This window comes from Cernens ardua, from assembly GCF_051251085.1.
In the GTDB taxonomy this organism is placed as follows: Bacteria; Pseudomonadota; Gammaproteobacteria; order Pseudomonadales; family Halomonadaceae; genus Cernens; species Cernens ardua.
Genome location: NZ_JBPCZH010000003.1, coordinates 230,687 through 288,357, shown reverse-complemented (window position 1 = coordinate 288,357; position 57,671 = coordinate 230,687). Strand labels below are relative to the sequence as shown.

Annotated in this window: 47 protein-coding genes, 1 other RNA gene and 1 pseudogene (2 of these 49 running past the window's edge); 29 read left to right on the top strand and 20 right to left on the bottom strand. The window is 47.6% G+C overall.

What is annotated here, in order from left to right; genetic code table 11:
• Window positions 1–1,435, bottom strand: partial view of a capsule polysaccharide biogenesis protein gene (locus LMG33818_RS07950; protein WP_442322826.1) — the 5' portion only. 647 nt of this gene lie to the left of the window's left edge; only the first 1,435 of its 2,082 coding nucleotides appear in the window; it begins with the start codon at window positions 1,433–1,435; the stop codon falls past the left edge of the window.
• Window positions 1,436–2,072: 637 nt separating this feature from the next.
• On the opposite strand from LMG33818_RS07950, the gene LMG33818_RS07945 reads away from it, so the two are divergent.
• Window positions 2,073–3,620 (top strand): mannitol dehydrogenase family protein, encoded by a 1,548-nt coding sequence (locus LMG33818_RS07945; protein ID WP_442322825.1) that lies wholly within the window; start codon window positions 2,073–2,075, stop codon window positions 3,618–3,620.
• Window positions 3,621–3,686: 66 nt separating this feature from the next.
• On the opposite strand, the gene LMG33818_RS07940 is transcribed toward LMG33818_RS07945, so the two are convergent.
• The 3 genes from LMG33818_RS07940 to LMG33818_RS07930 all read right to left on the bottom strand — a co-directional run bounded on the left by LMG33818_RS07940 (window position 3,687) and on the right by LMG33818_RS07930 (window position 6,104).
• On the bottom strand, window positions 3,687–4,379 hold the full coding sequence (locus tag LMG33818_RS07940; protein WP_442322824.1) for an HAD family hydrolase: 693 nt from the start codon (window positions 4,377–4,379) through the stop codon (window positions 3,687–3,689).
• 281 nt (window positions 4,380–4,660) lie between these two features.
• Window positions 4,661–5,491 (bottom strand): TrmH family RNA methyltransferase, encoded by an 831-nt coding sequence (locus tag LMG33818_RS07935; protein ID WP_442322823.1) that lies wholly within the window; start codon window positions 5,489–5,491, stop codon window positions 4,661–4,663.
• Window positions 5,492–5,630: 139 nt separating this feature from the next.
• The gene (locus tag LMG33818_RS07930; RefSeq protein ID WP_442322822.1) at window positions 5,631–6,104 is read right to left on the bottom strand and encodes a MerR family transcriptional regulator; all 474 of its coding nucleotides are present in this window, start codon (window positions 6,102–6,104) and stop codon (window positions 5,631–5,633) included.
• Between the two features lie 354 nt (window positions 6,105–6,458).
• On the opposite strand from LMG33818_RS07930, the gene LMG33818_RS07925 reads away from it, so the two are divergent.
• Together LMG33818_RS07925 and LMG33818_RS07920 are read left to right on the top strand one after the other, a co-directional pair.
• The gene (locus LMG33818_RS07925; protein ID WP_442322821.1) at window positions 6,459–8,501 is read left to right on the top strand and encodes a VRR-NUC domain-containing protein; all 2,043 of its coding nucleotides are present in this window, start codon (window positions 6,459–6,461) and stop codon (window positions 8,499–8,501) included.
• Complete coding sequence (locus LMG33818_RS07920) at window positions 8,501–10,876, top strand: ATP-dependent DNA helicase (RefSeq protein ID WP_442322820.1); 2,376 nt, start codon at window positions 8,501–8,503, stop codon at window positions 10,874–10,876. Before LMG33818_RS07925 ends, LMG33818_RS07920 begins: the two co-directional genes overlap by 1 nt.
• A 183-nt stretch (window positions 10,877–11,059) precedes the next feature.
• Here LMG33818_RS07920 and LMG33818_RS07915 read toward each other — a convergent pair whose 3' ends face one another.
• Window positions 11,060–11,263 carry a cold-shock protein gene (locus LMG33818_RS07915; RefSeq protein ID WP_442322819.1) on the bottom strand — a complete coding sequence of 68 codons (204 nt, stop codon included), beginning with the start codon at window positions 11,261–11,263 and terminating at the stop codon, window positions 11,060–11,062.
• 403 nt (window positions 11,264–11,666) lie between these two features.
• On the opposite strand from LMG33818_RS07915, the gene LMG33818_RS07910 reads away from it, so the two are divergent.
• The 3 genes from LMG33818_RS07910 (at window position 11,667) to LMG33818_RS07900 (ending at window position 14,145) form a co-directional block, all read left to right on the top strand.
• Window positions 11,667–12,308, top strand: coding sequence for a YbhB/YbcL family Raf kinase inhibitor-like protein (locus LMG33818_RS07910; RefSeq protein ID WP_442322818.1), 642 nt, complete (start codon window positions 11,667–11,669; stop codon window positions 12,306–12,308).
• A 140-nt stretch (window positions 12,309–12,448) separates the two neighbouring features.
• Window positions 12,449–13,207, top strand: coding sequence for an electron transfer flavoprotein subunit beta/FixA family protein (locus tag LMG33818_RS07905; RefSeq protein WP_442322817.1), 759 nt, complete (start codon window positions 12,449–12,451; stop codon window positions 13,205–13,207).
• Window positions 13,204–14,145, top strand: coding sequence for an electron transfer flavoprotein subunit alpha/FixB family protein (locus LMG33818_RS07900; protein ID WP_442322816.1), 942 nt, complete (start codon window positions 13,204–13,206; stop codon window positions 14,143–14,145). The genes LMG33818_RS07905 and LMG33818_RS07900 overlap by 4 nt, the downstream gene beginning before the upstream one ends.
• A gap of 16 nt (window positions 14,146–14,161) precedes the next feature.
• Here the strand turns inward: LMG33818_RS07900 and LMG33818_RS07895 are convergent, their stop codons facing one another.
• A complete protein-coding gene (locus tag LMG33818_RS07895; protein ID WP_442322815.1) occupies window positions 14,162–14,494 on the bottom strand; it encodes a hypothetical protein in 333 nt (110 codons plus the stop codon).
• 345 nt (window positions 14,495–14,839) lie between these two features.
• On the opposite strand from LMG33818_RS07895, the gene LMG33818_RS07890 reads away from it, so the two are divergent.
• Window positions 14,840–15,097 carry a hypothetical protein gene (locus LMG33818_RS07890; RefSeq protein ID WP_442322814.1) on the top strand — a complete coding sequence of 86 codons (258 nt, stop codon included), beginning with the start codon at window positions 14,840–14,842 and terminating at the stop codon, window positions 15,095–15,097.
• Window positions 15,098–15,152: 55 nt separating this feature from the next.
• Here LMG33818_RS07890 and LMG33818_RS07885 read toward each other — a convergent pair whose 3' ends face one another.
• The gene (locus LMG33818_RS07885) at window positions 15,153–16,895 is read right to left on the bottom strand and encodes an electron transfer flavoprotein-ubiquinone oxidoreductase (protein WP_442322813.1); all 1,743 of its coding nucleotides are present in this window, start codon (window positions 16,893–16,895) and stop codon (window positions 15,153–15,155) included.
• A gap of 392 nt (window positions 16,896–17,287) precedes the next feature.
• Between LMG33818_RS07885 and LMG33818_RS07880 the strand changes: the two genes are divergently transcribed.
• Complete coding sequence (locus tag LMG33818_RS07880; RefSeq protein WP_442322812.1) at window positions 17,288–17,680, top strand: hypothetical protein; 393 nt, start codon at window positions 17,288–17,290, stop codon at window positions 17,678–17,680.
• A 192-nt stretch (window positions 17,681–17,872) separates the two neighbouring features.
• On the opposite strand, the gene gmhB is transcribed toward LMG33818_RS07880, so the two are convergent.
• From gmhB to glyQ, 4 genes are all read right to left on the bottom strand, one after another.
• Window positions 17,873–18,427, bottom strand: coding sequence for a D-glycero-beta-D-manno-heptose 1,7-bisphosphate 7-phosphatase (gmhB, locus tag LMG33818_RS07875; RefSeq protein ID WP_442322811.1), 555 nt, complete (start codon window positions 18,425–18,427; stop codon window positions 17,873–17,875).
• 34 nt (window positions 18,428–18,461) lie between these two features.
• Window positions 18,462–18,845, bottom strand: coding sequence for a fluoride efflux transporter CrcB (gene crcB / locus LMG33818_RS07870; RefSeq protein WP_442322810.1), 384 nt, complete (start codon window positions 18,843–18,845; stop codon window positions 18,462–18,464).
• Window positions 18,846–19,405: 560 nt separating this feature from the next.
• Window positions 19,406–21,487 carry a glycine--tRNA ligase subunit beta gene (glyS, locus tag LMG33818_RS07865; protein ID WP_442322809.1) on the bottom strand — a complete coding sequence of 694 codons (2,082 nt, stop codon included), beginning with the start codon at window positions 21,485–21,487 and terminating at the stop codon, window positions 19,406–19,408.
• A complete protein-coding gene (gene glyQ / locus LMG33818_RS07860; RefSeq protein WP_442322808.1) occupies window positions 21,484–22,476 on the bottom strand; it encodes a glycine--tRNA ligase subunit alpha in 993 nt (330 codons plus the stop codon). The genes glyS and glyQ overlap by 4 nt, the downstream gene beginning before the upstream one ends.
• Before the next feature lie 145 nt (window positions 22,477–22,621).
• Here glyQ and rfaD point away from each other — a divergent pair, with 145 nt between their 5' ends.
• The 4 genes from rfaD to LMG33818_RS07840 all read left to right on the top strand — a co-directional run bounded on the left by rfaD (window position 22,622) and on the right by LMG33818_RS07840 (window position 26,407).
• Window positions 22,622–23,581, top strand: coding sequence for an ADP-glyceromanno-heptose 6-epimerase (rfaD, locus tag LMG33818_RS07855; protein WP_442322807.1), 960 nt, complete (start codon window positions 22,622–22,624; stop codon window positions 23,579–23,581).
• A gap of 22 nt (window positions 23,582–23,603) precedes the next feature.
• Window positions 23,604–24,695, top strand: coding sequence for a lipopolysaccharide heptosyltransferase II (gene waaF, locus LMG33818_RS07850; RefSeq protein ID WP_442322864.1), 1,092 nt, complete (start codon window positions 23,604–23,606; stop codon window positions 24,693–24,695).
• A gap of 80 nt (window positions 24,696–24,775) precedes the next feature.
• Window positions 24,776–25,576, top strand: a complete 801-nt coding sequence (locus LMG33818_RS07845; protein ID WP_442322806.1) for a glycosyltransferase family 2 protein — start codon at window positions 24,776–24,778, stop codon at window positions 25,574–25,576.
• A 339-nt stretch (window positions 25,577–25,915) separates the two neighbouring features.
• On the top strand, window positions 25,916–26,407 hold the full coding sequence (locus tag LMG33818_RS07840) for a hypothetical protein (protein WP_442322805.1): 492 nt from the start codon (window positions 25,916–25,918) through the stop codon (window positions 26,405–26,407).
• A gap of 24 nt (window positions 26,408–26,431) precedes the next feature.
• Here LMG33818_RS07840 and nagB read toward each other — a convergent pair whose 3' ends face one another.
• Window positions 26,432–27,202 carry a glucosamine-6-phosphate deaminase gene (gene nagB, locus LMG33818_RS07835; protein ID WP_442322804.1) on the bottom strand — a complete coding sequence of 257 codons (771 nt, stop codon included), beginning with the start codon at window positions 27,200–27,202 and terminating at the stop codon, window positions 26,432–26,434.
• 378 nt (window positions 27,203–27,580) lie between these two features.
• Here nagB and LMG33818_RS07830 point away from each other — a divergent pair, with 378 nt between their 5' ends.
• Window positions 27,581–28,612 carry an NAD(P)H-dependent flavin oxidoreductase gene (locus LMG33818_RS07830; protein ID WP_442322803.1) on the top strand — a complete coding sequence of 344 codons (1,032 nt, stop codon included), beginning with the start codon at window positions 27,581–27,583 and terminating at the stop codon, window positions 28,610–28,612.
• An 88-nt stretch (window positions 28,613–28,700) separates the two neighbouring features.
• Here LMG33818_RS07830 and LMG33818_RS07825 read toward each other — a convergent pair whose 3' ends face one another.
• Window positions 28,701–29,762 (bottom strand): glycosyltransferase family 9 protein, encoded by a 1,062-nt coding sequence (locus LMG33818_RS07825; RefSeq protein ID WP_442322802.1) that lies wholly within the window; start codon window positions 29,760–29,762, stop codon window positions 28,701–28,703.
• A gap of 284 nt (window positions 29,763–30,046) precedes the next feature.
• Between LMG33818_RS07825 and LMG33818_RS07820 the strand changes: the two genes are divergently transcribed.
• Entirely contained in the window at window positions 30,047–31,165 is a 1,119-nt protein-coding gene (locus tag LMG33818_RS07820) for a glycosyltransferase family 4 protein (protein WP_442322801.1), read from the top strand.
• 77 nt (window positions 31,166–31,242) lie between these two features.
• On the opposite strand, the gene LMG33818_RS07815 is transcribed toward LMG33818_RS07820, so the two are convergent.
• Window positions 31,243–32,154 (bottom strand): 3-deoxy-D-manno-octulosonic acid kinase, encoded by a 912-nt coding sequence (locus LMG33818_RS07815; RefSeq protein ID WP_442322800.1) that lies wholly within the window; start codon window positions 32,152–32,154, stop codon window positions 31,243–31,245.
• Window positions 32,155–32,265: 111 nt separating this feature from the next.
• On the opposite strand from LMG33818_RS07815, the gene LMG33818_RS07810 reads away from it, so the two are divergent.
• From LMG33818_RS07810 to LMG33818_RS07765, 10 genes and pseudogenes are all read left to right on the top strand, one after another.
• Entirely contained in the window at window positions 32,266–33,408 is a 1,143-nt protein-coding gene (locus LMG33818_RS07810) for a glycosyltransferase family 9 protein (RefSeq protein WP_442322799.1), read from the top strand.
• Complete coding sequence (gene hldE, locus LMG33818_RS07805; RefSeq protein WP_442322798.1) at window positions 33,398–34,837, top strand: bifunctional D-glycero-beta-D-manno-heptose-7-phosphate kinase/D-glycero-beta-D-manno-heptose 1-phosphate adenylyltransferase HldE; 1,440 nt, start codon at window positions 33,398–33,400, stop codon at window positions 34,835–34,837. Before LMG33818_RS07810 ends, hldE begins: the two co-directional genes overlap by 11 nt.
• On the top strand, window positions 34,830–36,125 hold the full coding sequence (gene waaA, locus LMG33818_RS07800) for a lipid IV(A) 3-deoxy-D-manno-octulosonic acid transferase (RefSeq protein WP_442322797.1): 1,296 nt from the start codon (window positions 34,830–34,832) through the stop codon (window positions 36,123–36,125). The genes hldE and waaA overlap by 8 nt, the downstream gene beginning before the upstream one ends.
• Window positions 36,126–36,477: 352 nt before the next feature.
• Window positions 36,478–39,465, top strand: a complete 2,988-nt coding sequence (locus LMG33818_RS07795) for a DEAD/DEAH box helicase (protein WP_442322796.1) — start codon at window positions 36,478–36,480, stop codon at window positions 39,463–39,465.
• A 1,414-nt stretch (window positions 39,466–40,879) separates the two neighbouring features.
• Window positions 40,880–42,328 (top strand): L-tyrosine/L-tryptophan isonitrile synthase family protein, encoded by a 1,449-nt coding sequence (locus tag LMG33818_RS07790; protein WP_442322795.1) that lies wholly within the window; start codon window positions 40,880–40,882, stop codon window positions 42,326–42,328.
• Window positions 42,321–43,652, top strand: a complete 1,332-nt coding sequence (locus LMG33818_RS07785; protein ID WP_442322794.1) for a hypothetical protein — start codon at window positions 42,321–42,323, stop codon at window positions 43,650–43,652. The genes LMG33818_RS07790 and LMG33818_RS07785 overlap by 8 nt, the downstream gene beginning before the upstream one ends.
• Before the next feature lie 14 nt (window positions 43,653–43,666).
• On the top strand, window positions 43,667–44,416 hold the full coding sequence (locus LMG33818_RS07780; protein WP_442322793.1) for a class I SAM-dependent methyltransferase: 750 nt from the start codon (window positions 43,667–43,669) through the stop codon (window positions 44,414–44,416).
• Between the two features lie 14 nt (window positions 44,417–44,430).
• Window positions 44,431–45,120 carry a DJ-1/PfpI family protein gene (locus LMG33818_RS07775; protein ID WP_442322792.1) on the top strand — a complete coding sequence of 230 codons (690 nt, stop codon included), beginning with the start codon at window positions 44,431–44,433 and terminating at the stop codon, window positions 45,118–45,120.
• On the top strand, window positions 45,117–46,304 hold the full coding sequence (locus tag LMG33818_RS07770) for an MFS transporter (protein WP_442322791.1): 1,188 nt from the start codon (window positions 45,117–45,119) through the stop codon (window positions 46,302–46,304). The genes LMG33818_RS07775 and LMG33818_RS07770 overlap by 4 nt, the downstream gene beginning before the upstream one ends.
• Before the next feature lie 146 nt (window positions 46,305–46,450).
• Window positions 46,451–46,581, top strand: a pseudogene (locus LMG33818_RS07765) (transposase); the annotation flags it as partial.
• A 596-nt stretch (window positions 46,582–47,177) separates the two neighbouring features.
• On the opposite strand, the gene LMG33818_RS07760 reads toward LMG33818_RS07765, so the two are convergent.
• Complete coding sequence (locus LMG33818_RS07760; RefSeq protein WP_442322790.1) at window positions 47,178–47,402, bottom strand: hypothetical protein; 225 nt, start codon at window positions 47,400–47,402, stop codon at window positions 47,178–47,180.
• A 193-nt stretch (window positions 47,403–47,595) separates the two neighbouring features.
• Entirely contained in the window at window positions 47,596–48,279 is a 684-nt protein-coding gene (gene rpiA / locus LMG33818_RS07755) for a ribose-5-phosphate isomerase RpiA (protein ID WP_442322863.1), read from the bottom strand.
• 377 nt (window positions 48,280–48,656) lie between these two features.
• Between rpiA and ilvA the strand changes: the two genes are divergently transcribed.
• Window positions 48,657–50,183, top strand: a complete 1,527-nt coding sequence (gene ilvA, locus LMG33818_RS07750) for a threonine ammonia-lyase, biosynthetic (RefSeq protein ID WP_442322862.1) — start codon at window positions 48,657–48,659, stop codon at window positions 50,181–50,183.
• Window positions 50,184–50,387: 204 nt separating this feature from the next.
• On the top strand, window positions 50,388–50,906 hold the full coding sequence (locus tag LMG33818_RS07745; RefSeq protein ID WP_442322789.1) for a universal stress protein: 519 nt from the start codon (window positions 50,388–50,390) through the stop codon (window positions 50,904–50,906).
• A gap of 104 nt (window positions 50,907–51,010) precedes the next feature.
• Here LMG33818_RS07745 and pyrC read toward each other — a convergent pair whose 3' ends face one another.
• The 4 genes from pyrC to LMG33818_RS07725 all read right to left on the bottom strand — a co-directional run bounded on the left by pyrC (window position 51,011) and on the right by LMG33818_RS07725 (window position 53,864).
• Window positions 51,011–52,060, bottom strand: a complete 1,050-nt coding sequence (pyrC, locus tag LMG33818_RS07740) for a dihydroorotase (protein WP_442322788.1) — start codon at window positions 52,058–52,060, stop codon at window positions 51,011–51,013.
• A 415-nt stretch (window positions 52,061–52,475) separates the two neighbouring features.
• Window positions 52,476–53,273, bottom strand: coding sequence for a 5-formyltetrahydrofolate cyclo-ligase (locus LMG33818_RS07735; protein WP_442322787.1), 798 nt, complete (start codon window positions 53,271–53,273; stop codon window positions 52,476–52,478).
• Between the two features lies 1 nt (window position 53,274).
• Window positions 53,275–53,454, bottom strand: a non-coding RNA gene (gene ssrS / locus LMG33818_RS07730) — 6S RNA.
• A gap of 101 nt (window positions 53,455–53,555) precedes the next feature.
• Complete coding sequence (locus tag LMG33818_RS07725; RefSeq protein WP_442322786.1) at window positions 53,556–53,864, bottom strand: cell division protein ZapA; 309 nt, start codon at window positions 53,862–53,864, stop codon at window positions 53,556–53,558.
• 328 nt (window positions 53,865–54,192) lie between these two features.
• On the opposite strand from LMG33818_RS07725, the gene LMG33818_RS07720 reads away from it, so the two are divergent.
• The 3 genes from LMG33818_RS07720 to LMG33818_RS07710 form a co-directional block, all read left to right on the top strand.
• Window positions 54,193–54,825, top strand: a complete 633-nt coding sequence (locus LMG33818_RS07720; protein ID WP_442322785.1) for a UPF0149 family protein — start codon at window positions 54,193–54,195, stop codon at window positions 54,823–54,825.
• 189 nt (window positions 54,826–55,014) lie between these two features.
• Window positions 55,015–56,244 (top strand): 2-octaprenyl-6-methoxyphenyl hydroxylase, encoded by a 1,230-nt coding sequence (ubiH, locus tag LMG33818_RS07715; RefSeq protein WP_442322784.1) that lies wholly within the window; start codon window positions 55,015–55,017, stop codon window positions 56,242–56,244.
• Window positions 56,245–56,432: 188 nt separating this feature from the next.
• On the top strand, window positions 56,433–57,671 hold the 5' portion of the coding sequence (locus LMG33818_RS07710; RefSeq protein ID WP_442322783.1) for a UbiH/UbiF/VisC/COQ6 family ubiquinone biosynthesis hydroxylase. 12 nt of this gene lie beyond the right edge of the window; the window shows 1,239 of its 1,251 coding nt (coding positions 1–1,239); its start codon is at window positions 56,433–56,435; its stop codon lies beyond the right edge, outside the window.

The window sequence follows — 57,671 nt, the reverse complement described above, 5'->3', positions numbered from 1 at the left end:
TTGACAGCTTGAGCTTTATCAGTAGATGGCGTAGCCGATCTGCACGCGCAAGCATATCGTCGGAAAAATGGGTGTTCTGCAGCAAGTATTCAAGATCACTTGGCGCAGAGGCATCATAATAGATCCCTTTGGAATCCAACACGAGAGAGCATGGACGTATCAGATCCGCGCCCAACCCAACGGAGCGAATGAATCCATCTTCCATCCGAGTAATTTTATGATGTTGCAAAAGCCTCGGATTTTGCTCGAGTAAGGATGAATAATCCTTGTGTCCCCACACAAGCAGGTTCTCATCTGGTATCAGCGTTTGCTGATCAGATGCTTTATGCCAACGAGAAGGTGCATTGATATAACGAACGCGCGCTTTGGGGCCAAGAAAATGATGAATGAAGCCTCGCTTCCAGCCTGACATGCCATATATAGCCCATGCGCCTGTTGTACGCTCACTTTGTCTCTTTTGATCTGCCAATAGATCGATGGTTTGCTCAAGCTCACATTGTTTACGGGTATAAGGATTATAGTAACGGCTATAACGTAAATAGGCAGCAGCAAATACCTCTTCCAGGGTCCTCTTGCGGTTTCGGCGATCACAAGACAACTGATCCTCTGTTAATCCCCACCCTGCATAAAAAGGCATGCCATGGCATATCACATGGCATCCTGCCATCAAGGCTTCAAAGCCTGTCTGGCTGGTCATTACGTGTACAGCTTCTACCTGCTCCAATAGTGGCCATGGATTCAAAGCCTCATCGAGACGTGTGCAACGCGAGGGCAGTGATATCTCCGATAAATAACCGCGGCGATGTCCCTTGGCAACATCCGGATGCACCTTGATCAGGATCTGGGACTTCGGGTGCCGTTCGAGGGCATAATTCAGCATGGCTTCAAAACGTGAAGGGCTACCCATGCCTAATGTTACTGACGCATCGTCTCGCGTTTGATCAACAACCAGAACGCATGAAGAATACGACTTTACTTCATCAGGAAGGTGATCGGGCGCACTGTTATATTTGCTGAGGTGGTTATGTCTTATACGAGTGATGGCATTCTTGGCTCGATTAAGATCTTCAGTTGAAAAATCCACATCGCGTAACATGTTTTCAAGATCAGAGGGGCGATAGGCATCGTAATAGATACCGGTATGATCAATGACCAGGCTTTGGGGTTGGTTCTTTTCAACACCCAATCCGTACGAGCGCAAAAAGCCGTCTTCGATGGCAATGTAAGGTAGTTGGTGATGATTTGCATAGGCACGCGCGATCTCACTGGTGGGCTTGGCCCCCCAGCCTATAATCGCATCCACTTTGGGTGCTGATTTTGTACGCATATGTCTGAATTGGGTAAATTCAGACAAAAGTACGGGCACAGCATCCCAGCGCAGGATACCTCTGGAAAAAAAACCGGCAGCGTTCATCGCCAAAGTCGAAGCGTACACAAGTCCCCAACAGTGTGTGGATAGAAAGGTCTTTATCGTATAGACCAAAAAAGATGTAAAAGATATTTAAACAACACGGATGAGTGTCCCCGTCCCATAACATCCTCAATTTCAAGATAAATTATCACACATCCATGTTCTGAGGGTTATAAATTCGTATCTAAATGTACGTGAATATACTTTTCACAAGAAGCAATGTAATTATATTTGGCAACACTGTTCGAATTATAGTTCCTAAACGAGTGGAAATAAGCACAAAGCGCTCTTGAAGTGCTTTTTGCAGAGAGGTTTGTTGCGATAAATGGATGGAGTCTGAGAGCCCTGTGACGATTACAAAACCTGACGAGACGTGAGATGTAGCCATTTATCGTAGGTGATCGTTTGTTATTTTTTGTACTTTTCAGCACTCTATTGACGGTTATATAACGGCCCATTATATATGTAGTCTTTTTGAAGGAGGCGGCCATGTTTAGATGGCACATAAGGTCTACATCTAAAGTCTTCTACTGTTTCGCAACCAAGCATGTTTTGAATAGTCTAGACTAAGATTAATTGTAAAACAGTATTTTACATTTTCGCTATATCATCGAAACGCAAAAATTCTACTGTTATAAAAAGTGGGGCGCGGAGGTCCTTTATGAACCAGAAAAGCACCACGTCAACGCCATTGGCTCGCCTGCAACGATCAACGCTGAACCGGTTGCCTGATAATTTACGTTTGCCTCGGTATGACATAGATGAGTTGGGTAAAGGTATCCTGCACTTTGGATGTGGTGCCTTTCATCGCGCTCACCAGGCGATGGCGACCCAACGTGCCATTGAGGCTGAAGGGCGAGAAGGTTTACGTTGGGGAATTGCTTCAGCCAGTATGGTTCGGCCTAATACACCTGAGGCCTTGCGCCCTCAACAAGGGCTTTATTCATTGGTGGAGCGTTCAGCAGAGCGTGATCACATTGAGATTATTGGAGCATTGTCCGAAGTCATCCATGCCCCCTCCGACGAACAGGGTATGGCTGCTAGGCTGGCAGAACCAGAAACACGTATTGCAACGTTAACCATCACGGACCGTGGATATTTTCTTGACCCTTCCACGCATCGTCTGGATAGTCAGAATGAACAGATTCAGGCTGATGTGGGGGCAGAGCGGCCTGCCACGGCGATCGGATCGATAGTGAGAGGTCTTCAATTAACACGCGATGCCGGACATACTCCCCCTGTCATTATATGCTGCGATAACCTGACATCCAATGGGCGTACCCTGAGACAAGCTGTCTTGGATTTTGCCGGGCTTGAAGACGACTCCCTTGTCGATTGGATTGAGCGTAATGTCCAGTTTCCCAATACCATGGTTGATCGTATTGCGCCCTCTATAACCGATAAGGATATAGAAGCCATTGATTCGCTTTTAGGTGTTCATGATGCGGCACCCGTAGTTTCCGAACCTTTTTTTGATTGGGTAATAGAGGATTTCGATGGGCCACGTCCTAAATGGGAAGAGGCCGGTGCCCGTTTTGTCTCGGATGTTGAGCCTTTTGAAATTGCCAAATTACGGTTGCTTAATGGCACGCACATGCTACTCGCCTACATTGGGGCACTTGCAGGCTATAACACGATTGCTGAATCGATAGGGGACCCTTTGATCAAGCGGCTGACAGAACGTTTTATGCGGTCAGAACAGGGGCCCACGGTTCCGATGTCGCGTCTTCATCGGGATCAATATATTGGCAACCTACTTGAGCGCTTTGAAAATCCGGCCATTCATCATGAAGTAGGACGGGTTGGGCGCAATGGTTCCCTAAAGCTAGCGACTCGTTTGTTGGAGCCCATGCGTTATAATTTGGCAGAACGACGGGATACACCATGCACGATTCTTGCAATTGCTGCATGGATTCGCTGGTTTGCTCTTCTGGATAAATCGGGGACAGCAGTGCGCATTGATGATCCTAACAAGGAAACGATATATAACCTGTGTCGGGTAACGCGAGAAAATCCCTTGCTTCGAGCCGAAGTGTTTCTCGAATATGACGAGGTCTTTGGTGAGGAGCTTCCGCGGCAGGATAAAGTCTTGAATGAGCTGGCAAGGGCAATAAACAATCTGCATCGCTATGATTTGAATGAAGTGATGGCAGCTACGCTTGATGAGACTATTCTGGGTAAGCATTATCCTGATTTACTGGACTCGTGATTGTAATCATGAGGTTTAGTAAAAATCGTGAGACATGTTTGCCCAGAAAGTCCACATAGCTTCATTTTACTGCTGGGATTTCAGTATGGGGGCGAGATACTCGGCGACATCTTCCAGACTGTTTTCGATGCGGAAAGCAGTATTTTTCATCTCTTCTGTAGGCGGAAGCATGTCGGGTACCATGATGACTCGAATATGAGCTGCGTGTGCCGCCCGTATACCATTATAGGAATCTTCCAGAGCCAAACAATTTGCGGGGGAAACGCCCAAGGCACTGGCAGCTGCAAGATAAGGTTCAGCATTGGGCTTACCCTGGCTAACATCATCGCGTGTAATAATTGATTGAAAGCGCTCAAATATACCCGCAAGTTTCAAGTGGTGGTCTGTTCTGTAGCGGCTGGAAGAGGTCGCTATAGCACGAGGAATCTTATATTCATCCAAAAGATCAAGTAACGTGTTTACACCCTTTTTGGTCACTAGCCGCCCATTATCGACCATCCGGCGCAATACGATTTCCTGCGTTTCGAAGAATTTATGAAGAGGGAAATCTTCCCCATAGGATTTCGTCACCATTTTTCTACATTGGTCAGCTGGTGCTCCGATCATGCCGCGACAAAAATCATCAGGCATATCATAGCCGAGCTCTCTTCCTGCCTCGACCAGGGCTTCCATTGCCAGTGTCTCAGAATCTAATAAAAGACCATCCATATCGAAAATAAAGGCATTGATAGACGAGTTGCTATGGTTGCTGTGGGGCATTCCGGATCTCCTGCTGATTGCCCTGGGGGCGTTTAACTAATGAGGGCTTCCCGTGTGAGGCAAATGGCTTTTCGTCGTGCGTCCGCGCTAATTACGCTCTAGCTAGCATAGCAAAGATTACTGATTTTCTCTTTTAACAAGTCATTGTTGTGGAAAGTGTATCTGTTTTGGCTTCGGATGGCTCAATGTTTCACGTGAAACATGTCTTATACATGTGTGTCGATTACGTTGAAATAAGCGACTTCGCAAAATGTTGAGGTGGAGCTATGGAAGAGAGCCCTTCAAATATTATGGGTGGAGAGGTTTTGATGTGCCGTTTTTCTATTCATGACTTCAAATAGCATCAGGCCACTGGCTATTGAAAGATTCAGCGAGTCGGTCCTTCCACGCATGGGGATTTTTGCCATAAAATCACAAGCATTTTCGAGCGTAGAGGTAATGCCGTCCTTTTCCGTGCCCATAACGATAATAGTGGGGGCAGAGTAGGAAAGGTCACGATAATCCTGACTGCGTGTCAGCCCTGTCCCTACCAGTTCAAATGCGCTTTGTTTGGCCCATTCTATAAAAGTATCTCGTGTGGATTTGACCAATGATATTCCGAAGAGGGCACCCGTGCTCGCGCGCATGGCCTCTGGCGAATAGGGGTCACAGGATTTATCCAGTAGGATAACGCCGCGGGCACCAGCAGCCTCAGCCGTACGAATGATGGTACCCACATTGCCAGGATCACGTGGAGCTTCCAGCGCGATCCATGCGTGGTTGGGCTCGCTCTTTATCTCTTCTAGCGCCAACCAGCGTTGATCACAGACGGCGATGGCCAAATGTGGGTTGCTACGGGACGAAAAACTGCTGAGTACCTCTGTTGTAGTGGGTAAAAGCTCTGGCGAGGCTGTTATCGTTTGGATGCGGTGTAACAGGTGTTGCAATTCCTTCGACTGTGGCAGTGCTGATTCATCGAAAATCAGGGTAGTTATGGGAGCTGCATTGTCGAGGCCTTCTTCTATGGCACGTATCCCTTCAACCAAATGCGAGGCCGTTTGCTCCCGATATTTTCGATCCTTGAGCTTTCGAATTGTTTTGATACGAGGATTCGATGCACTGGTAATCAACATGAAAATTCCGCAGAGGCTTAATGGCAGTAATTTGTACAAGTATTCGTTGTACAGAAGAAGACTTGCTAATCAGTCGAGCGAATGAAAACCATCCATTTGGCGATAATCAACCGCAGGCACCTTGCTGATGGTGTTGCTATCAGGTACTGGAATCATCCTCTTCGGGAAGGTGGTCATCCAAAAAGCCCAGATCCAATTGCTGATCGCTAGAGGAAATAAAGGCTTTTGGTCGTTGAAGGCGACTCAAACGCATCGTCAGTTGTTCACTGGCTTCATCTACAGCATTTGTTAGAAGATCGATGGCCTCACGTTGTTCATCCAGCCGTTGCTTCAAGGATGCAATTTCATCCTGATATTTAAGGATATCCTGCTGTTCCAGATGCCGCTCACTATGTGACACCAACGCAAGTAATGTATGGCAGTCGCCTAATGTAAATCCAAGACTTTTGGCACGAAGGATCATTTCCAACGTGGCACGATCCTCTGGTCCATAGACACGTTCCTGCCCCCGGCGCTCCGGATCTATCAATCCTTGTTCTTCATAAAAACGGATTGTGCGGGTGGTGACACCCAATTCACGAGCAAGAGCAGAGATCGACAGGCTGTCAGTCATGGCAGCAAACCCAAGAGTTAATGAAAACGCATTGCATCATTATGGCAGATTACAATCGACTTTTTCTCACGATCGAATATACGCATATACGGGGATACAATCTGAATAGCGTTGCTATTGTATGCGCTTGCTGCCAACGAAAAAAGCGACAGTTTGCTTTGGCCCGTATTTCTTGTTGAAAAAGGTGCCTGTTTCCCTGCCTGATGGATATGACAACGCTGTATGTGTCTATCGTAGCTTGGGCTTGAAACAACGTATCAATGTTCTGGAGAAACAGGTTATTGCAGTAGAAGACATCCTTGTAATGCGTTAGTCTGTTTTTATATACAGTGCACTTAAGAGCTTAAGGTTTCCATGAGTCATCCGGATATTGACCCTCTCTATTATCTGGATAATTTCCAGTACCTGATTGATTGGATATCAACGCGTTACGATGATCTCCTGAATATCCCCGAACGTGTATTTATCAGTCAGTTTCGCCAGTTGTCCGGGCCCGCACAGGCACTGCTGGTTCGCCTCATTATGCGTAAAGGCAAGTTTTTTCGACTGGGGAAACTTTCATATCCTGAAATAGCCAATGACAAACCCCTTGCAGAAACAGTTCGTGAACTTGTATCTGCGGGATTAGTGAGCTGTACTCCCGATCTTTCACTCGCTGAACTTTTTGTGCTGTTTCGGCGCGATGAATTGGAAAAATTTCTACCTGTGGAAAAAGGTGTTACGAAAGCCCAATGGATGGCCTCTCTGGAAGGTATGTACTCGAAGAGTCAACCATTTGAGGAATGGGCTCCGGATTTCGATGAACATGTGATCAAGCTGCTTGATTCATCCCTGTATGAATATCTCAGGCTGATTTTTTTCGGCAATATGCGCCAGGATTTTTCCGAATTTGTGCTGGCTGACTTGGGCCTTAGCACTTATGAATCAGTCGACTTTGACCAGCACTCCCGCGGTTTTCATGAACGTGAAGATATTGAAGCCTACATGCGTGTGTATGCGGTACGTCTGTATCTGAATGAGATTCTGGAAGAAAGTAAACGCTCACTGTTGGATAGATGGCCGGTGGAGGAGGAGGGGGCTTCATCGGCACGTTACTCATACGATGGTCACAGTGTCGATCGAAAAGTTGAGATGGGTAGCGTCGCATTGGATTCGGATGAAGTAATCTCCATGCCCGGTCTGGATGTGCTGGATTATTTGAGGGCAACTCACGCTTCTGTGGACCATTGGGTTATCCAGAGGGTATTACTGACACCAATTACAGTGGAATGGATTGACCAGCGACGCCAGCGAGTCCTTTTCAAATATGCGGAAGCCGCTGCCAAGTATAATGCATGTGAGTATTCACTATTTCTGTATGCGCAATGTGACGCACCGGGTGCGAAAGTGAAATGGTTACGTTTATTGGAACGTCTTCACCGTAAGGAAGAAGCTTACGAGCGCGTGTGTGTTGCCATGAAATTGCCTTTGAATCAGATAGAAGAGCAACAGTTGGGGCGTATTTATACACGCCTGGTCAAGCGCTTTGGAGAACCCACGCGGGAGGTTAAGGAGCCCATGAATAATAGTCATGATGTCAGTAGGCGCTCACTTCTCGTCGATGCTAAAAGAAAAACACGTTCCTCGGAGATTGATGACATCTCCTTCAAGCTGCAATCAAGACAGCACTCCTCTGTCGAACAGGCCGTTGCTACCGCATTGAGTGAGCCAAAAGGGCCAGTTTTTTACGTTGAAAATCTTTTGATGAATGCACTCTTTGGACTGCTTTTTTGGAAGGCTATTTATGCGCCTATACAAGGCGCCTTTTTTCATCCTTTTCATAATGGACCTGTTGACCTCTTTCGCCCTGATTTTATCGAGAAGCGTAAGCCTCTTTTTGATGAAGGGTTTGCGTCCCTGCGGGATGGGCGTTACACGGCGATCATCCTGGATTGTTTCCATCAAAAGCAGGGCGTTCTTTCCCCTTTCGTCTTCTGGGCTGCATTGAGTGAATCGCTTATCACAGAGGCATTGACCTGTATCCCTGCCGAGCATCTTTTCGTCTGGTTTCAATGGATGATTCAGGATCTGAAACATAACCGTACCGGTTTCCCGGATCTTATCCAGTTCTGGCCGGATGAACAGAGATACCGAATGATTGAGGTGAAAGGACCGGGTGACCGCTTGCAGGACAACCAACGGCGGCTGATTGCCTATGGACGGGAACATGACTTTCCTATAGAGGTCTGCTGGGTAAGTTGGATTGAAGACGAGGAATGTACGCCACCCACACTAACTGCTGAATTGACCGATTGCGCAGAGAATATTGCCCCTGCCTCAGAGGAATTTGGGCATCATGCTTCAACTGCCACTATAGGTGCAATGGAGAAGGGCTTACCACAGAAGGATAAAACCTAGTGGGCTTTCGTATCGCCGTCAGAGCGCTTTGCGAGTTTGTCGCCAAGGAGGGGGACCTCGACCTGCGCTTTACGCCGTCCCCTACTGCGCTCGAAGGGATCGAAGGTCATGCCCTGGTAGCGTCTCGTCGAGATGACGAATACATGAGTGAGCTTCCTCTAAAAGGAGAGTTCGACGATTTACAAATAAGTGGTCGGGCAGACGGCTATGATCCTCGCAAAAAACGCCTCGAAGAAGTAAAGACACATCGTGGATTGCTGGAGCGCCAACCTGCAAACCATCGTGTTTTACACTGGGCGCAGCTTAAAGTGTATGGCTTTCTGGCTTGTGAGCATTTTGGCCTTGAAAACATAGAACTGGCACTCATTTATTTCGATGTCGATCGGGAACGTGAAACCCCGTTGGTTGAAAAATACTCACGCCAGTCTTTGGAAATTTTTTTCAATTCACTGTGCAAGAAATTTCTGATGTGGGCTCGGCAGGAAGCGGCGCATGTTTCGAAACGTACAGAAGCATTGAACATACTTGCTTTCCCAAAACCGGCCTTCAGGCAGGGGCAGAGGGATCTGGCTGAATCGGTATACAAGGCAGCCAGACTTCAACGTACCTTGATGTTGCAGGCGCCTACGGGCCTGGGTAAAACGCTCGGAACACTTTTTCCCTTACTCAAGGCGATGCCTGACAGCCGTCTTGATCGTATTTTTTTTCTTACTGCAAAAACAACGGGTCGACAGTTGGCGATTGATGCTCTTGATATGATCAATCAAGGGTTGTTCGCTCAGGAAAAGATTCGTGGTGTCGAGTTGATTGCGCGTGAGCGGAGTTGTGAACATCCCGACCTGGCCTGTCATGGGGAGAGTTGCCCGCTCGCCAGGGGTTTTTACGATCGCGTGCCTCAGGCAAGGAAAGTGGCTGTCAGATACGTTCAGTTGAAAGGCGCTGTGCTGGATGCGGCAACCCTGCGTGCCATTGCGCTCAAGTCAGATATTTGCCCTTATTATTTCGGTCAGGAGATGGCTCGTTGGGCCGATGTTTCAGTTGGCGACTATAACCACTACTTTGGGCTTGGCGGTATGCTCTTTGCGCTGTCCCGGCAACTGAACTGGCGCGTTGCAACGCTATTGGACGAAGCGCATAACATGGTGGAACGTGGTCGGCTCATGTTCTCGGCGGAACTCAGTGGATATGCCATCAAACAAGTGGCACGGGAGGCTCCCAAGGGGTTTGCACGTAGCTTTCAACGGTTACTGAAAATATTACGTGAGTCTGTACAGGTAGAGCTCGGCAATGGAACACCCAACAGCACATCTCAACACGGGAAACCTGAAAAGGCCGGGTTACTACCTCAAATGCCATCGGCGCTTATTTCAGAGATGCTTTCTCTTACGGCGCGTATAGGCGAGCGACTGGCTGACCAACCTGATCAGCCTCTGGATTCGGGGTTGATGTCCCTTTATCTGGAAATGCTGCATTTCCTGCGCGTTCATGAAATACATGACCCGCGCTTCTTCCAGTATGAAGTTGAATATTCACGCAGGGATGAGCGTTATCCGGTCTTGAGGCTCAAAAACAATGTGCCCGCGCCTTATCTTGCACCCCGTTTTGAGGCAACACATACCTCGGTACTGTTTTCCGCCACGCTGATAACAGGCGAATATTATCGGCTGTTACTTGGATTGCCGACTGATACGGTTTGGAAAGAGATTGATTCACCCTTCAAATCGAGCCAGTTAAAGGTACACCTTGTTCGAAATATCTCGACACGTTATCGGGATCGTCACTCTTCCATTCAGCCGATAGCGACGTTGATTCAGTATGCTTTCGAACAGCAACAGGGTAATTATCTAGCTTTCTTCAGCAGTTTTGATTATCTCCAGCAAGTAGCTGAGTATTTGGAAACTGCCGCGCCGACGATTCCTGTATGGAAACAGCATCGTTATATGGATGAAACAGCCCGACGTGATTTCATTAATCGTTTCGAGCAAGACGGTGTGGGTATTGGATTCGCGGTACTGGGGGGAGTATTCGGAGAGGGAATAGATTTACCCGGTAATCGATTGGTGGGCGCTTTTGTTGCGACATTGGGACTTCCCCAATTTAATCCTTTCAATCAGGCGTTGAAGGAACAGCTAACCTCCCTGTTTGGAGCGAATGCTTCAGAAGATAGAGGGTGGAACGCGGGCCAAGTGTCTGGTGCTGGCGACATGGGCTATCGCTTTGCGTATCTGTATCCGGGGATGACAAAGGTGATTCAGGCGGCGGGTCGAGTCATTCGTAGTGAACAGGATATTGGCCAGTTATGGCTGATTGATGATCGCTTTGCCGAATCCAATATCCGGGCGCTATTACCGGTATGGTGGCAATTATCGTCCTGATTGAGAAGTCCGGGAAGAAAATAACAGGCAAGCTGCTTATGGCAGTAGGTAGCGCTTAGTAAGAAATACGTTTGTTGGAGCGTGCTGGCCAAAGATAATAAACAGAATGCATAAAAAAACAGTCCGTTATAAACGGACTGTTTCTATAGAATCTGTCATCCGGCTGCTAAAGCAGCGAGGAAGTTAGATCGGTTTGATGTTGGATGCCTGCAGGCCTTTACGACCTTGAGTCACGTCGAAAGAGACTTTCTGACCATCCTGGAGGGATTTAAAGCCATCAGCCTGAATTTCGGAGAAGTGGGCAAACAGATCATCACCGCCGTCGTCCGGAGAAATGAAGCCGAAGCCTTTGGCGTCGTTAAACCATTTGACAGTACCAGTTGCCATTCGATGTTCCTTAGTCACGCATAAAGCGCTTGTTTCTTTGCATAATGCCGGGTGTTACCCGAGTGATAAGGCCGACAAGGATATTCACCCAATTTCGGGAATCCAAAGTGGATTTCCGAGGTCTTGCTGAATAATTCTTGTAACCTGATTAGCATCCTGCCCCTTGGAAGGCATACCGTCAAGCATCAAATGCACAAAAAGCCAATATTTAATACATTTGTTGTATGTTTGTCATAAATTAGACAGTAATTTTCGCTTTTTTAGTGCTGAACATGTGAATGTAGTTGAGTGTTTCCTGCTTTTATTTTCTTTATCTTCCTGCCCGGCAAAATTACCATAGATACATCATTTTATATTTTACCCGGTTTGCCTGTCAGGGTTTTGCCTTTTAAAGGAGTTTTCAATGAAGCTGACCAGCCACAACTTTTCCGAAGGTGAGTATATCCCCGGTCCACTGGCTTTTGCCGTTCCCGATACGAAAAATCACTTTGCTCTGTCCAGCGACCGCAATCCACAGCTTGCCTGGAGCGATATACCAGAAGGAACCGAATCGTTTGTGATCTTGTGCCATGATCCGGATGTCCCCAGTGTTATTGACGATGTTAATCAGGAGGGGAAAGTCATTTCTGCCTCACTGCCTCGTGTCGATTTTTATCACTGGTTGCTATGGAATATCCCCGCCAATGTACAGAGTATCGAAGAAGGAGCTCAATCAAACGGTGTCACCCTAAAAGGAAAAGAGGGCCCAGAGGCACCGCAAGGTTTCCAGCATGGTATCAATAACTATACGGATTTTATGGCGGGTAACCCTGATATGGCAGGTACCTATTTCGGTTACGATGGTCCATGCCCCCCCTGGAATGATGAGCTGGTGCATCGTTATACCTTCACGGTGTATGCCATCGATGCCAAACATTTGCCCGTAGAAGGCGCACCCACTAGTCAGAACGTATTGGTTGCACTAGATCAAGTGAATGTGCTGGGGAAAGCGAGCCTTACTGGCTTGTATACCCTTAATGACAAAGCGGTTGAACCGAAGAAGTGATGTTTTCGCTGATCTTTGTCAGCCGCTCAGGCCGATAAACTTTGAGATGGAACATCAGCGCTGATTACGCATTTCATGTCATTTGGTGGGGTGCTAGAGTGCCTTGATTATCGGTTCATGGATGTAAAAAGGATATTTGAATGAAGATTATCGTGCCGATCAAGCGTGTTATTGATCACGCTGTACGAGTACGGCCAGGTAAGGATGGCAGGAGTGTTGAAGCTGCCAGCGCTACCATGGCGATCAACCCATTCTGCGAAATTGCGCTCGAAGAAGCTGTTCGTTTAAAGGAGCAGGGGATAGCCGATGAGGTTGTGACCGTCTCTATCGGGGGGAGTGAAACTCAAGAGCAGCTGCGCGCTTCCCTGGCAGTGGGGGCTGATCGCGCGATTTTGATAGAAAGCGAAAATACCCTCGACCCATTATCAATCGCACGCATCCTGACAGGCCTGGTTCATCAGGAAGAGCCTGCCATTGTATTATTGGGCAAGCAGGCCATTGATAGCGATGATAATCAGGTAGGTCAGATGCTGGCCGGGTTGTTGAACTGGCCCCAGGCGACCTTTGCCTCGCAAGTCACCTTTGATGAAAACAGTGAAAATATTCGGGTTGTCCGTGAAGTGGATGGCGGGCTGGAAACACTTCAATTACCTCTACCTGCTGTCATTACGACAGATTTACGCCTGAATGGACCGCGTTATGCGCGATTGCCCGACATCATGAAAGCACGTAAGAAAACGATAGAGGTACGGCCTCTGGATGAGTTGAATATCGAGTTGATACATCAGTTGGATATTCTCGCAATTGAGGAACCCGAACAACGTTCAGGGGCCAATCTTCTGCCCTCTGTGGATGCATTGATTGATCAGCTTAAAACTGTCGATAAGGTGATTTCATGAGTATTTTAGTATTGATTGAACATCATCACGGCAAATTGGCTGCTTCCAATGCGCGTGTTATGGCGGCCGCTCAGCAGTTGGCTGAATTAACTCAGGATTCGAACATTCAGGCATTGGTTGTAGGTTCCGATATTGCTGATGTAGCACAACAAGCCGCACGTTTATCAGGTGTTTCATCTGTATTGGTGGCAGAAGACCAACGCTATGAAGGGATGACCGCTGCCCCCGTTGCAGCCACACTCGCTGACCAAGGCAAACAATTTACCCATGTATTGGCGGCTGCTTCCAGTGAAGGCAAGGATATTCTTCCTCGGGCAGCTGCGTTGTTGGGGGTAAGCCAGGTCTCGGATATCGTATCCATCGTTGATGAATCGACTTACAAACGGCCTATCTATGCAGGGTCCCTGATAGCTACGGTTCGCAACGGCGCACCTATACAGGTTTTGACCGTGCGTCCAACGGCATTCAATCCTGTGGATGAGCAGGCTCCTGCAAGTATCGACGCTGTTCAGCCAGTAGGTGAAACATTGGGGGTACAGGTTGTTTCAGCGGTCTATGACGAGAGTGATCGTCCCGATTTGACGACTGCCCGCGTGGTGGTTAGTGGTGGTCGTGGTGTGGGCAGCAAGGAAAATTTTGCTCTGATTGAGCAATTGGCTGACAAACTCAATGGTGCGGTAGGGGCATCCCGTGCGGCAGTCGATGCTGGCTATGTTCCAAATGATGCTCAGGTGGGGCAAACGGGTAAGGTCGTTGCGCCTGACCTCTATATTGCCGTGGGTATCTCAGGCGCTGTACAGCATCTGGCAGGCATGCAAGGGGCTAAAATTGTGGTCGCTATCAATCAGGATGAAGAGGCACCTATATTTGCGAACGCGGATTACGGGTTGGTAGGGGATCTTTTCGAGATTGTACCTGAGCTTACAAAAAAACTTTAATGTGATAGCAGTGGCATTATGAGTTTTTTGTGGCGCGTAAAAACAGGGCTTCATGCGCGATGCAGGTCATATAGCCAACAAGTTCCACGAGATGTTCGGCACTTTCTGGCTGACAGATGGCAAAGCTATAACGCATGAAGGTAGGAGTATCGACATTTTGAAGAGCTTCTTTTAGCCCTTCATGAGAAGAAATCGAGATAACATCTATATTATCGGAAGAAATGCGATTGCTACGCTGCCAACGTGCCAGCTGCGGAGTAAGTTCTGAAATGTCATTACCATACAGGAGCACGGAGTGCTGAACGCCTGTCGAATGATAAGTATTGGAAAAGTAGGGAGACGGTTTCATTATATCCAGACATCCTGTTCCGATGAGCTTGCCGGGAGAGCTCTCCGGAAAGCGGCTTTAGCGGAATTTATAACCATTTGGTGCTGACCAAATAGTGTTGGCACGCCCCGCAATTTGCTTATTAAATCGGCGTAACATAATGCTAAAACGTTATGTGTAAAATGTCACCTACTACATGGTATTCACCTAATGTGTAACGTTCACAAAAAGTAACCAATAAAGTTCAAACGATACCTCTTTCACATGAATCTTTTGTGAGGTGGCATCGCGGAATCATGGGCTATGGTTTATGCTTGGTCTTTATTTCAACGCCTGGGAACGGTTTTAATGGGCGCAGTTAGGCACATGACTTCATGGGGCACTATTTTAGTATTCGAAATAGTGGTTCCCTTCGTATTAGCGAGCAGCCTTGAGTTTGGCTATTTACCGTTGGTTGTAGCGGCACTGTCACATACACTGGCATTGGGCATTGTCGCTCGTATGCATCAGAAAATTTCATTACTGGCAGCATTGCTACTTTGCCTTTGTAATCTTGCCACGCTGATGCATAGCCATAGTATTAGCGCACTTTATTTTTTATTGGTGCATGCTTACGGTTATTAATAAAACGGATACTCCCTCAATACGTTCAAGAACCTTGACCTGACCAACAGGAAGATCACATATCGCCGTAATGCGGGCCATTACCACCTTCAGCCGGTGTCCATATAATATTTTGTGCAGGATCCTTGATGTCGCAGGTCTTGCATTGGATACAGTTCTGGAAGTTTATTCTGAATACCGGACCATCGCTCTCATCAAGAACCTCGTATACCCCTGCTGGGCAATAGCGCGTGGCTGGCTCTCCATAACGTGGTAAATTATCTCTAATGGGGATTGAGCTATCCTTCAGTATCAAATGTGATGGCTGGTTCTCTTCATAGTAGACATTAGCAAGTTGTACCGACGAAGCTCGATCGAAACTTAACGTATTATCTGGGCGTGGATAGTGGATACGCTCAACTTCATCCACTGTCTGAAGAGAAGCATGATCCGGTGTATCGTCGCGGAAGGTCGGTAGTTTACCCCCCAGCCATTGATTGGCAAGGTTCCAGGCTCCTCCTGCTAACGGGCCAAGCTTGTGCAGGGCTGAATTGAATCCCTTGCCTCTCGCATGCTCTTTCCCCGCCCAGCTATTTGCCCAATTGGTGTTCAGGTTATTTAGCCCGAGTGAAGCAGAATAATTCTCTTCAGTTGCATTCAGCAGAGTATCCGCAGCAATCATGCCCGATTTCATGGCCATGTGAATCCCTTTCAAGCGTGCAACGTCGAGTGTGCCTGCATTACACCCTAACAGGGCGCCCCCGGGAAATGAGAAGTTGGGTAGTGCTTCCGGTCCCCCCTTGGTTAATGTGCGGGAGGCATAGCCAATGCGCTCACCCTCTCTCAAGACGCTGCTGAATAAAGGATGTTGCTTCATGCGTTGAAATTCATCGAAGGGGGAAAGCCATGGATTGCAGTAATTCAGATCTACGATGAGCCCGATCGCTACTCGGCAATCCTCCAGGTGATAAAGAAACCAGCCTCCCGTCGTGGGTTTGGCTTCGGAACGATGATGTATCAATGGCCAACCGCCACCATGCATGACTTTACCAGCACGGTGCTGGGCTGCTGGAATCTCCCATATTTCTTTCAGGCCAATACCGTAATGTTGGGTAGCGGTCCCTGTATCCAGACCAAAATGGGCAATGAGCTGTTTGCCAAGATGGCCACGAGACCCTTCCGCGAATAGCGTATGGCGCGCCCTCAATTCCATGCCGGGAACATAGTTGCGCTTGTGAGAGCCGTCTGCAGCAACACCAAGTGCTCCAGTAACGACACCTTGAACCCTTTCGTTTTCAATGATGAGGGACTGGGCTGCAAAACCGCTAAAGATATCCACACCCAATTGCTCTGCCTTTTTCCCCAACCAGCGACAAAACACTCCTTCGCTAATGAGGTAATTGGGCGATAACCGTTCCTTCTTGCCTTGAGCGATATCATGAAGATCATCCTTTTCAGCATCTTTATCGACAGTGATAGAGGCTTGAGTCTGGTTATGCAGACTCTTGGGGACGAATGGGGCAGGAATGCGAAGACTTGTATTTTCCGAGAGTAACCAGTGGAAACTGTCTTCCGAAACAGTAAGTGTTACGGGCGCCTGTTCGTTCACCCAGTTGGGGAAGAGCTCATCCAGTGCGCGCGTATCAAAAACAGCGCCGGAGACGCTGTGAGCACCTATCTCAGCCCCTTTTTCCAATACACAGACACTCAGCTCCCGGCCTTGCGCGTTTGCCCGTTGCTTAAGCCGGCAAGCAGCTGCTAAACCCGCAGGGCCTGCGCCTACAATGATGACGTCGAACTCCATGACCTCTGTTTCCATTACTGTTCTCTTCAAACTCCGGCTAGCTGACATAAGGTGTTGGGATATGGGCTGGGCGCGTTCTTTTCAGCGCACATTATATATTAAGCTGAGGTTATGATAATTATCTTCGTGTCACACCACGAGGCCAAGTCGTGTCATGACAATGATTGGATATAAAAAGGGGCTAAAGCACGTGTTATTGGCATCATGATCTTAACGGTTTTGTGAAACATTCTAGCATGCCAGTGCTATCTGCCAGAATGATGGATATATCGTCAGGCTCATCTTTTGCGTCTTTGCTGGGCCGACTGTGAGTAGCATTAATGTTGTTTTTCCTTTGTGGTTGTACAATAGATATTAAAGAGATAGTAAAAACAGTGGGTCTTTCCATGCTCTTTAGGAGTCAATTTATGAAGTTTTTGGGCGTTTCGTTATTGATGGGATTTGGTTTGCTGGGGAATGTGATCATGAGTCATACGGCAATGGCCGATAATTCCTCCCATGCTTCGCAGGCATCCTCTGTTTCCCAACAATGGCCATGGCAAAGCGGCGAATGGCTGCCGGAGTCAGGTGTCGCATGGCATTACAGCCCGCTGGCAGTCCCTACAGAAATGAAGCCTCTTTCACAATCCATGGCATCGATGCTGAGCAGAGGATATGCCATCAGGACGACAAACAATTACAAGAATGGGTTGTTATTTACGTTGGTGCGAGGAAAAAACAATGTCATTTGCGTGTTTAATCCTCCCGAATTGGGTACGGACCAAAATGTACCGACTTCGCGTTGCTGGGCACTGAATTGATTTGTTGAGCTCAGTATGCAGGTATAATGTCATCTATAGAATCTATCCCTGAATAAATGAAAACAGGCCAATGTTTCACGTGAAACATTGGCCTGTTTTAGATGCCCATTATCAGCATCTGCCGGTTACCAGCGTTAGGATAGATTGAGACAAAGCCATTTCTCAGCAGCATATAATAGTGCCATGTAGCGGCTATCTGCTTACATGATCAGCAAAGGCCTGAAGAGATGGAAATATTTCGACTCGTGACGGGGCATCCAGTGCTTCCAACCGTTCGCGTGTAGCTTCCCCGTTGCCTGTTAATACCAATGCGAGTCTTGTGCCAGCGGCTTCACCGGCCTGAAGGTCTCTGAGCGAATCACCGACCATCCATGCCTGCGAAGGATCTTCCACCTCAAAGTGTTGCATGATCTGCTGTAACATTCTCGGCAGCGGTTTGCGGCAGCCACAATGATCATCAGGGAGGTGAGGGCAATATCGAATATCACTGATCAAGCCGCCCTCCTGCTCAACAAGCTGATTCATTTTGTCATGCATGGCAGACAACGTGTCCAATGAATAAAACCCACGCCCGATGCCTGACTGATTTGTTGCTACCGCAATGGTAAAGCCTGAACGGGTGAGTGTCGCAATGGCTTCCAAAGCCCCCGGCAGTGGCACCCATTCATCGGGCGTTTTTACGTAATCCCGCCGATCCTGATTGATAACACCATCTCTGTCCAGAATGATAAGTCGTGTTGTGCTCATTTACTCCTCGCACCGGCTATATAAAAAAGTGTTATTAACGAGGCATAACCCAATCCACCAGTGCAAAGGCCACGTATGTCATCAATAAAGTGCCAAACAGATGAGTAGCGGCGATGGTGAGTCCCCAACCGTAACGCCCTGTGTAGAGCATGCTGACAACTTCAGCGGAAAAAGTGGAGAAAGTCGTTAGGCCGCCGCAAAAGCCAGTGATTAGCAGGGCTTTCCATACCGGGTCCAATGAAGGGACACGTGCGAAAAAGGCAATCAATAGCCCAATAATCAAGCCACCGGCCAAATTGACGGTTAACGTGCCCAACGGTAAATAGGGATTGATTGCGTTCATGCGTAGCCCTAGCCACCAGCGGACAACACTGCCTACACCCCCTCCGAGTGCTACAGCCAATAAGGTTGGAAACATACTCACGCTCCGAAAATATCGATAAGTCCATGAAAACTTCATGTTTTGAAAAGCAATGCTCGCAGGGTCAGGCAAGGGAGGAGGTGGGTAACATGTATCTACGCAACACCCCTCGAAGGCTGATCACTCCGAGTGAGGTTCGTAGGCATCATTAACCCAAAGGCATCCTGAAAGGGTGTCAGAATGTTTTTCCTTTTATAGAGCACTTGGATATTTGTGTGGTAAATATTTACAGACCGCATGAAGCAGTGTGAGAGTAAATAGACACAGAGGTAGCGCTTTAAAGGGTAGTTTGTTTCACCGTACAGGAAGGGCCCTGTGTATGAGGTGGAACCGGAGGAATACCATCTCCGTAGCGCTTCCAAGCATATCGATTAGCACTTCGATATGCAAGGTCAGGGATACCTCATTAGAGGATGCTCAGCAGGAAAATCTGGACTGGAGAGGCAGATTCTGTTTTCCCTGACGAAAAAAGCCCCTTCGCAAAGGGGCTTTTTTTACTCTGCCACTAGTTGGAACCAACTGCCCATATAAAATATGGAGGCGTAACCTTCTCTTGGTTAGGGAAGTAGCGAAAAATCAGCCACTTCAAGGAACAGCCCCTGAAGCTCCCTTAAAAGAGCCAGCCTGTTACCGCGCACTTGTTGGTCTTCCGCCATCACCATCACCTGTTCGAAAAAGTTATCGACAGGGGGTTGCAGCGCAGCCAGTGCATCCAGGGCCTGACCGTAATCAGCTTTATCGAACAACGGTTTAGTTTCTGCTTTTAAGCGTTCCACTTCGGCATAGAGATCACGTTCGGCATCATGTTCGAAGAGGGTGTCATCTACATTAGCAGGCAATGCCTCTTCGTTTTTCGCCAATATATTACTTACGCGTTTGTTGGCTGCTGCTAGTGCTCTGGCTTCAGGGCGCTGAATAAAGGCCTGAACGGCACGTAAACGACGAGCGAAGTCCAGTGGTTTGTAGACGGGCCGAGCACGGACAGATTGATAAACATCTGTATCGATGTGCTCTTCCTGAGCCCAGGCACGCATGCGCTCCAGAACATAATCCAGTACTTCGAGAGCCAGCCCCTGACGGTCATCGTTGCTGAGCTCGGTGTGTTGATCAACGGCCAGTTGCAACAGCTCCTTCAGGTCAAGGTTGTAATTTCCCTTGATAAGGATGTTGAGAACACCGATAGCGGCACGCCTCAGCGCAAAGGGATCTTTTGCGCCTGTTGGACGTTGCCCAATACCGAAAATGCCTGTCAGCGTATCCAGACGGTCAGCCAGTGCTACTGCCACCCCCACCCTGGAGGACGGAATGGCATCTTCTGCATTACGGGGTAAATATTGCTCGGCGATAGCCCGCGCAACATCGGGGTTCTCCCCATCATGTGTTGCATAGTAGCCACCCATGATCCCCTGCAACTCAGGAAATTCCATCACCATTTCGGTGACCAGATCACACTTGGCAAGTTGGGCTGCACGGTGGGCATCTTCACGATTGCCATCGATTTTTTCACTGATATCACCCGCGATGATCTCCATACGGCGGGATTTATCAGCCATTGAGCCAAGGCGACGCTGGAAGACAACGGTTTCAAGTGCTGAACGACGGCTATCCAGGGGCTTGGCAAGGTCAGTTTTGTAGAAGAAATCCGCATCCGCCAAACGTGGGCGTATGACCCTTTCATTCCCTTCAATCACCTGACGTGGGTCCTTGCTTTCAAGGTTGGCAATCGTGATGAAGAAGGGGAGCAACTTGTCGTTTTTATCCAGTAGGTGGAAATACTTCTGGTTCTCTTTCATGGAAGAGATCAGGCACTCATGGGGGACATCCAGAAAGCGGCTATCAAATCCTCCCGTGAGTGCAACGGGCCATTCCACCAGGCCGGCAACTTCAATCAATAGGTCTTCATCGATCACTGCTGTGGCATCGAGTTTTTCAGCCTCTGCTTCGATCTGGGCACGGATACGCTGCTGACGTTTATCGGAATCTGCCAGTACGTAACCGGGTGATTCCAGTTGCGCAAGGTAATCATCTGCATGTTGGAGCTCAATAGGCTCAGGACAATGAACACGATGACCATGTGTAATACGGTTGGCATTCAAACCCAGGGCAGACCCTTCTACCACATCAGCACCGTATAACATCACCAGCCAATGTACAGGGCGAGAAAACTCTGTGCGAGAGGCTCCCCAACGCATGTACTTGGCCACGGGCAGATGTTTGATAGCACTTTCAACCATGGCAGGCAGGAGGTCGACTGTCATTTCGCCTTTCTGGTGCTGCCGATAGCCCACACGTGGCCCTTTATCGGTTTCAATGGTTTCAAGCTCACTGACATCAATACCCAGTGAGGAGGCAAAACCGGTAGCGGCCCTTGTTGGTTCGCCATCCTTGAAAGCTGCAGCAATAGCAGGCCCCAGACGCTCATTCTCACGATCAGGCTGGCGGTCCGATAGTTGAGTAATACTGACTGCCAAACGACGAGGAGATGCATGGTGAGTGATTTCACCATAGTTTAGCCCTGCGTTGTCCAAACTCTCGCGCAGACTGTTGGCAAAGGCATCTGCCAATACCGGTAAGCTACTGGGCGGAAGCTCTTCACAACCGAGTTCGACCAGAAATGTAGATTCTGATGACATGCTCATGCCTTACCTTCATTTTGCTCGGAATGGGATTGGGCCGCATCCAGCTTGGCTTTATGCGCAGCCAGGATGGGTTCACGAATGGCTTCATCTGCAAGGGGGAAGCCTGCTTCTAAACGTGACTGATAGTACGCCTTGGCTACCTGCTGAGCCATTGAGCGGACACGCAGGATATAACGCTGTCTCTCGGTGACCGACACGGCGTGACGTGCATCCAGCAGGTTGAATGTGTGAGAGGCCTTCAGCACTTGTTCATACGCTGGAAGGGGTAATTTGGCTTCTAACAGCTCTGCACATTTTTTCTCGGCCTGCTCGAACGCTGCAAACAAAGTGTCGACATCCGCATGCTCGAAGTTGTAGGCAGACTGTTCACGCTCATTTTGCAGATAGACGTCACCATAAGTGACTTCAACACCTTCGGGGGAACGCGCCCAAACCAGATCGTAAACGCTGTCAACATTTTGCAAATACATGGCGAGGCGTTCCAACCCGTAAGTAAGTTCACCTGTGACAGGGAAACATTCGATCCCGCCCGCTTGCTGGAAGTAGGTGAACTGGGAGACTTCCATGCCATTTAGCCAGACTTCCCAGCCTAGCCCCCATGCACCCAGGGTAGGAGATTCCCAGTTATCTTCCACGAAACGAATATCGTGTATAGACGGATCGAAGCCCAAATATTTCAGTGAACCCAAATAGAGTTCCTGCAGATTGTCAGGGGAGGGTTTCATGACAACCTGGTACTGGTAGAAATGCTGTAGGCGATTGGGGTTGTCACCATAACGGCCGTCTGTTGGGCGGCGTGAGGGTTGAACATATGCTGCGTTCCAACGCTCTGGCCCGATGGCACGCATAAAGGTCGCAGGGTGAAATGTGCCTGCGCCCACTTCCATATCCAAGGGCTGCATGATAACGCACCCCTTCTGAGCCCAGTATTCCTGCAATGCGAGGATCAGGCCCTGAAAGGTGCTTACGTCAGGGTTCGACTGTGTCATTGATTCCGTCCGACTGGATAATTCTGAGCGTAAAAGTCGGCTCAGATTGAGTAATTCATGATTTAGCTGGTTCGTAAGTATACAATTACAGCCATTAGGTATATAGGGCTAGAATGCATCGAGTTATTTTTGCGTGGAGTCAGACATGATTTTAGTGACAGGTGGTGCGGGTTTTATTGGGGCAAATATCGTCAAGGGTCTAAATGAGCGTGGCGAGACTGACATCATGGTGGTCGATGATCTCACTGATGGCACACGCTTTGTGAATCTGGTGGATTGCCAGATCGCTGACTATCTGGATGTAGACGAGTTTCGTGCGCGTCTGCTTGCTGAGGATCTACCCCGCTTCCGTGCTGTATTTCATGAGGGGGCGTGCTCTTCCACCACCGAGTGGAACGGCAAATACATGCTTGATAATAACTTTACGTTCTCCAAGGAATTATTGCACTACTGCGTGCGTCATGAAATTCCCTTCCTTTATGCTTCTTCCGCTGCGACTTATGGAGCAAGTCAGGAATTCCGTGAAGTTCCTGAGTTTGAGAAGCCGTTGAATGTGTATGGTTACTCGAAGCTGTTATTCGATCAGTATGTACGTACCCGCATGAGCGAGTTTCATAGCCAGGTCGTTGGTTTCCGCTATTTTAACGTCTATGGGCCACGTGAGCAGCATAAGGGCAGTATGGCGAGTGTTGCCTTTCATCATCATGAACAGGTGACTTCCGGCCATAATCCCAAGTTGTTTGGTGCCTATGATGGTTATAAAGCGGGGATGCAAAGCCGCGATTTCATTTATGTAGGCGATGTAGTCGCTGCCAACCTATGGTTCTGGGAGCATCCGGAAATTTCCGGTGTCTTTAATCTGGGAACAGGCCGTGCAGAGCCTTTCAAGGCGATTGCAGATGCAGTCATCGCCTACTATGACAAAGGGCGTATTGACTATATCGACTTCCCGGATCATCTGAAGGGGCGCTATCAGAGTTTTACGCAGGCCGATATTTCGCGTTTGCGTGAAGTCGGTTTTGATCATGAGTTCAAGACCGTTGCGCAGGGGGTGGAAGCCTATTTGGAATGGCTAAATACCGACGCCATTATTCTTCCGAAGTAAGTGTTTACTTGCCTTTATGAGTATGAATAAAAGCGTTTACGAATCCCCTTCAGAAGCAAAAACGGTCTCAGGAGGTGAACGCATCCTGGTGGTAGGCCCATCATGGGTGGGGGATATGGTCATGGCTCAAAGCCTCTTGATGGTTCTGAAGCAACGGCATCCTGATTGCGTGATCGATGTGATGGGGCCCGCCTGGTCAGCACCCATTATCAATCGTATGCCTGAAGCTCGGCGAGCCATTACGTTGGATGTCGGGCATGGCAAGTTTGCCCTTCGGACACGTTGGCAATTGGCTCGCCAGTTGAAAGGGAAGTATGACCGCGCCATTGTTTTACCCCGTTCCATGAAGGCTGCGCTGGTGCCGTTTCTTGCACGTATTCCACAACGTGTAGGTTTTACCGGGGAACAACGCTATGTTGTGCTAAACCAGCGTTATTCACTGGACAAATCTGTACTGAACCAGACCGTAAAACGTTTTGTTGCACTTGGGTTGCCTCCCGGTAATACTGCGCCAGACATACCCTATCCTCACCTGCGTGTGGATGAGAAGAATCAATATGCACTGCTCAAGCGCTTTGGTTTGGCTGATAGTGTACTCAAAGACAAATTGGTTGGTTTGATGCCGGGCGCAGAGTACGGCCCTGCCAAACAATGGCCACTTTCCCATTTTCGACAGTTGGCTGAAAGCCTGGTTGCACAGGGTTATTCCGTCATTGTCTTAGGTGGCCCCAAGGATGTGGCCGCGGGTGATAGTATCGCTGAAGCAGGTCATGGCATTTATAATCTATGCGGAGAAACGCGACTGGAAGATGCAGTAGACCTACTGGCAGCTTGTGTCCAAGTTGTAAGCAATGATTCCGGGTTGATGCATGTTGCCGCGGCAGTGGGTACTTACATACAAGCTATTTATGGGTCATCTTCTCCACAGTATACCCCTCCTTTGACGTCCCGGTCCGATATTCATTGGTTAGCTTTGGAATGTTCTCCCTGCTTTGAGCGCGTTTGTCCATTGGGCCACACTCATTGTCTGAAAGAAATTTTGCCACAACGCATAGAGCAAGCGATTTTTTCGGTGTCTAACGATCGAATTTCGGCTATTCCGACTCGCTATTGAACGTTTCCGTGAGCTATCGGCTTTTCTTGTTGCCCTCTTGTGGGTTTCACTTATTCATTGAACATCAGGTATAAAGCGCCATGGTCTCGATTACCGGTACAATTATTACCCTGAATGAACAGGACAATATTGTGGAGTGCATACGTTCTTTAAAACGCGTATGTAGCGAAATTATTGTCGTGGATTCATTTAGTGAGGACGATACCGTTCGGCTGGCTGAAGGCGAAGGGGCTACGGTTATCCAGCAGTCTTATCTTGGGGACGGGCCACAAAAAGCCTTTGGCGTTTCTTCGGCTTCACATGACTGGATCCTTGCGCTCGACGCAGATGAACGTTTGGATGAAGATGCTGTCAGCTATATTCAGGCACTTCCCCTTTCCGATGCCAACACGGCTTATGCCTTTCGCAGGAAAAATTTCGTTGGCAATCACTGGATACGGGCGGCAGGCTTTTATCCGGATGCTGTAGTTCGGTTATACAATCGTACAACTTCTGGTTACTTACCCAAAAAAGCGCACTCCTCGGTGAAGGCACCCAGGGTAAAAAATACTGATACACATATACGGCACTTTACTTATCGTGACATGTCACACTGGGTTGAACGTATTAATCAATTATCCAGCCGTGACGCTTGGTCAATGAAGAGTAAGGGAAAACGGGCATCCAATATTAATCCCATGCTTCATGCCAGCATTGCCTCCTTCCGTAAACTGGTGTTAAAAGGCGGATTATTTCAGGGCATGGATGGTATGACAGTCGCGATCACAACTGCTTTTCATGCTTATATGAAATACGCCAAACTGAATGAACTTTATGAAAATGCAGCCGATGTGCAAACAACGGAAACATTATCGAAAAGCAAATCCAACAACACCGAGTGAGGGGCACACCCTTACTTCAGTCATATTCGTATACAGGTTGCTGATGGGTGCACTGTTCTAATCGATTGAGGTACTGCTTTGTTGACGGACAATATTTGGTTAAAAACTCATGAGAGAATGAATCTACAGCCCTCCCGAATGATGACTTCAAAGTCGTTCGGCTTCGCTTTGGTTATGGCTGTGTCATTGTCTGGTTGCGGCGCGGCTAATGCTCAGCATAAAAGTATGCCTTTTCAGACAAATCCGCCTGTTACAATTAATGCGAAGTCCGTGTGGGATAATCCCGGCACGTTCAATATATGTTATCAACCGAGTGAAAGTAATCGGCTGGTAGGGTGTATGACCGATGCTCTTTATCGAGCAGGCGCATCGAATCAAGTGGTGATGTCGATGGAAGCACTGTCAGCAGGTGGAGATCCGGCATACGTGTCTGCTTACCGCCGGGAAGGCTCTATTGGCATCGCTACGGTGACCCATCCATTTCGCGCCAATACGAATGATGAAACACGCCTGGTCGGAAGTGATGGTGCCATTATCAACGTGGATTCTGATCCTGTGACTCCCGCAGAAGAAAATGGAACTCTTTACTCTACGTTGCTGAATCAACACCCTGGGCTTGAGCCTTTCCCACCCGCGAAATTGGTACGTGTTGATCAGAATGAGGATGGCAGCACAGCCCTTCGCTTTGATACGGCGATGCGTGACTGTCATGCATGTCAGAGCGACGGGTGGCTATCGGTTGAATACAAATTCACTGCGAGTGGCCGTTTCCTGGGCCACCATCTGGTGGGTATTGACCAAACCAATGGCGGTATTTTTCCAACGGATTAAGATGGATATCTGGACGAGGCAGCATTAGTCTTCGTGAGTCACTTCGCGACTAAAACGATAATAATCCGTTAGTGTCAGTTTCGATGCTGCTGCTTCATCTACCACGATAATAGCATTGCGATGTAGCTGAAGTGCGGAGGCCGGGACCATGGCGCTAAGAGGGCCTTCAACACATTTCTCCACAGCACGCGCTTTGTCTTCCCCTGTGGCGAGTAGAATGGCCTGCCGGGTATCAAGAATCGTCGCGATTCCCATGGTCAGGGCCGATTCCGGTTGGAATTCATCCTGTTTGAAGAACCGTGCATTGGCCGACAGTGTATTTTCAGTCAATGCTTTCACGCGCGTGCGTGACCCTAAACTGGAGGTGGGTTCGTTGAATCCGATATGCCCATTACGCCCAATCCCCAGAATCTGTAGATCAATACCACCATGTTCAGCAATATGTTGCTCATAGATATCGCCTGCTGTTTCTGGCTTTCCCATTCCATCTGGCAGGAAGGTATTGGCAGGATCAATATCGATATGATCAAACAGTTCGGTTTGCATGAAATGTCGGTAACTTTGGGGGTGGTCAGGCGGTAGTCCGATATATTCATCCAGGTTGAATGTAGTGGTATGGGCAAAACTGAGACATCCCTGCCGATAGCGGCTTACCAGCTCCCGATAGAGTTCCAAAGGGGTGGAGCCAGTGGCAAGACCCAATACCGGCGCCACTTTGCCCTCGAGTAATTTTATGACTTTGTTGGCAACATAGTTCGCCACATCCTGTGGCGTTTGGGTCACAATCACTTGCATATCTTTTTCCTGCCCCTTTCGATAAGCCTATCGATCCTGAATGACTCACTGCTTCCGTATGATATTTTTGGCCTGAAGGTGTTGGTAGGCCAATGATGTTATGACGCCGGAATATATGAAAAATCCTTAAAGACCTATGCTTGATACCCCAGAAATTAATAACTGCGTACTGAGTAGCCTTGTATTTAACAACCTTGTATTTAACAACATAGCATAAGTATTGTTTCAAAAAGCGGGTCATTAGGTATGAAATAGTGTATTTCCAGGTGCTAGAGAGCGGTACGATATATGTTGAAAAATATTCGGACGATAGAGTCTCATGTTCTTTTGTTAAAACCTGAACACACATTAACCAGTATTCATGTAGGGTAATTCATTATGGCTCTTTCTTTTCTTGAATCTCTGGGAGTGATACACGCTATTGTGCAATCGCCCATGGCTGGCGGCGCAACTACCCCTGCGCTTGTCTCTGCTGTATCAAATGCGGGTGCACTGGGCTCCCTGGCAGGTTCATCTTTATCGCCTGAAGAGATTGTGAATACCTCACGGGCTATTCGCGCATTAACAGAGCGCCCATTTGCAATAAATCTGTTTATACAGGAAGTGCCTGCCCCCTCTCCTGATACCGTGGCGCATGCGATTCGATTGTTGCAGCCTTTATACGATGAACTGGCACTTGCCCCTCCGTTGCCCGCCCGCTGGTGCCAACCCTTCGAACAACAATTTGAAGCAGTATTGGATAGTCGTCCCAGCGTTGCCAGTTTCACGTTTGGTATTTTATCAATCGAACAGGTCGAGGCGTTGAAGGCGTGTGATATTCGAGTGGTGGGGACGGCCACGCATCCGGATGAAGTCATTGCATGGAGCCGCCTTGGCGTCGATGCCATTTCTTTGCAGGGTAAGGAAGCGGGAGGCCACCGTGGTACCTTTTCAGGACGATGCGAAGATGCACTTTGGCCGCTCGATGCTCTGCTCTCTGCTGCGAAACAAATAACCACGACACCGCTGATTGTGGCTGGAGGAATCATGACAGCGGCAGATATTCAGCACTATCTGGCATTAGGTGCAGAGGCAGCACAATTGGGGACAGCATTCCTGACAACGCATGAAAGTGGTATTCCACCTGCGTACAAACAGGCTTTGATGAATGCTCAATGTGCGCCTGAATTTACGCGTGGTTTTAGCGGGCGACTTGCCAAAGGATTGCCCAATCACGCTTTCCGATTTTTGCAGAAAATAGCACAACAGGTGCCTGATTACCCGGTACAAAACGCCTTAACGGCCGCTCTGCGGGCACAGGGTAAACGGCTGGGGAATGCTGAATACCTGTCTTTATGGGCTGGCGATGGAGTGCATCGGGTGCGTGATATATCAGTCCGGGAATTGATTGAAGAACTGACGGGTGATTGAATGTTTCACGTGAAACATTCGCCATTGAGTGTGCACGCGAATCATGCTCCCTGATCGCGGAGCGATACACAGCCATTGATGGGTGTTCTCAGTGGCGATTGATAAGGTCAATACATTGCGGTACTGCGGCATCCAAATCGATAAGCGACATCTCGTTTGAAATTGTCTTGGTTGGCGCATGCTTTGACGGGGAAGGCGGGCTAAATGCCAATCGCTTGGATGGCTCATTACAGGTTTGCCAGCGTAGGGCTGTTGCGGAACGTTTGGCTGGATAAAAACCGATGGTTGCCAGATTAAGGCATCCTGCAATATGCAGAGGGCCTGTGGAACCTGCGATCATGCCGCTACCGGCACTCAATGTCAGGGCAAACTCATCCAGTTTAGGCCTTGGTGGCATTAGGTAGGCATCAATACCGGCCTGTTTAAGCATTTCCTGGATGTGTCGAGCGTTTTTTTCTTCCCCCGGCCCCCAGGTAACAATCCACTGAATAGGTTTGTGGAGGGAGGGTATTTGGCTGGCAGTAATTTTTTGAATGAGTTCGATGTAGCGGTCAGCGCTTAGGTTGACGGCTGATCCTCCGCTACCCGGGTGGAAAAACCACCAGGTTTTTCGAGTGTCCAGGCCGGTTTCTTCAGCCAACCGGTGGATTTGTTTGTTTCTTGTATCGTCCGCAAGCGGCCAGTAGGGGGGTTCTGCACTTGCGTGAAACTGATTAAGACGAGTAGTTAAATATTCGGCCATTTCCTGATTGTAAACGTATTCAGGTTTTTCCGAACGTGATCGGCGTTGAGTGATACGAACGTTATAGAATATTTGGGCCCATTTAGTGGCCGGGGCAATACGCAAGGGAATGCCAGCTCGAAAAATGGCCTTTCCTATTCGACCTGTTGAGTAAAGAGTTAGAACGACGTCGAAACGTTCTTCATTGAGGTTTTTTAAGAGTTGCTTTTTGTGCCCTTTGCCCGGATCAATAATGACTTCATCTACCCAGGGACAAATGCGTGCTATATCTGCTGTATATTCAGGGACAAGGACGCTGATATGATTTTCCGGCGAGGACTCACGTAGCGTCTTGAGTGCTGGCCACGCAAGCATGAAATCTCCCAGTTTGTCATTACGTATAACGAGTATTCGGTGGGAGATATTCATTCAATTAGCTTTCCTTGGTCTCTGTTTATAACCATGGCTATACCTTACCTGAATAGGGCTTTTATTTCATGGTCTTGATTAGATTTGAATGTTCTATGACTCATATCGTTTCATGGTACCAAGAGGCTTTTATGGCCATGAAATTGGTACGTATGAATCGTGGTTTAATTGGCAGTGGTTTGGCATAAGGCCTTGCTGAAGAGTGAATCATGCTGATGGTATACATGTGTGCTGGAAATTCAGGGCGTGGGATAATAGTTAGCATTTACACAGGTTGATGAAAAATGCGCACAGGGGTTTTACAGGTATGTCTTTCACGGGGCTGGGGCGGTTTGGAGATGTATCCTGTTCGGATTGCGCCCGCACTTGAGGCAAGAGGATGGCGTGTCTTTGGCCTCTCTTTGGAAGGGAGCCGCGTATCAGCCGCTTTCGCTGAGTGCTGTGAGGATAATCTGGTTTTCAAGTCAGTCAATACGGCTTTAATTCATGTCTTGTCGATCAGGAAGTGGATACGAAAACACAATATAGGCATTGTGCATTGCCATAAATCCAGTGATCTTCGGCTGGCAGCTGTTCTTAAAATACTTATGCCTTCCCTCCGATTGATATTCACTGAGCATATGGGCGTCAGCAAACCCAAACATGATTTGTATCATCGATGGGCATACAGCAAAGTGGACAAGGTATTGTCTATCAGTCGTGAAACATTGGCGCGTAATCGCAAGGCCTTACCCGTTTCCGAGTCGCAATTGTCTCTTCTGTACCAGGGGCTTGATTTATCAAAGTATCCAGCTCGACTTCCCGAGGCTCAGCGTGCCCAACTTCGACAGGCCTTGGGTATTTCACATGAGCAAGTGGCAGTTGCTGTGGCTGCCCGGATAACACCGGGGAAAGGGCAAATGACACTCATAAAGGCGATAGCCGCCTTGCCGAAACCTTCACCAGTCGTCGGTATTTTGCTGGGAGGGCTACACGCTAGCGATGGGAGTAACGAAGCCTATGTCCAACAACTGAAGCAAACCATCGAAAACGAGCAGCTCACAGAGCAAGTCATTATGCCAGGTTATCAGGCAGACCTTCCTGAATGGCTGGCAGCGATGGATATTGTATGTGTCCCTTCCAGAAACGAGGCTTTCGGGCTCGCTGCGATCGAAGCAATGGCCGCTGGTCGCCCTGTCATTGGTAGCGACAGTGGTGCATTACCTGAAATATTGCAGGGTGTCGGTAAACTGGTGGCTCCAGATGATCCCACTGGATGGAGCAAGGCCATTCAGCAATGGGTTGAACATCCCGACGAAGCCAGCCAACTGGGGAGACGTGGGCGGCAGCGTGTAGAGGAGATGTTTACGCTGGAAAAGCATCTTGAAGGGCTGGAGAGGATTTATCTTTCTACCAGGATGTGAATAAATATCATGACGGCAAAATAAAATGGATGCAGCTATTTTGCTATATATGAACATAGTGGCATCCCGTTCTCATATTAACGATAGTAGCCTTGTTCTATCTGCTTGAGCAGGGCGTTTCCTTGCCCTGGAACAAATTTTTCAAGCGAACGGCCCAATCGTTCAAGGTTATTTTTTTGCCATTTTTGTATTTTATCTCTTTTGTGGTTTTTCCCAGAACGTAATTGGCAGCGATCCAGATCAATAATCCATGCTTGCATATCGTTATCAACAAGAATGTTACGCGCATTCAAATCTACATGATCCAGCCCAAGATCATGTGCCTGCCGTATGATACTACCTACATGCTGAAGTAGTGTCCTCAAAGTGTTTGGATCCTGATCAGTTGAATTAACCAGGGTTGTTATTTTTTCGGCGAGCGGCAGGGCTCCGGGGATGCGAACACTCAGCAGTGCTGCCTCGTAGGTTAGTCCTTCTTTCCAGACGCAGGCACCGAGCACTTGCGGTACAGATAGCCCTTGCTCACGCAAGGTGTTGGTCAATCGTAATTCCTTGAAGGCGCGGGTCCTTTCGATGCCCATCCACAAATAACGCTGTGCATTAAAGCGTGCGATCATGCCGCCCCTGCGATACGGGCGTAGTACCCACACTTCCCTCTGATCATGACGTTGAGGTGTGCTTTGTTCGTACATCACATGTTGCGATGAGAAAAGCTGTTCGGGGCAGATGAAGAGACTTTCGCCCCTACCGGGAGCCCTGCGTATGATGGCTTGCCTTTTTTCCCAAAACTCAGGCGTAAAAAGCTGGTCAAGTGTGGTCTGATGAGGCGCTAACGATTCATCAAGCGTGATGACGGCGTGCTGCCAAACCAATGAAACTGTCGGATAGCCGCGACTTTCAGAAGATTGGGATGCTTCCTGAGCAGTGAATTCATATTGTGAGTCAAATTCATATAGAATAATGGCATTCTTGTCTTTTAGGTATTTCATCAGCATGGTGTCAGCAATGATTCGTGATTAGTAGTGAATGTGTTCAGCACCTTGCTACTTGCGCTGACTTGCTCTTGAATACGTGCCTACACACACACGCATGGTTATTGAATGAACAAACCCTTGCCCCAAGCGCCGCAGCAGATATGCATATTGCGCCTTTCCGCGCTGGGTGACGTCTGTAATCTGGTGCCGACAGTGCGTGCGATTGCACGCCAGTGGCCTACAGCACGTATTACCTGGATCGTGGGAAAGGCTGAGTACAGTTTACTGAGTGGGCTTGAAGGGGTCGAGCTGGTTGTGTACGACAAGTCCTCCGGTTTCAATGGAATGCGTAAACTGTGGCGCGAGTTGAATTCGCGCAAGTTCGATATCCTCTTGCACATGCAGCAATCCATTCGAGCCAGTTTTCTCTCCCTTGGGATCAGTGCGGATGTTCGCCTGGGCTATGACAAGGCAAGAGCCAAGGATTGGCAAACCCTTTTTACAAACGCGAGAATTGCACCGCATGAACATGCTCATGTGCTCGAGTCCTTTATGGATTTCGCGCAGGCGATGGGGCTGGATGCTCATCAAGAGCTCTTGCGCCTCGATTGGGGTATTTCTGTCCCTGACGGGGCGAAACAGGAAGCGCATGATCTCTTGAAGGGAAAAAAGGCGCTTGTTATTAGTCCTTGTGCCAATCCGCGACTACGCAATTTCAGAAATTGGTCTGCGGAAGGTTATGCGGCCGTTATTGCTTATGCCTGGCGGAAATATGGTCTGACTACTTTTTTGACTGGAGGCAATAGTCCTGTCGAGAAAGAAATGGTGCAGCGTATCAAGTCTCTTTGTAATGATCTTGGCGATGCTCGACCGGTGAATATATTGGGTCAAACAACATTGAAAGGGCTGTTGGCTGTTATTCGTCAGGCCCGTGCGGTTATTGCCCCCGATTCAGGCCCTGTCCATATGGCCAATGCCCTGGGAACGCCTGTTATAGGCCTTTATGCTACGACGAACCCTGACCGTGCAGCACCCTATTTATGGCGTAACTACGTAGTGAATCGTTATCCCGATGCGGTACGGAAATACATGAATACAACAGTTGATCAAGTGGCCTGGGGGACGCGTGTTCGTCACCCTGAAGCCATGAGCCTTATTACTCCTGAAGACGTTTGTGCGCAACTTGATCGTCTTTTGTCAGCGACGGAGCCTGACTCTGATGCCTCACCCTATCATGAGAGTAAAGCTGGAGAATATCGTGAAGATTGATATCAACGCCTTCGATGCGGCCCGTGTTCTTGTTGTCGGTGACATTATGCTTGATCGTTATTGGCATGGGCCTACTTCGCGAATATCCCCTGAAGCACCCGTACCCGTGGTTCGTGTAGATGAGTGTGATGACCGCCCAGGCGGTGCTGCCAATGTGGCGTTGAATATTTCGTCCCTGGGGGCACAAAGCACGTTAATGGGGGTAGTGGGGGCAGACGAAAATGCGCATTTGTTAAAACGCGCTCTTTTGGCTTCCAGTGTTGAGCCACGTTTTCACGCCAGCTCAGATGTTCCCACCATTACCAAGCTGCGTGTCATGAGCCGTAATCAGCAGTTGATTCGCCTTGACTTCGAGGCGCCTTTGCACAGCGTTGATTCCACGCCATTGGCTGCGCTGGTAGAAGAGGGGCTGAAGCAGCACGATCTGATGATACTGTCAGACTACGGTAAAGGCACGTTGGCAGATGTCCAGCGCTTTATTTCACTGGGGCGTGAGGCGGGCAAGCGTGTATTGGTTGACCCCAAGGGGACAGACTTCACCCGTTATCGTGGCGCCAGTATTCTGACACCCAACTTGAGTGAGTTCGAGGCGGTAGTGGGCTCTTGCGCCACAGATCAGGATATTTTCGACAAAGGGGAAACATTGCGTCAAGCGCTTGAGCTTGAAGCGCTTCTGGTAACGTTATCTGAACGAGGTATGGTTCTGATCCGAGAGGGGCATGCTCCTTTTCATCTTCCTACCCAGGCACGTGAAGTCTATGACGTGACAGGTGCAGGGGACACTGTTATCGGCATGCTTGGTCTGGCACTGGCTAGTGGACAAAGCATGGAAAATTCATTACGTCTTGCCAATTTCTCTGCCGGACTTGTTGTAGCAAAACCGGGCACTGCCACGTTGACGATGATCGAGCTCTATGGTGCATTACACGAATACGGATTGCTTCCTGATAATACATCAGTCAATGAACAGGTACTGACCGACATGGTACGTATGGCTCAGTCACGCGGTGAGCGGGTCGTGATGACAAATGGTGTCTTTGACATTTTACATTCAGGCCATGTCAGTTATCTGGAAGAAGCACGGCGATTGGGAGATCGCTTGATCGTTGCTGTGAATGATGATGCGTCAGTACGTCGATTGAAGGGCCCCGAGCGTCCCATGAATTCGTTGGACCAGCGTATGCGTGTCCTTGCTGCTCTGGTGGCGGTGGATTGGGTTATTCCTTTTAGTGAAGATACCCCCGCCCGTTTGATTGAAGCAATCCTGCCCGATGTATTGGTTAAAGGCGGCGATTATCAGGTAGAAGACATTGCCGGGCATGAGGCGGTACTCGCCCACGGGGGCGATGTGCGCGTACTTGGCTTTGAAGAGGGCGTTTCTACCACTTCACTTATTCATAAAATTCGTTCAAGGGAAGACCGTGGCTAGGGTTCTCTACAATACATTGATCTATGCACTGTCTCCTTTTGTCTGGAAGCGTGTCTGGCATGAACAACTTCCTGATCGCTCTCGAAAAGAACGGCTCGGTTGGGTTAATACTCATCCCGATCAGCGGGTTTTATGGGTGCATGCAGCATCTGTAGGGGAGGTCATGACTGCTGTGCCGGTAGTCCGTGCGCTGATGGAGGACAACCCTGACCATCGCATGGTGATTACGACCATGACGGCGACAGGCGCTCAGCGTGTGGCTGAACTATTTGGTGATTCGGTGGAGCATCACTTTGTTGCCCTGGACTTTCCTCGCGCCACCCGCAGGTTGGTAAAAAGGCTGGATCCAGAGCTGCTGGTCATTGTAGAAACGGAACTATGGCCAAACCTGATCCATGCCGTTGCCCACCATCATGTGCCCATTGCGCTCATTAATGCGCGTATCAGTGAGCGTTCTTTTCATCGTTATCTGCGCTTCCATTCATTGGTGGAATCCATGCTCATTCGCATCAATTGGGTGGCCGTAAAAAGTGGAGAGGATGGCAAGCGTTTTCGTGCCCTGGGTATGCCAGCCAAGCGCATAACCGTGGCAGGAGCACTCAAATATGATGTTGTAGTACCAATTGAAGCGATCGAAAAGGGTAAAGCCTTACGGCAGAAGATCGGACCTCGCCCTGTGTGGATTGCTGCATCTGTACGAGAGGGAGAAGAAGCCATCGTGCTGGATGCGCACAAACGTATCTTGCAATCTCATCCGGATACCTTGCTCATCATGGTACCTCGGCATCCTCAGCGATTTGATGAGGTTGCTGTGCAATGTGAAGAGTCCGTCGGCGTGCTTGGAGTGTCAAGACGGAGCCTGAACGAGCCTATTCCTTCTGAGGTAAGCGTCTATCTGGCAGATACCATGGGTGAGCTGCTGACCCTTTATAACAGTGCTGATATCTCTTTTGTGGGAGGCTCACTTGTCTCGGTAGGGGGACATAATCTGCTTGAGCCCGCCGCCATGGGTTTACCGGTAATCAGTGGACCGGAGCTCAGTAATATACGTGAGGTGGCAGATCAGCTTGAAGAGCACCATGCACTTCACATCGTTTCGGATGCGAAAACCTTGTCAGATGAGGTGCTGCGTCTTATTGATGATAACGATCGGCGTACCTCCATGGGAAAGGCGGCCCATGAGGTTGTAGAGGCGAACCGTGGTGCCGCTGAGCGAATCAGAGAACGGTTATTACTGCTCGTTCACCCTGAGAAGAAGGAAAATTTCGAAAGCGAAATAATTGATTAGCGGCCGTCACAAAAACAAGTACATGATGCGGTCTTTGCATACTATTCAAGGATGTTTCACGTGAAACATCTTCACTGTCGATTATCTTCCGTGATTGCTCGATGCATCTCAATCCAGATGACAGAGGCGTGTCACAGGTCTTATTCTTCCTTCTTGTTTACGATAGACAAAACGTTATAAGTAATCATGTTTGGTTACATTTTTGTGCTTGTATGTTGGGGGTGATTGGCTCTAGGATTGAAAGCTTCGGTTTTCCTTAAGGTTTTCTAAGGGCAGTTTAAGGCCCTCACCTTGGGCGCAAGTATTCTTTCATCGTGTGGGGGCAGGATTGTCGCCACTTTGGTTGTGTGCAATGAATTCTCGTTTTGTCTCACTGGATGCGCAGCGCGAATATGTGTTGGCTCCCTATGGTAAAGATGATCTGGCGCTGGTAGAGGCTTTCCGGGTGTATCGTCGTCGTGACGATACGATCGAAGGATTCGAATCTATCGCTATCACTTCGGAATTTGGCCGAAGCACTGAGCTGGATGAAAGGCTATCTGCTATATCTCGCCTACAAGGGGATGAAAGCCGGCTGCGTCTGGATGGTATTCATGGAGTTGAAGCCTTGCATCTTCTCCTGGAGGCCGGCCGCCTTATGCTCCATAACGTGGATGGCATGGTGCTTTCCACCGGTCATGAAAGGCGTGTACGTTTTGATTGGCAGGCTGTCCGCGGAGATGAGCAACATTATCGACTGACGTGGCTAGCCAATAATCCTGCGGATGCTTTTCAGCGTTTGCTTGCCTTTGCGTCTCCTCATTATCTTGACCTTGTGCATGGTCAGATAGGGCTTTTGGCGACAGGCCTGAACGATGATCTTCTAGCGCATTACCATGCCTATGACTTGCTGAATGTGGAGCAGGCTGAGGCGTTGCGTACTGGCTTTTGTGAGGCAGGCGGCGTAATACCTCCCCCTCTGTCTGAGGCTAGTCGTGATCGCTTTGCCATGGTGCCAGGGCTGACACTAGGTAGTCATCGTGAGCGTGTTTATCAACCCCGTAGCGGCAATATGGTGACACGCCACCGGCATCGTGCAGGCTTGGCGTTTGATTACGGTGGATTTCGTGTTTCGGCTGAATCTCCTGCATCTCTTGTAGTCAGGGAAAACGGGCAACATTGGCGTGTTCAGCGTGATCAAAAAGGGGAACACAGGGCCATCGAGCAGTTACGTCATTGGGGCTTTAAGCTGGCTAAACGTCGTAGTGAGGCGCTAAGTGAAAATTGTGGCGATGCCTATGAGATGACAGTAGAAAATGGCTGGCTCGTTTTTGTGCGAGATGGGCTGCCCCGACTCCGTGAGGCAGGCTGGGATATTGTTATTCAGTCTGATTTTGCTTTTGATATTACCCCGATTGATGCATGGTATATCGATATCCAGCGCTACAAGATGTCAGTCGATATCAGCTTTGGTGTGCGAGCGGGCGGGCGCAAGATCAATCTACGTGCTGTGCTTGCACGTGCTATCCAGCGCTCCCCTCAACGTTTTTCGACTGAACATTTAAAGAATGGAAGTAAAGATTCTGCCATTGTTATGGAGCTTCCCGCTGAGGTTGAACATCCTGCCATACGTCTGGCCTTACCGTTTACTCGTCTGGAAGAATTATTGCGGGTTTTTCATGAGTTGCGTTTAGACCCTGGGGCTTATGCTGATGGCGAAGCTCTGCGGTGGTCACGCCTCGAAATGCATCGCTTGTCACCATTGACCTATGAAGATTACGAGTGGCCTGCAGACCTTTCACAAGAAGAAATGCAGTCCTATCAAGCCGAGAGTGAGTCTGCATCGAATATGGCGCTGCCTGAAGGGCTGAATGCAACGTTACGTTCCTACCAGAAAGAGGGCGTGATGTGGTTGAAACGTATTCAGCAAATCGGCGGCGGCGGCTTGCTCGCGGATGATATGGGGCTCGGTAAAACGGTACAGGTCATTGCTTTTCTTCTGGGTGAGCATGAGGCGGGAAGATTACATAAACCAGCGCTTATTGTCGTTCCCACCAGTCTGCTTGCTAACTGGGAAGATGAGTTGGCGCGCTTTGCGCCAGCACTCAAGGTTCTTTTGCAGCATGGCAATGTCAGGCATCAGCATTATGATTTTCTTGGCAGCTACAATGTTATTCTGACTTCCTACACGGTGTTGGTGAGAGATGATGCCATACTGGCTCAAAATGAATTCAGTGCCGTGATCTTTGATGAAGCTCAGGCGTTGAAGAATCCTGTCAGTCGTACCGCGGTGGCTGCTCATCGGTTAATGGCTGATATGCGCATTTGCTTGAGTGGTACACCCGTTGAAAATCATTTGGGCGAACTGTGGTCGCAATTTGATATTTTGATGCCGGGGCTATTGGGGCGTGCTGATGAATTTTCTCGTCGTTTCCGTCAACCTATCGAAACACAGGGTGACCGAGTACGATTGGAATTATTGTTAACACGCTTGCGCCCTTATCTGCTTCGTCGCACCAAAGATGAAGTGGCTTCCGATCTCCCCGAGAAAAATGAAATGGTCGTGCGTGTAGAGCTCCTGGGCGAACAGCGTGAGCGCTATGAATCCCTGCGTCGGGAGATGTTGGAGCGTATTGAGTCAGTAGCGGGGCAGCAGGGGCAAAATGCATTCCGCATGCTTGTACTTGAAGCCTTGTTACGGTTACGTCAGATTTGTTGTGACGCACGTCTCTACTCTGAAGAGACAGCACTTGAGCCTGCATTGGACGATGATGAACCTCACGATGCAGCCACATCTTTCGATACCTCTGAATCGCTGAATGATCCTTTGATACATGTATCCGCAAAATTGGATGCATTATTGGAAATGCTGGAAACCATGCTGCCAGCTGGTCGACGAATACTGATATTTTCCCAGTTCACTTCTGTGCTTGCACTTATTCAGCAGGCATTCAACGAACGTGATTGGGGATACCAGATTTTAACAGGAGACACAGTAGACCGTCGTGCGCCAGTCAAGGCGTTTCAAGAGCATGTGTCGCCCATTATGCTGATCAGTTTGAAAGTAGGTGGCACGGGGCTAAATCTCACCGCAGCAGATACGGTCATTCTATTTGACCCATGGTGGAATCCCGCCGTTGAAAATCAGGCGATTGACCGGGCCCACCGCATTGGTCAGGACAAAAACGTCTTTGTGTACAGACTCATTGCCCGCGGAACAGTAGAAGAGCGTATCCGCATCATCCAGCAACGTAAGGCTGCATTGAGTAATACTCTGTTGGAAGGCGCGAATGGCCTGGATTGGTCCATGGATACTGCGACGCTTAAAGAGCTGTTTGCGCCGTTGGTTGCTTCCAGCTGATTGAGGCTTGGTTAGTCTATTTCACTAAGCTTCCTCTCATAATCGTAATAATGTATAACCACTCTATCAGAGCTTCACCATGCTCCAATGAGTGGATGTAATTTCTCGCATATGTATATAAAGATGTCTGCGTGAATCGTTTGGTCTTCCCTTTCGCTCGTGATTTACGGTGCCGAGCAAAGCGGTTTTTCAGACCAGGCTGATAGTATATTCAAGCAAATTCTCTAGAATGGTACTGGCATAGTTATCAGTCAGGACTGTTTGATACGGACAACCAAGTTGAGGATAGTGTAGTAATTATTGCAATAAGGGCTCCCATGTAATCATTGTCGTTTCATCCGTCTGGGTTGTGACATGTGCCACACGAGAATAAACATCTATGGCTCTACATGCACATACTCCCGATTTGTAAACCATGTGAGTAATTGTCTGACGTCAGTGACTCGGTGCTTGGATCGTTTAAACTCGCTCAATTTCTCGATATCAATTTTCAACATGCCGCCAAGTGCTTCATGTTCGTTACGATTGACTGGATGTAGTGAATCAAGTTTGGGAGGTTGATTAAGTCCAGCTTAATTAAGGATACAGGGTACATCCCTTTTTATGCTATCGAGAACTGGCGAGAGGCAGGATATTTTCGGCACAGGACAATCACTTTTTATTGCAGTACTATCCGGTTTTTTATGCAGGCAGGTGCAGGGAGTAAAACTACAATTACCGTGCCCTGCCAAGCCTTCTTACCGAATGTGGCAAGCCACTTGCGGATGACCCTTACGTTAATGCACTTTATATGGGCAAGTTCCATAAGATATAGGGCCATCTTTGATGACTCTTTGACCGGTAGGCCTTGACTCAAAGGTGCTTAATATTCATTTATACGACTGCTTACTCAAGGTAGCCTTTTCTGAAGGGTTTGGCTTCGACACTTTCAGTCTTAGTCTTTTCGAATTAGGATAGGGTAAATAATCATTGTTACTTCGCGGAAACTCCGTCATGCTATATTTTAGTAGATAGTATTTATATAAATTTGGTTATACAAAAGTATGAAGAATAGAAGAGGCTTATTACCGATAATGTTATTGAGCGACAATTTATACTGAATTTCAAATCTGCTGGTCACACGGATATTTAAATATAAATTATATTTGGCCTATAAAGTTAGTGGTAGAAGTACTATTTGACTGCATACTTTTTAAGTATAGTGTAAGAATCTATCAGCATAGGAGCATTAACATTAACCCCATAATATTCTTAAATTTAAGATAAATATACGTAATTAATTTTGGTTGAACATCCTCTTCTCTCTACAACTTTAGTAGTGGATACTTGAAAAAATGTTTTTTTTGAGTATGTATTCTCATATTGTAGTTAACATGTAGTTCTAGATCTTAACCATCAAGGTATAGGAGGGATTGTGGAAGCGACAGATTTTAAATTTCTTGGAAATGTCACTCCAATTACAAATGGTAATCGGGTTCTTGATATGGCGGAAAGAAAAAAAGATCTATTGTACACAGCTTGTGAGTTTAGAAAAAAAGCTTTAACCGTTTCCACTGAATTTATTTTTGAAAAAACTATTCCTCAACTGGTCAATTTGATGGAGCGGAATGTTGCTCATCGTTTAACGAATGCTGCAATGAGAGCTACTCGCAATTCTTCTATATATAATGTCAAAAAAGCAGGAGCATTAGAAATTGCTACTGAGATTTTATTTGACTCTAAAATAATTAAAGTTGCTGCTGATAAAAATTCTAGATCCTATGTACACAAAAAATTGAAATTTTTGGACAATAATTCATTAACTTTATCAATTGGCCTCCCTTTGTTCTCTCGGAAGCCTATATCACCAGTAAAAAATAGAGGGCATCTTCCTGATATAGGAGATATTCATTCTCTTATGCGTTGTGCCGAGTTGGCTAAATTATTATCTTGGATGTATGACTATGATGTTCATCTTGATATTTATGCAGATGGATTTAAGTATCAGCGAGCGTGTGGAACGCCAGATAATATCATATCTGACTATCAAGAGGGTTTAAAGTTTTGGGCGATAAAACTTGGGATAGATAACTATATTAGAGTAATAGACTATGAAAAAGCAGTCATTAACACTATCGAGGATGAAAAAAAAGATTTTAGAGAGGCTATGTTTTTAGATACATATCATTTTTTGTATAAACAATCTGAATCTTTTTTTAGCCCCAATGACTTGAAAAAAAGCTTTCATCATATAGTGTCTAATGTGTCTCATGGCTCCGAATTGCGCTATATATTTTTTTCAATTGCTAGTAGTGTTTTTTATAAAACTGAAAATTTGGGGTTTTGTTTAATACAAAGAGATGATGTCGCCCAGCAAAATTTTACCGAATTTTTAGCAATTTTAAATTTAGAGTTAAAAGGAAATATAGGCAAAATTACGTCCCGATCTACTCTTGTAGAATCAATGATTTTAGAAGTATGGAATGCGGCTTTAAAGTATGTAGCAATTTCACTCACGGATCGCCAACTCGATATTTGGCATAAGTTGCAACCCGAAGGAATAAAACTGACTATTCATGGTAAACCGGATGAAATTCAAATTAGGCCTACTAATTCAAGATTTCCTGCAATGACTTCTCAGCATTCAGTTGGCGGGTTAAAGTTTACAAAAACAGGAACTAAAATAACATCTGAATATCGTATTGAACGTGAGTCAGACAAAGAAATTCCAGTTCTATTTGAAAAGTCATCTTGTGAAATAAATAATAATTATGATAGTAATATCATAAAAAGGATGAAGATATTAGACCAGCCTTTTTGCTATGTGCCGGCTAATATTAATGATCTTTATGATTCTTTATCTGGGAGCTTTACTGATGCCTAGCTCACCCATTTTGTGGAAAAAACTTCAATCGTCAGAGTTTTTACTCCCTTTTGTTCATACCAAGCGCTATAATATTTCTGATGTTGAAGCAGAGTTACTACGCCAACGTCTACAAAATAAAATAATAATATCAGCTAAGCGATTCGCTAAAATTGCGGCTAGTAGTAAAGATGCATTATCTAACTCGGGCATTTATCAGCAGCTGGACACCTCTATAGGAAGAAAGGCGGCACTAGTTAGTGAATTTTTCCGCAATTCACATTTTATTTCTAATTGTGGTAGTCTAGATGTAAGTTGTATACAACTAAAATTAATAAGTATATTAACTAATAATCAGAAATTGGTTCTAGAATTAGGGTGGGGGCAGGCAAAACGTGATGCTGGTTTGTTAAGGACACTTGGTGGTAATGCTGATTTTGCAGAAATCATAGCTATTGCTAGAGTTATTGCACTTGTGAGAGCTATAGAACTCCTAATTGATGAAAAGGTTACGTTACGTGTTGTTACGGGGGGGCAGCGTTTTAGTCAAGCATTGTTTATCCGTAATTATATGGATACAGCATATAATAAAAAGAGACAAGAATTTTCTAAATGGTTATCCCCTAATACTGAAATTGAGTTCGACTCAATACAAAGTTATTGGTCACAGGATGAGATATTGGCAAGACTTAATGTCGATAAATGTATGGAAAAGGTTCCTCATCTCACAGAAAAAGATATTCGTTTTGCTATTTTTGCTATTGATTGGTATGGAGTCATCGAGCAAGGTCATGCTCATGGCATATTACTTCCATCCATTATAAAAGAATCACTAATAACATCTTCACAAGATTTGAAAAAGAATTTCATCCGTACTGTTATTGCTTTAATAGCTAATCCGACTATCAATATCGATATGATAGATTTACCATTATCACGAGAGGCATTAAAAGTTGCCTGTGATTGGTTTGTTGAAATCTCGAAGCTCTCAGCTGATTTGTATATACGTTTGGGCCGTGTCACTGTTAGAGCCCCACGTAGAAGTAATCATAACGATAGCCCTATACTTCTCACTGTAATTGAAAAAAAAGACCATTTGGATATCCCGTGTTTGCAGTTACTAGGGCGTCGTTATGGGAAAACGCTACCCCAACACTTGACAGCATGTATACAAAAGGATGGAAATATTCTTTTTGATTCTCTATATCTTATGAAAGATGTTACTGCGCTGGTTTATATACCTAGGCTTTCTGATACTCCTTTGGCCGTTACAGGGTTACCATTTAAAGATTTTATGCAGGCTTTCATGCATATTAATCTCTTTGATGATATTGAACTTTCTTAAAAATGGAGCAGTATATGGATACAACAAGTCTTTTTACAGACGTAGCTGGAGCATATGCAACATTTCGTCCCTCATACCCTGATTATATATATCGTGTGCTGCAATCTTTTGTTTCTCCTCCGGCTGATGCGCTAGATATTGCCGCTGGAACGGGTATATTTTCTATGGGATTAAATAAGGCGGGGTATAATGTAACAGCTATTGAACCTAATGTGGGTATGCGTGCTGAGTTAGAAAAAGCTAATAAATCAGCCTCAATTCGGGTAATCGAAGGTACAGCTGAGTCTACTGGAGTATTAGATAACTCAGTTGATCTTATAACTATGGCGCAGGCATTTCATTGGGTTGATCCGAAAGCAACTCGTGCTGAATTTAAACGAATCGGAACTAATAGTTGTCAAACTGCGATAGTTTGGAATTCACGTAACTTTTCTGAAACGGATTTTATGAAGGCTTATAAATCTCTTCTTGATAATTTTGCTCCAAATTATAAAAGGATGAAAGTTCATTGGTCGCATTTGGATAGACGTGTCGAAGATTTTTTTCAAAATAAATACGAATATTACGATGCAAGCAACATAATTTCAATTAATGAAGATGAAATGATTGGGAATTTATTATCGCTCTCATATGCACCTCCGAAAGGAACTATAGAGCAGAAATTATTTATCCAGAAAGCCAAAGAAATTTTTAATAAATACCAATCTAATGGAAAGGTGCCATTTGATCTCACAACTCGATTATATATAGGAAATCTAAAATAAAAGGGATCATATTGATGGATACAAAAAAACTGCAAATCGGTATGCTATTATTCCCTGGCATCACCCAATTAGATTTAACCGGTCCTGCGGAAGTTTTTTCGGCTAGTGGCCGATGTGATGTTCATTTGATTTGGAAATCTCTTCATCCTGTTAAAACTGGGGCGGGTTGGTCTATTAATCCGACCAAAACTTTCACCAGTACTCCTCCCTTAGATATGATTTGTGTGCCGGGGGGGAGTGGTCAAATTGATCTGATGGATGATAGTGAAACACTTGAATTCATCAGATTTCAAGCTTCACGAGTTTCTTTCATTACATCTGTATGCACAGGCTCTTTAGTTTTGGGAGCAGCTGGATTGTTAAAGGGGTATCGTGCAACTAGTCATTGGATGTCACTTTCTCAACTTGAGCTTTTAGGGGCGGTTCCAGTTCGAGAACGGGTTGTGCGTGATCGTAATCGCATCACTGGAGCAGGAGTCTCCTCGGGTATTGACTTTGCATTAACGGTTTTGGGAATTTATTTTGGCGATGAAGTCGCCAAAGATGTTCAAGTTAGTATCGAGTATGATCCCACTCCTCCATCGTCTTTTAGTAAGTTGCTGACGCCAGAGCGGATAACCCGTCTCATTGATCGCGCTAGAGAGCGACAAATCCAACGTTTGGAGACTACCCAGAAAGTTGCCTCACTATTGGAGAAGCTATGATTTCTTTACCTAAAGAGGTTTGGATTTTAGTTCTTTGCCAAGTTCTTTTTACTGCGGGTATTTCTGTTGATTTGACTATCACTAGTCTTGCAGGACAATCATTAACCTCTCATCCTGATTTGGCTACTGTACCATTTGCATTACTAACTGTTGGTGGTGCGATTTTTATGCCTATATTAGGATGGCACATCCGCAATTATGGGAGACGCTATGCTCTCATCTCTGGTTGTATTATCGGTACATGTGGGGCTTTTATATCTGCTGCTTCAGTATGGGACCATAACTTTTGGGGGCTTTGTTTAGGATGTCTCCTCGTTGGATCTTACCAAGCCTCTGCTCAGTTCTATCGGTTAGCTGCTGGTGATTTGGTTCCAACTGACGTGAAACAATATGCTGTATCATTGGTATTAGCCGGTGGCGTAATTGCTGCTTTTTTCGGACCTATGCTGGCTATTTGGGGGGCTAATTTATGGCCTTCTTCTCTCTACGTCGGTTCCTATTTGATAGTGGGAATATTAACATTTCTATGCATTGCTTTACTAACAATTGGGTACAGTGTTGATGCTAGGCCTACCTACGTTGAGAGAACGACAATTTCCATACGATGTTCTATTAAAGCGCTGAAGCAGCCTATTTTTCTAGTAGGAACCTTCAATGGTGTTTTAGCCACCACGGTGATGATGTTGCTTATGAGCGCAGCTCCATTGGCAATCGTGGAGTCTGGTTGGACAACGTCTGATAGTGCTGGAGTGATGCAATGGCATTTGGTTGGTATGTTTGCTCCATCACTTATTGCTGGTTTTACTTTTCGCAAACTTGGCGTTATTACTAGTTTAAGTATGGGCATTTTATTAATGCTACTGGCATCGATATTGGGATTGTCTGGGATTTATAATCTCTCAGGCTACTATTGGGCACTCGCATTACTAGGAATAGGTTGGAATATAAGCTTCGTTACTAGCTCAATACTACTATCTCAAGGAGAGGATATAAATATGAAGCGATCGGCGCAGACGGCTAGTGAGACTTTACGCTACTTTTTTTCTTCAATAGCATCGCTGGTTGCAGCTACAGCTCTTACAAATTTAGGTTGGTTTAGGCTTAATATGCTTATGATTCCTTTCTTGTTGGTAGGTATTGGCTTCAACGCATGGTGGTTTTTTGCTATTAAACGGGCTAACTAGAAAAGGTCTATAGATTTATTTGTTTAATGAATAGCTTTAAGCTCAGCTTTTATTGGGTAATCCTCCCACTGAATAAGTGGGCTGAGAAGTAGAATAACTATCAGGATAAGAGTTCTACACAATGAAAAAACACGCTTCACCGACAGCCAAACCTTTGCCGCGATCTAGGCATTAACACGACCATTTTCTACAATTGGCGCTCCCAATATGGCGGTATGGATGTATCGATGATGCTCGCATGAAGGAGCTGAAAGCCGAGAATGCCCGGCTGCACAAGATGTACGTTGAAGAGAAGATCAATGTCGTGACCGTGGAGGATGCGCTCGAAAAAAGAATAAGCCCACCTCTACCAACGCCCCGAGTGATCCGACCACTGGAGCATATCATTGAACGGCGAGGAAAGCCGCTGGCCATGCGGTACGATAACGCCCGGTATACGGTACGGACATTATCGAATGGGTGAAAAAGTATGGCATTGCCTTGAATTATATCCAACCCGGCAAGCCACAACAGAATGCTTAGGTGGGTTCAATTGGATCGTGCGGTATGAATGGTTCCCACAGTACTATTGGAAAGACCTTGATCATATCCGAGAATTTGCCACGGACTGGATGTAGAAGTATAACAACGAAAGACCACATATGGGCTCTAATGGTATGATGACGAATCAGCGGCTAAATACAGCCGCATGATCTCTACTTTTCAACCCTGTTATAAACGGAGGATTACTATTGCACCTTCTTGCTAAATTGGCAGCTTTTGACTTAGATAATTGAATGCGGAACCTAAGGTAAATGGTGATTGGAGAAATTAATTCTTAAGCTGTTGCACTTTATTCAGAGCATCTAATAGTATAAGAGATTTTGAGATTGTTCATCTTTTCCTGTTACGTGATACCCACCAGATAATAATCAACATAAAGATGGCGCCTCCCACACAAAGCTCGAAAATAACCCACGGACCCTGAGTGTGCCAATATTCGATATCTTCCGGCCGAGCCTCGCGTGCGGCCAAAGCGGGAGTCGCTATCAGTAATAGCATCAGGATCGATGCTAGATGCTTGGAAACACGCATTAAAGATGTGATCTGAGTCATCATTGCTCAAGGCTCGTACAAAAAGTATAAAAAATGGTCATTTTCAGACATGACTCTGTTATCCATGGGGATAGAGAGCTTTCCTGATGTCTGTCAAATGTCAATTGTTGCAGATCAAAATGCCCTGCACTTACGCGTCCCACAGCTACCCATATATGAGTAATGTCACGAATGATAGTGACATCTGGGAAGAGCCCTATACCGTGGGAGTTGCATCCATACGTTGAACACCATCCGGGTGGCTTACCAATACTATATCGGCTTTGCGATGCGCAAAAATCCCATTGCATACTACGCCGACAATGGCATTGATACGGTCTTCGGTTTCCTTCGGATTGGCGATCGGGAAGTCGTACAGGTCAAGGATCTGGTTTCCATTATCAGTCACAACACCCTCGCGGTAGATAGGGGAGGCGCCAAGTTTGACGAGCTCACGCGCAACATATGAACGCGCCATGGGAATAACTTCTACCGGGAGGGGGAATTGCCCTAATTGATCACTGAGTTTAGAGTCGTCTGCTATACAAATAAACGTATCCGAACATGCTGCAATGATTTTCTCTCTGGTTAATGCCGCACCCCCCCCTTTTATCAGTTCAAGATCGCCATTGATTTCATCTGCGCCATCGATATAAAACGGGATCTTGTCGACACTGTTGAGAGGTAGAACGTCAATGCCCATATCGGATAGAAGCTTTGCACTTCTATCGGAGCTGGATACGGCGCCCGCAAATTTGTGCTTATGTGCTTCCAGCCCCTCGATAAAAAAGGCCGCTGTGGAGCCGGTACCAATACCGAGAATGGTGTCTTTCTGCAATGAGGGAACAACTTCATCCAGTGCTGCCTGAGCAACCAGGCGTTTTAAATCATCCTGAGTCAATTTAGGGCTAGACATTAACGGCTCCGATAGACCTCTGCCATGGAAATGACAGGGTGATGAAAGAGAGGCGCACGATCAAACATCTTCATGCGGCAGATAGGCCATTGGCATGAGCTGCTAATGGCATGAACATGTAATGATTTAGCACGGTGTAAACCTGTATGAGTAGCCCAATTATAGAACCGACGGGCCTCACAAGTGAATCATATCGAATGAAACAGATGTTAGACGAAAGCAGTAACTGCTTAAAATATGGATGATTGAGCAAAAATCACGTATTGTCGAAATAATATATATTCAATTACCGTTTTTTAAACAGCCTTGTTCACCCGTCAGGTACGGGTCAGTTTTGGAAGTTCATCATGTCTGCAAGCTCAATGCTCGAATCGTATGCCAAACGAATCCTCTCTGCCCGGGTTTATGAGGCTGCGATTGAGACACCTCTTTCGTCTGCGCCACTTCTCTCTGAACGTCTGCATAATCAGGTGCTGATTAAAAGAGAAGATTTACAGCCTGTTTTTTCCTTTAAAATCAGAGGTGCCTACAACCGAATGGTGCAGCTTTCCCCTGAGCAACGAGAAAAAGGCGTTATTACCGCTTCTGCAGGTAACCATGCGCAAGGGGTGGCATTGGCAGCAAGGCAAATGGGTGTCAAAGCCGTGATTGTCATGCCTCAAATTACGCCAGATATCAAGGTCAAGGCAGTTCGAGCACGTGGTGCTGAAGTGGTACTGCATGGTGATGCGTTCAATGATGCGTTGGAACATGCTCGGCACCTGCAACAGGAATATGGCTATACATATGTGCCTCCTTTTGATGATCCTGACGTGATCGCTGGGCAGGGGACGGTAGCAATGGAAATCCTTAGGCAGTATCAGAAGCCTATCGATGCCGTATTTATACAGGTGGGTGGTGGTGGATTGATTGCCGGTATGGCAGCTTATATCAAATATCTTCATCCGGATATTCGCGTGATCGGGGTTGAGCCCGAGGACGCAGCATGCCTCAAGGCAGCGCTGGATGCCGGTGAGCCGGTCAATCTGCCTACAGTTGGCCTGTTTGCGGAAGGTGTGGCTGTCGCTCGTATCGGTGAAGATCCTTTCAAGGTGGCGAAAGAGTGCGTGGATGAGGTGATTACCGTGTCCACTGATGAGATTTGTGCAGCAGTAAAGGATATTTTCGAGGATACCCGCGGTTTGGCAGAGCCTTCAGGTGCCGTTTCATTGGCGGGATTGAAAAAATATGTACAGCGTGATGGTGTAAGAGACCAAACCTTGATTTGTGTAAACTCCGGTGCCAATACCAATTTTGACCGGTTGCAGGGCATTGCTGAACGTACGCAAATAGGTGAGCAACGTGAGGCCATTCTGGCGGTAACCATCCCGGAAGGGCCTGGCAACTTTAAAAGCTTCTGCCGTATTATCAGCGACAGAATGGTGACGGAATTCAACTATCGCTATTCTGATCCTCAGGAAGCTCGGATCTTTGTTGGGCTTCAGGTCCAGCCCAATGGTCAGGATCGCATGGATATCATTACCTCACTGCGTGACGCGGGGTATCCTGTTGAGGATTTGTCGGATAACGAACTTGCCAAGGTGCATGTGCGTCACATTGGCGGTGGCCGTGGTCCTCAGGATACCACAGGGGATCTGGAAGAAGTCCTGTACCGTTTCGAGTTCCCTGAGCGTCCGGGGGCTTTGCTGAATTTCCTGGATCATCTGCCCGAGAGCTGGAATTTGTCTCTCTTTCACTATCGTAACCATGGTGATGCTTATGGCCGTGTTCTAGCGGGGCTTTATGTGCCGAGTCATGAGATAGAGGGCCTGGAATCACTGCTTGATACTATCGGGTACAGCTTCTGGAATGAAACGGATAACCCGGCCTATAGCCTGTTCCTTCGTTAGGATCCTGTTTGGATGCTAATTGCCCCGATGTTTCACGTGAAACATTGGGGCAATTTGTTTCTCATGTCTCACTCGCTTTTCTAACCTTTCGTCGCATGGCAGTCATGTTGTAAGTAGGCAACACTCTTTCAGCCGAATAAGGGCGGTCTTCGCCTATAGCACAAGAGCTACGCCTTATATCATTAATCTCGTGGGAGGTTTCTCATGATTTACTTCAAACGTATCCTGCTTGCCACTGATTTTTCCGAAAGTGCTTCCAACGCAGCTGCATTGGCACTTTCTATTGCGGGTTTATCCGGTGCGAAACTGATTGTTCTCCATGTCACTGTGCCGATTACGCAGGGGGAGGACGTTGATATCAGTTCTTTTGCTGAAATTGCGGATCTTGATGAAATCAACCAGGAACTTCTAAAAGACGCTCAAGGACGTCTGTCCCGGTTTGTCGCACGCTATCTTTCCCCGAAGGAAGGTGAGTCCGACGCAGATTGGCCCGAGGTCGAGACGCGTGTCGTTAGCAATGCCGTACCCAAACGGATCATTATCAGTAAAGCGCAGGAATTTGATGCGGACTTGATTATAGTGGGAACTCAAGGTCGCAGTGGCCTGAGCCGTATGCTGGTAGGATCAACCGCGGAATATATCGTGCGTTCATCACCGATACCGGTTTTAACGACTCGTGTAACAAATGAAAAGGGTAATGGAAAGGGCAATGAAAAGGACTGATACCAACAGTGATTAGCCGTTAAGTCCGTCAATATGGTTTTCCAGCAAAAAGGGCCTCACCTGCACGGTGTTGGCCCTTTTTTTATAATCGAAGTGACTATGTGTTATATAACGCCCCAGCGAGTGCTGCCACCACCCAGATAGGGGTGGACAAGCGTGTCTCCCTCTCCCAATTGCTCGGGATAAGACGTTTCCTGCCGGGCTAGCGTGATTTTTTCTTCGTTAATGGGTAAGCCATAGAAACGCGGGCCATTGAGTGAACAAAACCCCTCAAAAGCGTCTAGAGCCCCCTCATCCTCGAATACTTCTGCATAGGCGCCCAAGGCAGCATTGGCATTGAACACACCTGCACATCCACAGGCAGATTCTTTCGCATGGCGAGGATGCGGAGCCGAATCCGTCCCGAGAAAGACTCTCTCAAAACCACTGGCAACCAGCTTGCGAAGCGCCGTTTGGTGAATATTTCGCTTCAGAATGGGTAGACAGTACAGATGGGGGCGAATACCTCCTACCAGCATGTCATTACGATTGTGTCGTAAATGCTGGGGTGTGACAGTCGCTGCGAGGTTTTCACTACCGCTTTGTACATACTCGGCCGCATTTTTTGTTGTAATGTGTTCCATCACCACTTTTAGTGCCGGAAAATCACGGCGCAAGGGCTCAAGTACTTTTTCGATAAATACGGCTTCACGGTCGAAAATATCGATGTCCGGTGAGGTCACTTCACCATGCACCAATAATGGCATCCCTATGCGCTCCATGGTTTCAAGAACTGCGTGTATTTTTGAAATATCACTGACCCCATGGCTCGAATTGGTTGTTGCATTGGCCGGATACAGTTTGGCTGCGGTGAAAACATGTTCATTGAAACCACGTTCCAGCTCAGTAGGAGCCAAGTTATCTGTCAAATAGCAGGTCATCAATGGTGTGAAATTATTTTCAGCGGGTATGGCTGCTTCAATACGGTCTCGATAGGCAATGGCATCGTTCACAGTCGTGATCGGAGGAACCAGGTTCGGCATGATGATAGCTCTGGCGAAGTGAGCGCTCGTGCTAGGGAGTACGGTTTTTAGCATATCGCCATCGCGAAGGTGCAAGTGCCAGTCATCAGGCTTATGAATAGTGAGCTGCTGGAGAGGGGATGAGTTTGACATGATGGTATTCGCTTGTGGTGTCGATGCTAGTAGTGGTGTCGGTGCAAATCAAACGGATGAGCGATGAGGCGCGGTCAATGGAAAGTGGCTTGCTAACCTGATCAACCTGTGCCTATTTCGGGATTTTACACGATCACACAAGTAAACGTTTAAAAGGCTGCTGACATTTTTGCACGATTGAATTTGCACAATGTAACGAATGAACTATAAATAGTTGCAACAGGAATAGTGCCCGTATGGTTTAATACGTGCCACTCTCACCCTTCTTTACGCTTGTTGACTGATGTTGCCTACCCGGTAGCCTTCGGAGCAGGAATGAAAAAACGTAAACCTGACTTTCTCGTGATGTTGTTCGTCATTTTTGGTATAGGTATGGTAGCAACGACATACGCTCAAACCATTATGCGTTAGCGTATCATCGCAAGCGTTTCGATTTATTCCCTAGTAACCATCCACGTTGCGCTGTCACGATATTCTGAAGTGGTATATCCCAAGGGGCCAGTTCGAGTTTGTCCACGCGCTGACAGTCATGTGCCAATCCTAGCAGAGCTGGCCTATTGCCACTCCCCGATGTGTTATTACCCGTTTGTTTGAAGCTGAGGCTCCGGTCGTAAAAACCACCGCCCATTCCCAGTCGCCCTCCCTGCTCATCGAATCCGACCAGTGGCATCAAAACCATATCCAATGCCCAGGCAGGAATACGTTTTGATGGGTGAGCGGCCGAGCGTGTTTCTGGTTCCCAAATACCAAACCTGTTGCGGACAAGGCGTGTTCCAGGCTGCAGGCGAACAAACCAAAGCCGGTTTTCAACATAGGGGCGAAGCACAGGAAGATACAGGTTGATTCCACGTTTGTGGAGATAGGGGATGAGCAATGTTGGATTAATTTCGCCATCATTGGGTAGGTAAAGGGCGAGATGACGTACGCTGAGGAGTATATTCGTTGACAAAATTGCCCGACACATGCCTATCGCTGCTTCCCTTTGCTGCGTAGCAGAGAGCGACCGCCTACGCTGACGTAACTGTCGCCGTAATTGCTGACGACTTATTGGGACTGTGTGTGACGATGATTGGTCCAGGCATCCAGCATTCTTCGGCACTTGACGATGGCGGAAGGTTTTGGGAGAAGTTGCCGTTAACAATGGTGATGCTGTAAAGAGATAATGCGCCTTACGTATACGCCCAGAGCGGCGCGATAATGTGCGCTGTGACATGAGGTTCTCCAAAGTGCCGCTGTTGTGCTGGCCCTGAACCTACTGGTTCAGGTGGGTGGCTCCAGAAAAGACCTTAGGCGTTCCGTCGCACGGACTTGCACACAGTCCTCCCTAGCGAGCCTCCCTGGGATTTAGCATAGGCTCGAGGGACGATGACAACTGGCTAGCACCCCAGAGAACAGCCCCTATTGTATCAGATGACACTGATGACAACAGGCCCGGATAAAAATACTCGCATGTTTTTTTATCCGGGCCTGAAAAAAGTGTTGGCACTTGTCGCTTTCAGTTATCACGCTGTGGCGGTAGCGCTGAAAGAGCAGAATCAATACGTTGAGTAAGTTGCTCTACTTCCTTTTCAAGTGAATGGCGGTGCTCAATTTCACGTTGTAATTCGTGTGTGATGTTCAAGGCGGTCATTAATGCAACTTTGTCATCTCCAAGCACACCCGTATGTTCCTTGACACCGGCGAGGGCACTGTCCAGGTAGCGAGCCGCGCGTTCCAGGCCTTCTGCTTCATCCTCTCCACAGCGAAAAGTATATTTTTTACCAAGCAAGCTGATCTCTACTGTGCTTTGGTCGGTGTTGCTCATGCTGTGCTCCTGGTATGTAGCGTGAACCAATCCGGCAAGGAAGCTCGGGTGGTAAAGTGTTATCCTGTGCCACTACGGGCTACTAAACGAATACATCGCTTTGGATATTCAGTTTTTCAAGTAATGTAGCCATGATTTTACCACTATAACAGGCCTGATGCCCTAACGCAGGTAACTTGGTGATCTTCCTGTGATGGAGATCGGATTTGTTGAAAATTCTGCATAAGGCTGCAGTTGTTGTGCCTTTCTATATTCTTTGCCATTGAGGAATGCTGGTGGTCGGAAAGGATGGTTATGGTTGGACACATTTTCAGGAACAAACGAGGGTATGATGAGTAATATACCGAATGGTGCCGAAGAAGCCGTTGACTTCTCGGTTATCGCTGACCTTTTTCTAAGTTATGGATCACTGTCCTCGCCGTCTTTTTTCGATGGCCGGATGGTGGCTGCTCTTGGTTTGGACACCGAAGAAGATGACGTCGACGCCACCGATGAGTGGTTTCGTGAAGTGTGTATCATCCTCGGTGTTGAGTCCCCACGCAGTCGCGAAGATGCGGCGTTGATACTGGGCTGGCGCAGTCAGGCAAAGGAACAGCTAAGTGCTGAGCAAATGGATTATGAGCCATTGTTACCGGATGAGCTCTTTTCCTTGTCCGAACGCGCAGAAGCCCTGAAAAGCTGGGCCTCCGGCTTCAGCGAGGTGATTGATGATCATGGTCGTAGTGCTGACTGGTCTGAAGCGCTGACAGAGGCGTTGGATGCCATGAAAGAAATCAGCCAACTCGATCTGGATGAAGGGATTGGCGAGGATGCAGAGACAGAAGCCGATTTGATTGCCTTGACAGAGCATGTACGAATCACTGCGCTGACCCTTTATATTGAGAATCACCCGGGGCAGCCACATGTTCTGGATGATGGGAATGGTAATGATTCCTCAGCTGAGCCACCGCAAATTCATTAGCGTCAATTGTTTTTGATGGTTTCAGAGGATGAGCGCCTGCTGTGACAGGCGCGATACAGGCCTTTGGATAGAACAGGATGCAAGGGCGGCACCGAAAGGCAATAAATATTGCGTGTTTGCTGGGTGCGTTGTTTAAGATAGTTATTCAGCATAAGAATACGATTCCGTGTAATCAGGAGCATGTCAGGAATGGCAGAAAATAAACCACTTGAGCACTACGACATTGCGATTATCGGTGGGGGGCTGGTTGGGGCTACTTTCGCGTTGTCCCTTTCGTCGCTCATTGAGCGCTTTGGATTGAAAGTGCTGGTGATTGAGGCTTCCGACATCGGTCAGTCAGCTCCTGCCTATCAGCCCAGCTTTGATGAACGTAGCAGTGCTTTAGCCTACGGTTCCCGATTGCATTTTGAGCACCTTGGGATTTGGTCTTCGGACGGGCAGCTGTCTGGTATTGAAGAACAGGCAGCTGCCATTCGGCATGTACATGTCGCTGAACGCGGGCGACTGGGAGCAGTGCGTTTGAATGCGGCTGAAATGAATACCGAGGCACTGGGGTATGTTGTGCCCAATGCGTGGATGGGCAATGTGCTCGTTCAACACGTTCGTAATTTACCGATCGAGTGGCGCGCACCAGTGCGTGTTGAGGCTATCCTTCCGCAGGAGGGAGGGTATCTTATGCAGCTGAGTGATGGTTCGCACGTCTGTGCCGATCTGACAGTGCTGGCTGACGGTGGCCGTTCGCCGTTGAAAGGATTACTGGGGATTGAGAATTCTGTCCACGATTATCAGCAGAATGCATTGATAAGCACCGTTGAAGTATCACGTTCTCATCGCGGAGTGGCCTACGAGAGGTTCGCCCCGGAAGGCCCAATGGCATTGCTTCCGCTTCAGGGAAATCGTATGGCATTGATATGGACACTTGTGCCTGATCGGATGGCGGAGCTTCAGCAGTTTAATGATGCTGATTTCCTTCGCGAAGTTCAGGCGTTTTTCGGTGATCGCCTTGGACGCTTTCTGCGGATAGGGGAGCGCCATTCCTATCCGCTGAGGCTGGTACAGGCAGAGGAGCAGGTGAGGCCTCATCTGGCAATTCTCGGAAATGCAGCGCATACGATGCACCCTGTCGCTGGCCAGGGGTTCAATCTGGCACTAAGAGGATTGATGGATTTGCGGGAAACGCTGGAAAAGGCGTTGGAAACAGGCGTTCCTGTTGGTGCAGCAGAAACGATGAATGCGTTTGAGTCACGTCGCAAGCGTGATCGCGATGGAATGGTGCAGGCAAGCCATCGTCTTGTTGAATTATTCGGCGTTGAAAATCCTCTGTTTTCCCATGCGCGTGCCGCTGGATTGATTGGTTTGAATTTGATTACTCCCTTGAGACGAGCCTTGACGCGTCGTGCAATGGGAATAGAGCGCTAGCGCTTCGTGTTATCGGAGTCATGAGAACAGAAAGTAATAGGCGTGCCTGGGTAGAGTACAAAGGCTCAGGCTGAGGGCCAGTGCTTGACAGCATTTGTCTGATACTTACTGAACGTGCTCATTGAATGTGAGTTTGGTCACACGCTGTCAAAAGCGGTTCATATACAGGATTCATAAGGGTGGTTCACATGGCGCAGTATGATGTGGCTATTGTTGGCAGCGGAATTGTAGGGGCCACCATGGCTGTGCTCCTGGGGGAATCCGGGTTGCAGGTCGCCTTGATTGATGCGGGTAGGCAGGAGGCCCAATGGTCTTCTGATACCAGGGATTCGCGCGTAAGCGCTATCACCGAAGCGTCGCGGGCACTTTTTACGTCCCTGGGCGTTTGGTCGTCTATTACCGCACGCCGAGTAAGCCCCTACACGCATATGCAGGTATGGGATTCTGAAGGAGCGGGGGAAATCGATTTTTCCGCAAGTGAGGTAGGCCGTTCATGTTTGGGGCATATCGTTGAGAATAGTGCCATTGTCGATAGTCTGCTGGAGCGGTTACATACGATGGAAAGCGTCACTCTCTTCCCTCAGGAAAAGATAGTGGGATGCCATTCAGTCCCTGAATCCATTGTTGAAAGTAAGCGCTCACTACTCTTCCATAGCGGCAATGAGGTTGAGGCATCCGTCGTCGTGGGTGCCGATGGTAGTCGTTCCACACTACGAAGGCTGATGGGCATCGGCGTTGATGAATACAAGACGGGGCAAACAGCTATCGTGGCCAGCGTAGAGCACGTGAAACCGCACGAAAAAACGGCTCGTCAGGTATTCCTCCCAACCGGGCCTTTGGCTTTCCTTCCTCTGGCCATTGAAGGGCAAGCTCAGCAGTGGTCATCTATCGTATGGTCTGCAGATGATGACGAAGCTCAGCGTTTGCTCGCGCTTGACTCTGATGATTTTGCCCATGTGCTTGAAATGGCAATGGAAGGGCGTTTGGGCCAGATGTGTCATGTCAGCCAGACATTTTCCTTCCCGCTTACACAACGCCATGCTCAAAAATATGTTTTGCCGGGTGTTGCTTTGATTGGTGATGCTGCACACAGCATCCATCCTCTGGCTGGACAGGGGGCCAACCTTGGTTTGATGGACGCAGCCGTACTGGCTGAAGAGCTGGTAAGGGCTCACAAACGTGGTGCGCCGTTGGGCGATGAGCGCGTGTTGGCACGTTATGTGAGGCGTAGGAAATCCGATAATGGATTAATGCTAACGCTGATGGATGCTTTCCGTATCGGATTCGGCGCTAAAAACCCTTTGATCAGGGTAGTACGCAATGCAGGTCTGAGCATGACCAATCGTCTGCTACCGGTGAAACGAGCCATGATTCGTCAGGCACTCGGAAATCATAGTGACTTGCCTGTACGTATCAAGTCTCATATG

Excerpts from the sequence above, each read along its gene's own strand:
- LMG33818_RS07720 (WP_442322785.1), top strand. The coding sequence starts at position 54,193 with ATGATGAGTAATATACCGAATGGTGCCGAAGAAGCCGTTGACTTCTCG.
- LMG33818_RS07745 (WP_442322789.1), top strand. The coding sequence starts at position 50,388 with ATGATTTACTTCAAACGTATCCTGCTTGCCACTGATTTTTCCGAAAGT.
- nagB (WP_442322804.1), bottom strand. The coding sequence starts at position 27,202 with ATGCAAGTGATTGTGACCCAAACGCCACAGGATGTGGCGAACTATGTT.
- LMG33818_RS07815 (WP_442322800.1), bottom strand. The coding sequence starts at position 32,154 with ATGAAATACCTAAAAGACAAGAATGCCATTATTCTATATGAATTTGAC.
- waaF (WP_442322864.1), top strand. The coding sequence starts at position 23,604 with ATGAATAAAAGCGTTTACGAATCCCCTTCAGAAGCAAAAACGGTCTCA.
- LMG33818_RS07830 (WP_442322803.1), top strand. The coding sequence starts at position 27,581 with ATGGCTCTTTCTTTTCTTGAATCTCTGGGAGTGATACACGCTATTGTG.
- crcB (WP_442322810.1), bottom strand. The coding sequence starts at position 18,845 with ATGTTTCCAACCTTATTGGCTGTAGCACTCGGAGGGGGTGTAGGCAGT.
- LMG33818_RS07845 (WP_442322806.1), top strand. The coding sequence starts at position 24,776 with ATGGTCTCGATTACCGGTACAATTATTACCCTGAATGAACAGGACAAT.
- LMG33818_RS07780 (WP_442322793.1), top strand. The coding sequence starts at position 43,667 with ATGGATACAACAAGTCTTTTTACAGACGTAGCTGGAGCATATGCAACA.
- LMG33818_RS07890 (WP_442322814.1), top strand. The coding sequence starts at position 14,840 with ATGACTTCATGGGGCACTATTTTAGTATTCGAAATAGTGGTTCCCTTC.
- LMG33818_RS07725 (WP_442322786.1), bottom strand. The coding sequence starts at position 53,864 with ATGAGCAACACCGACCAAAGCACAGTAGAGATCAGCTTGCTTGGTAAA.
- rfaD (WP_442322807.1), top strand. The coding sequence starts at position 22,622 with ATGATTTTAGTGACAGGTGGTGCGGGTTTTATTGGGGCAAATATCGTC.
- ilvA (WP_442322862.1), top strand. The coding sequence starts at position 48,657 with ATGCTCGAATCGTATGCCAAACGAATCCTCTCTGCCCGGGTTTATGAG.
- pyrC (WP_442322788.1), bottom strand. The coding sequence starts at position 52,060 with ATGTCAAACTCATCCCCTCTCCAGCAGCTCACTATTCATAAGCCTGAT.
- LMG33818_RS07775 (WP_442322792.1), top strand. The coding sequence starts at position 44,431 with ATGGATACAAAAAAACTGCAAATCGGTATGCTATTATTCCCTGGCATC.
- LMG33818_RS07910 (WP_442322818.1), top strand. The coding sequence starts at position 11,667 with ATGAAGCTGACCAGCCACAACTTTTCCGAAGGTGAGTATATCCCCGGT.
- glyS (WP_442322809.1), bottom strand. The coding sequence starts at position 21,487 with ATGAGCATGTCATCAGAATCTACATTTCTGGTCGAACTCGGTTGTGAA.
- LMG33818_RS07885 (WP_442322813.1), bottom strand. The coding sequence starts at position 16,895 with ATGGAAACAGAGGTCATGGAGTTCGACGTCATCATTGTAGGCGCAGGC.
- LMG33818_RS07880 (WP_442322812.1), top strand. The coding sequence starts at position 17,288 with ATGAAGTTTTTGGGCGTTTCGTTATTGATGGGATTTGGTTTGCTGGGG.
- LMG33818_RS07795 (WP_442322796.1), top strand. The coding sequence starts at position 36,478 with ATGAATTCTCGTTTTGTCTCACTGGATGCGCAGCGCGAATATGTGTTG.
- LMG33818_RS07825 (WP_442322802.1), bottom strand. The coding sequence starts at position 29,762 with ATGAATATCTCCCACCGAATACTCGTTATACGTAATGACAAACTGGGA.
- LMG33818_RS07810 (WP_442322799.1), top strand. The coding sequence starts at position 32,266 with ATGAACAAACCCTTGCCCCAAGCGCCGCAGCAGATATGCATATTGCGC.
- gmhB (WP_442322811.1), bottom strand. The coding sequence starts at position 18,427 with ATGAGCACAACACGACTTATCATTCTGGACAGAGATGGTGTTATCAAT.
- LMG33818_RS07945 (WP_442322825.1), top strand. The coding sequence starts at position 2,073 with ATGAACCAGAAAAGCACCACGTCAACGCCATTGGCTCGCCTGCAACGA.
- LMG33818_RS07760 (WP_442322790.1), bottom strand. The coding sequence starts at position 47,402 with ATGATGACTCAGATCACATCTTTAATGCGTGTTTCCAAGCATCTAGCA.
- LMG33818_RS07925 (WP_442322821.1), top strand. The coding sequence starts at position 6,459 with ATGAGTCATCCGGATATTGACCCTCTCTATTATCTGGATAATTTCCAG.
- LMG33818_RS07735 (WP_442322787.1), bottom strand. The coding sequence starts at position 53,273 with ATGTCACAGCGCACATTATCGCGCCGCTCTGGGCGTATACGTAAGGCG.
- LMG33818_RS07930 (WP_442322822.1), bottom strand. The coding sequence starts at position 6,104 with ATGACTGACAGCCTGTCGATCTCTGCTCTTGCTCGTGAATTGGGTGTC.
- ubiH (WP_442322784.1), top strand. The coding sequence starts at position 55,015 with ATGGCAGAAAATAAACCACTTGAGCACTACGACATTGCGATTATCGGT.
- LMG33818_RS07840 (WP_442322805.1), top strand. The coding sequence starts at position 25,916 with ATGACCGATGCTCTTTATCGAGCAGGCGCATCGAATCAAGTGGTGATG.
- LMG33818_RS07905 (WP_442322817.1), top strand. The coding sequence starts at position 12,449 with ATGAAGATTATCGTGCCGATCAAGCGTGTTATTGATCACGCTGTACGA.
- LMG33818_RS07895 (WP_442322815.1), bottom strand. The coding sequence starts at position 14,494 with ATGAAACCGTCTCCCTACTTTTCCAATACTTATCATTCGACAGGCGTT.
- LMG33818_RS07940 (WP_442322824.1), bottom strand. The coding sequence starts at position 4,379 with ATGCCCCACAGCAACCATAGCAACTCGTCTATCAATGCCTTTATTTTC.
- glyQ (WP_442322808.1), bottom strand. The coding sequence starts at position 22,476 with ATGACACAGTCGAACCCTGACGTAAGCACCTTTCAGGGCCTGATCCTC.
- LMG33818_RS07915 (WP_442322819.1), bottom strand. The coding sequence starts at position 11,263 with ATGGCAACTGGTACTGTCAAATGGTTTAACGACGCCAAAGGCTTCGGC.
- LMG33818_RS07820 (WP_442322801.1), top strand. The coding sequence starts at position 30,047 with ATGCGCACAGGGGTTTTACAGGTATGTCTTTCACGGGGCTGGGGCGGT.
- LMG33818_RS07785 (WP_442322794.1), top strand. The coding sequence starts at position 42,321 with ATGCCTAGCTCACCCATTTTGTGGAAAAAACTTCAATCGTCAGAGTTT.
- LMG33818_RS07770 (WP_442322791.1), top strand. The coding sequence starts at position 45,117 with ATGATTTCTTTACCTAAAGAGGTTTGGATTTTAGTTCTTTGCCAAGTT.
- LMG33818_RS07900 (WP_442322816.1), top strand. The coding sequence starts at position 13,204 with ATGAGTATTTTAGTATTGATTGAACATCATCACGGCAAATTGGCTGCT.
- LMG33818_RS07935 (WP_442322823.1), bottom strand. The coding sequence starts at position 5,491 with ATGTTGATTACCAGTGCATCGAATCCTCGTATCAAAACAATTCGAAAG.